A 57,671-nucleotide genomic window follows, 5' to 3' on the forward strand; every position below is an offset into this window, starting at 1 on the left:
TCGCCGCGCGGCGGAGCAGCGTATAGGCCTCCTCCTCGGAAATCCCCTTGGAGCGCATAAGAATGCCTTTGGCGCGGTCGACCAGCTTGCGGTTTTCGAGCGCGCTCTTGGCCTCCTCCAGTTCGCGCGCAAGCTTCGAATAGGCGTTGAAGCGGGTGATGGCCATGTCGACGATGGGCTTGACGCGCTCCTGCCTCAGCCCGTCCACCACATAGGCCGAAACGCCGGCGTCCACCGCAGCCTCGATGGCCCTTTGGTCGGACTGGTCGACAAACATGGCGATCGGACGCTTCACCGCCCGCGACAGGTTGAACATGTTCTCCAGCATGTCGCGGTTGGGGTTCTCCAGGTCAATCACGATAACGTCCGGCTCGACCTCGGCAATGCGCTGGGCGATGCCGTTGACGTCGTGCACGACGGTGACGTGCTCGTGGCCGGCCTCGCGCAGCCCCGCATCGATGATGGCGGCGCGCAGGGTGTTTTCGTCGATGACCAGGACGGAAAGCGAACGGGGCGGCATGCCTCTATTTTGCACACGCCAGGCGCGATGCGAAGCCCCGCAGGAACTTTCCGACTGAACGGCGGCGAGGAATGATCTGGAGGGAAGAACGCCTCCAAGCCTCCGAGCCTTAACGCAAACGGGAACAATTTCGGCCCGCATCTATTCGGGACGGGGACCAAAGGGAAGAACTATGTGGCGGCTCTCACAACCTGCGCTCACGGTCGGCCTGATTCTGGCAGCAGGAGCTGCTGGCCAGACACAGGAATTTGCCGATGCCGACGTTGAGAACGGGCAAGCTATCGCGGTCGGCACGTTCGAACCGTCTCCCGGCGGAGCGTGTTTCCGTTGCCACGGGATGGAAGGTGCCGGGGATGGCGCCGCCGGTTTCCCGCGCCTGACCGACCAAGCCTATGAATACATGGTCGAGTCGCTCAGGGAATATGCGTCAGGCGAACGACCCAACCAGATCATGCAGCCGATCGCGGCAGCTCTGAGCGAGCAGGAAATGCGTGACGTGTCGGCTTATTACGCCTCGCTGGAGGATGCACCCTATCCGCCGCAAACCGACGTGGAGCCTGACGTTGTTCAGCAAGGCGCCATTTTGTCCGCGATTGGCGCGCCCGAAGAGGGCATCCAAGCCTGCGTGAACTGTCACGGTCCCGAAGGTATTGGCCTGCCGCCGACTTATCCGTTCATAGGAGGTCAGCACGCGACGTATCTGCGCCAGCAGCTCGAGCTCTTCCGGCAGGGCGAGAGACAGGGCCAAAACGGTATCATGGTCTACATCGCCAGGCAGATGACAGATGAGCAACTGGAGGCGGCGGTGCAGTATTTCGCGTCACTGCGGCCGGAGGGGGTCACGCCGGAAGGCGAAAGCCGTCCGGTGACAGGCGCTGCTCCGCCGCCCGGGATCGCACCCATTCCCGAAGACATTCCCGGAGTCGACTAGATCATGAGCGCGCTTGTAAATCGGCCCGCAAGAATCCTCGTCTGCATCCTGCTTTGCGCGACCGCGCCCGGTGCCGTTCACGCCCAAGGCATAGAACAGAGCGCCACCGAGACCGGAGAACAGGCGCAGCAGGGCGATCGCGAACTCAACCAGTATGGCTGGCCCACCGAGTATGAGGCGCAGGTAGGCGCCGGCACCACCAACGGCGTAACCACCGGATTCAGCGGCCCCCAAGAAGACGGCGGGGGCGGGGGCGAAGTGAGCCTGCCGCCTCTGCCGAGCGCCGATTTGTGCGCGAACTGGCAACAAACCGAGGCTCACTCGGCCTGTATGCAAAAGGTCGTGCAGCAGAACGCATCCCAAGGTGAGGAAACCGATGGTGGATAAGCTCTCACGTAGAAATCTGTTCAAGGTGGCCGGCGCGGCGGGCGCCGCGGTGACGTTCAGGAGCACGCCCGCACCCGCCCAGAACGAACCCGAGACCGAACAAGCTCCGGCTCCAGCCAGCGAAGCCACGCAATCGTCGCCTGCGAGCAATGTTGAGCACCAGGACATCCTGTTCTTCTTCACCCCCGAGGAGGCCCAGTTCGTGGAGGCCGCGGTCGACAGACTCATCCCTGCGGACAACGAGTGGCCGGGCGCGGCATGGGCCGGTGTGGCCAACTTCATCGACCGGCAGCTTGCCGGCGCCTATGGCGCGGGCGCGCGCATGTATCTGCAAGGGCCTTGGGATCTGGGAGAGCCGCAACAGGGCTATCAGCTTCCGTTCACGCCGGCGGAGATCTATCGCACCGGTATTCGGGAAATACGGGGCTGGGTGGCCGAACGCGAGGGCGAGACCGAGTTCTGGGACCTGTCTCCGTCCGCTCAAATCGACATTCTCGAGATGCTGCAGGCGGGCGAGGTCCCGCTTCCGTCGATGCCCAGCTCCGTTTTCTTCGAGACGCTGCTCGCCAACACCATCGAAGGCTGGTTCGCCGACCCGGCCTATGGCGGCAACCGGGACATGGTTTCCTGGCGCATGATCGGATTTCCGGGAGCCTACGCCCAGTATACCGACCTGGTCGAAGAACATGGCCTCTCCTTCGAGCGCCCACCCATGAGCATGGCCGAGGTCTCGAGAACGGACCATCACAACGAAGATCATTAGGAGGTGGAAGAATGGCGGTCAGGATGAAACCGGTCGACGTTGCGCTGGTTGGCGGCGGCGCTACGGCAGCCATTCTGGGAAAGGAATTGGCGGAGGCGGGATATTCCGTGGTGGCGCTGGAACGCGGCCGCATGCGCCAGACCGTGCCGGATTTCCAGTCGCCCTATATGCATGACGAACTGAAATATTCGGTCCGCCATTCGCTGATGCAGGACCCGGGCACACAGACCCTGACCTTCCGCAATTTCGTCGGGCAGAAGGCATTGCCGATGCGTCAGCTCGGCTCCTTTCTTCCCGGGACCGGCGTCGGCGGCGCAATGGTGCATTGGAACGGGCAGACCTGGCGCTTCCAGCCCGAAAGTTTCGTTCTGCGCAGCTGGGTGAACGAACGATACGGCAGTGACTTCCTTCCGGAGGACATCACGATCCAGGACTGGGGCATCACCTACGACGAACTGGAGCCGTACTACGATTTCTTCGAGAAGATCTGCGGCACATCGGGGACTGCCGGCAATCTTGCGGGGCAAATCCAGGAAGGCGGCAATCCCTTCGAAGGGCCGCGCAGCGAACCCTATCCGAACCCACCCATGAAGCAGGCCTATGCCGGCCATCTGTTCGGCGAGGCAGCGGCCGATCTCGGCTACACACCTTTCCCCGTTCCCTCGTCGAACGTGACACGCCACTACACCAACCCGTATGGCGCACGCTTCCAACCCTGCATGTATTGCGGCTTCTGCGAGCACTACGGCTGCGAACACTTCGCCAAGGCGAGCCCTCAGGTCGCCATCCTGCCCTTTGCGATGGCAAACGAGAATTTCGAACTGCGGACCAACGCCTATGTGCAACGCGTGGAGTGGGATCGGGGGTCCAAGGTTGCGACCGGCGTCACCTATATCGATGCGCGCGGCCGCGAGGTGTTCCAGCCGGCCAATATGGTGGCGCTTTGCGCGTTCGCCCACCACAACGTGGTGCTCATGCTCAACTCGGGGATCGGCACGCCCTACGACCCCTCGACAGGCGAAGGCACCGTCGGGCGGAACTACACCTATCAGACGATGAGCGGAGCGACCGTCTTCTACCCGCCCGATGTGCAGCTCAATTCTTTCATGGGGGCAGGCGCGCTCGGCACTGCGATCGACGACTTCAATACGGGCAGCTTCGATCACTCGGAGCTCGGATTTGTCGGCGGAGCTTATATCGCCGCCTACACCACGGGCGGCCGTCCGATTAACAGGCATCCAGTGCCGGACGGAACACCACGGTGGGGCACGGAATGGAAGCAGGCGGTGCAACGCCATTATAACAGCACCGCAACGATCACGGTCCACGGCTCGTCGATGCCCCACAGAGGCAACTATATCGGACTGGACCCGAATTACACGGACGCCTTTGGCCAGCCGCTCGGGATGATCACCTTCGATTTCCCGCACAACGACCGCCTGATGTCACGTTACGTGACGAGCAAGGCCTGGGAGATCGCCGAAGCGATGGGCGGCGAGCAGATCTCCGTGAGCTGGCTCGATGATCATTATTCGATCGTGCCCTACCAGACGACGCACAACACCGGCGGCGCCATCATGGGAACCGATCCGACGAAGAGCGTCGTAAACAAGTTCCTGCAGTCCTGGGACCTTCATAATCTCTGGGTGATGGGTTCCAGCGTCTTTCCTCAGAATGCCGGCTATAATCCAACCGATACGGTCGGCGCGCTCGCCTATTGGGCGGTTGACCACATGATCAACGACTATCTCCAGGACCCCCGCCCTCTGGTGCCGACATGAAGAAGAGTCGAGCTCTCATCCTCGTGGCGCTCGGAGCCGCTACTGCCGGGCTTTCGGGAGCCATCGCGGCAGGACCGGATACCAACCGGGGCCGCCAGGTGGCGACCGGCGATTTCGAGCAGCAGGAAGCCGGACTGGCATGCGCCCGCTGCCATGAGCTTGATGGATCCGGCAACAGCAGCGGCGCCTTTCCGCGCCTGAGCGATCAGAGCGCGTGGTATCTGTACAAGACGCTGAAGGACTTCGCCGCGGGCCTCAGACCCAATGACGTGATGCAGACTGCCGCACTTGCTCTGACGGACTCGGAGATGGCGGATGTCGCGGCCTATTACGCCTCCATCGACGATGCTCCTTACCCGCCACCGCCGGAAGCCGATCAGCAGGCCGTGCAAATCGGCGGTGCAATCGCCGCGGTTGGAGTACCGGATCGAGGCGTTCCGGCCTGCAACACCTGTCATGGCGAAAGCGGAGTCGGTTCCCCTCCCATCTACCCTTATCTCGCCGGCCAATTCGCGCCGTATACGGAGCATCAGCTGATGCTCTGGAAAAACGGAGAGCGCGACGGGGATCCGCTGAACATCATGGAATCAATCGCGAAGAACATGACGGATGACCAGATCCGCGCCGTCTCGCTCTATTTCGCCTCGCTTCGCCCACGCGAAGTGACCCCTGACGAGGATTCCTACCTCACATTGGATGAGGCCGATGGACAGGGCGTCACCGGCAGGCAAGTGCCGGTGCAGCCGGACTTCGTACCGGCGGAGAGAGCGAACGGGAATCAACAAGAGGGAGGCCAGACTGGCGGAGCCGCTGCAGAATGAGACTAAGCAAGCGCGGCCGCGCAGTTTTGCCGGTCACCTATCTATACCGCGCCCCAGAATTGGAGGGGGCGGCGCGCGGTGCCCTTTTCGCCGCGCAGGCACGGTATCCCGCGGGACCAAGGCTCGTGAATTGACCGTGCGTATTTGGACAGACTGCCGCTTGCCCACACGGATCTGCGGTGTGGCCGTGCTTTTCCTCGCAGCTGCGCTCGCAGGCTGTGCGGAGTCGGAGATCCCTCAAGGCATGCGCATTCTCGATGGCGACCCGGAAACTGGGGCAAGGCATATCCGCGAATATGGCTGCCCGGCCTGTCATACAATTCCGGGGATAAGATCAGCCAAGGGGATCGTCGGACCGCCGCTCAACAAGTTCGCGTTGCGCGCCTACATCACCGGGCAATACCCGAACACACCCGACAATCTGGTGCGCTGGATCATGGACGCTCCAGCGATGGCGCCGCAGACACCTATGCCCGACATGGGAATTCCCGAAGACGAAGCTCGGCACATTGCCGCCTATCTATATACGTTGCGGTGAGACGATGGGCTGGCAAATCACTTCACAATCCAATCCGCGCTACGACAGCATGCAGGGAATCCAGAGCGTTTTCGAGCCGCGCAGCATCCAAGCGGACGCCATCCTCGCGCTCAGCAACTGGGTCTTTGCCGCGGGATCGCTCATCTTTGTGCTCGTCATGGCTCTGCTTGCCTGGGCGATCATCAGCCGACGAAGGCATCCGCCCCTGCGCAACACTGTCTTCATCGCGATAGGTGGATTCGCGTTCCCTGCGGTAACGCTCTCCATCCTCATGGTCTTCACGGTGCTGGTCAGCCTGCACATCACCTCGCCAGCCGGCGAAAATGCAGTGCGGATCCATGTGACTGGCCACATGTGGTGGTGGGAAGTCCAGTATGAGGGACCGGACGGCGAGCGCATCGAGACCGCGAACGAACTTCATCTGCCGATCGATCGCCCGGTGAGCATAACCGTCACGTCGGAGGACGTGATCCATAGTTTCTGGATCCCCAGTCTTGCCGGCAAGGTCGACATGATCCCCGGGCATGTAAACGAGATCACTTTCACGCCCACCGAGGCGGGAGTCATGCGTGGTCAATGCGCGGAATATTGCGGTTTGCAGCACGCAAAGATGGCCTTCTATGTGGTTGTGGAGCCAGCCGAACAATTCGACCAGTGGCTTGAGGAACAGGCTCAGCCGGCAGTCGAACCGGTCCCAGACCTGCTCAAAGCGGGGCAGCAGGCGTTCGTCGATCAAGGTTGTGGTAGCTGCCATGCGGTGCGCGGATTACCCGGCGCCGTCGGTCAGATCGGGCCGGACCTTACGCATGTGGGCTCACGACTTTCGATCGGTGCGGGCTGGCTCGACGGGTCGGTCGGCAATCTCGCCGGCTGGATCGCTTCATCCCAGCATATCAAGCCAGGTAACCGCATGCCGTCCTTCGATCGCCTCGACGGCAAGACATTGCGCGCGCTGGCGGCGTGGCTGGAGAGTTTGGAATGACGTTTCGATCGGCACGCGATCTGGAAGAGGCGGACCGTCGCGATCCGGGCCTGCGACAGCTGCGGTCGACCTGGGCGCCGCCCAAGGGTTTTGCACGACTGAAGGAAATCAACAACACCTTCATCGGCATGCTCTATGTCCTGACCGGCATCTTCTTTTTCGTCGTGGCCGGTATACTTGCGGCACTGATCCGTGCCCAGCTTGCGGTGCCCGAAAACGATCTCATATCGGCCGACTGGTACAACCAGATTTTCACCATGCACGGTACGACGATGATGTTCCTGTTCGCCGTGCCGATGATGGAAGCCATCGCCATTTTCGTGATCCCACAGTTGCTGGGCGCACGCGACCTGCCATTCCCGCGCGTTTCCGCCTACGGCTATTGGGCTTACCTACTCGGCGGGCTCATGGTGCTCACCAGCCTCTTGTTTAAGGTCGCGCCGGACGGCGGGTGGTTCATGTATGTGCCCCTCACCGGTCCGGAATACTCCCCGGGATACGGGCCGGATTTCTGGCTGCTCGGAATCGGCTTTATCGAGGTGGCGGCCATCGCCGCCTCAATCGAGCTGATCATCGGCATTCTGAAGTTCCGCCCACCCGGCATGAGCATGGACCGCATGCCGATATTCGCCTGGTACATGCTGGTCTTCGGCTTCATGATCCTGCTTGGTTTTCCGCCGCTCGTTCTGGGCGACATCCTTCTGGAGGTGGAGCGCGCCTTCGACTGGCCGTTCTACGATGCAGACAGGGGCGGCGATCCGCTGCTGTGGCAGCACCTCTTCTGGCTTTTCGGCCACCCCGAGGTCTACATCATTTTCCTGCCTGGCGCGGGCGTGCTCTCGACCGTCATTCCGGTATTCGCGCGGGCGCCTCTCGCCGGCTATGTCTGGGTCGTCCTGGCCGCGGTCGGGACCGGTTTTCTGAGTTTCGGCCTGTGGGTGCATCACATGTACACTACGGGCATTCCGGTGATGTCGCTCAGCTTCTTCTCGGCGGCCAGCCTCGCCGTCGCAATCCCGAGCGGCATCCAGGTGTTCGCCTGGATCGCCACGATCTGGAGCGGACCGGGCGTGCTGTTCCGGGCACCGATGCTCTATGCGCTGGGCGCAATCTTCATCTTCGTGGCCGGTGGTCTGACGGGAGTCATGGTCGCTCTGGTTCCCGTGGACTTTCAGGTGCACGACACCTATTTCGTCGTGGCGCACTTTCATTATGTGCTTTTCGGAGGCGCCGTCATGCCGGTGTTTGCCGCGTTGCACTACTGGACTCCGCTGGTCACCGGAAGGCTGATGTCGGAGACGCTCGGCCGCTGGTCCTTCGGACTCATCTTCCTTGGCTTCAACGTCGCGTTCTTTCCGATGCATCTCACCGGTCTGCGCGGAATGCCGCGTCGCGTCTATACTTATCCCGCGGACCTCGGCTGGGACTGGCTGAACATGATCTCATCGATCGGCGCATACATGGTAGCAGCCGGCGTGGCGGTCTTCCTATGGGACTGGCTTTACTGGCACCGCAAACACGGGCAGGTGGCCGGCTATAATCCCTGGAATGCCGGCACGCTCGAATGGCACTCGGTAACGCCGTCCACGAACTTTTCGATGCGCAGCGTGCCAATCGTCTCCTCGACCTATCCGCTTTGGGATGAGCCCGAACTTGGAGATCGTGTCGATCGGGGGGAATTTTATCTGCCGGACAGCCCGGATGAAAGGCGCAAAACGCTGCGCACGGGTTCCGTGATGGGCGAGCCGCGACAGGTGATCTTTCTTCCGCATCCGGCCTGGTCGCCCATTATTGCCGCCATCGGAACGGCCACTTTCTTCGGGTTGGCCATTTTCAAGCTGTGGTGGCTTTGTGCCGCCGCAGCCCTGGTCATCATCATAGCCGGGATCATCTGGATGTGGGACGCGGAACCCCTGCCGGCCCCAAACCGCTATGATGTCGGGCGGGGCGAGACTCTACCCGTCCACATAAACGGCGCCGATACTCACGGTTTCTGGGCCATGGCGCTCCTCCTTATCTTCGATGCGGCGGCATTCGTCTCGCTGATCTTTTCCGCCCTCTTTCTGTGGACCGTCAATCGCGACCTCTCACCGCCAGTGCCCGAGGCGGAGCCTGGATGGGCGTTGGCGGCTGCCGGATTGGCGGTTCTGGCCAGCGTCTTTTTCCGCCTGGGCGCCTTTGCCAACCGGCGCGGTTCCATGATCGGCCTTGTTCTCGGACCGCTTGCGGGCCTGCCCGCCATGTTCGCGAGCGGAGGTGCGCTGATGGGCTCTCTGTTCGACGCCGGAATCTCACCGACGGAAAATGCGTTCTCGGCCGTCTACTGGACATTCGCAGGCTGGACCGGCTTCCACATCGGCGTGGGAACAATCTTCATCTTCTATACGCTTGCGCGGGCCCTTGCCGGCAAAGTAACGCCGGAGCGGCGGCAGTCAGTAATGAATGTCGAGCTTTTCTGGCATTTCACCACCGGCCTCGCGCTCGTATCGCTCATCATGATCCACCTCTGGCCGCGGGTAATCTGAGATGCCCATGAACGTTATCGACCGCGATAGCCTGGTCGGGATGGTCGCCGGACCGCTGGTCTGGGGCGCGCATTTTCTGACCTGTTACATCGCGATAGCCGTTGCCTGCGCTTTTGAGTTCGAGACGGGAGGGCCAGGAGAATGGGGAACGGTCAAGACAATCCTTCTGGCGGTTACCGGAATTGCTCTGGCGCTTATCGCTGTTCTCATCCTACTGGCGTGGCACCGCTGGATGCAGGCCGGTGGGTTCGAAAAGCCGAGGGACTCAACCCAGGCGCGCCATCAATTCATGGCCGTTGGCGGGCTGCTCTTATGTTTTCTCTCCGTCGTAGCCGTAATCTACGCGGCAGTTCCCCTGTTTTTCCTCCCTGCCTGCCAGTGAGCAACCTATAAACTGTCACCGGACGGCTTCACCGCCATTCGCTCGCGGCCTGTCGGATTTCCGCGCCGGTGTTTCGCCTGCGGTTCAGCATCAATGCCGCCGCTCTTGCACCCAGCCACACCACATGGTTACTGCTAGATGGCGCGTACCGGTCACAGCAGGGGAGGCATATGGTGCGTATTCGTCACATTTTGTCGGCAACGATTGTCGTTGTCCTGACTCTGGTCGGTACCGCAAGTGCAGCCGAGCCCGCGCGGGGGCCGGATGCCTTGCGGGCTTGGTACAAAATGGTGCTCGAACTCGTGCGCCACACGCCCACTTATTCACCGCCCGTGGCCAGTCGTTCCTTCGCATATCTGGGCGTGACAGCCTTTGAAGCCATGGCGTCGGGCTCATCCGATCTGCATTCGCTCGCCGGGCAGGTGAACGGGCTGACGGCCACTCCACTCCGCGAGCCGGGCGCCATCTATGACGAGGCGGTTATATTGGATGCGGCGATGGCCTCCGCTGTGCGGAGCTTCTTCGGCAATACCGGTCCGACAGGTCAGCGCGCGTTGGAAGCGATCGAAACCAGGCTCTCCGAACGCGTTTCGGCAGGGCTGCCCGCCAATGTTGTGAAACGTAGCCGAACGTACGGCCGAAGTATAGCCGCACACATATTCGCCTGGTCGGAAACTGACGGTGGCGCGACAGTTGAGAACATGGGCTTTCCGCTGCAATACGAGCTGACGAATGGGCCTGCCCACTGGGTGCCCACCAGCACGATTGGCCAGCAACAGACTCCACTCTTGCCGAAATGGGGAGAAAACCGCACCTTTGCCATGCCTGACGGGATGGCATGCCCCCTGCCCGCTCCGCCGCCCTATAGCGAGGAAGAAGCGTCCGAATTCTATCGGGAGGCCCTGGAGGTATACGAGACCGTGGCGGACCTCTCGGAGGAACAGCGCACCATCGCCCGGTTCTGGTCCGATGACCCGATGCTTTCCCCGACCCCGCCCGGGCACTGGATCTCGATTGCCTGGCAGGTCCTCGACAAGCAAGAGGCGAGCCTCTCCGACGGCGTGGATCTGATGGCGCGGCTCGGGGTGTCGCTCGCGGACTCATTTATCCGTTGCTGGCAAAGCAAATACGAATTCGATCTCGTTCGGCCCGTCACTTACATCCGCCGTCTCATCGACCCGGATTGGGAGCCGGTGCTCATCACCCCGCCCTTCCCCGAATATCCGAGCGGCCACAGCACGCAATCAGGCGCCGCTGCGGCGGTGCTCACCGCTTTCTTCGGCGACGACTTCGCCTTCGACGATGCGACGCATGAAGATGACGGCCTGCCTGCACGCACCTATCGGAGCTTCGAAGCCGCCGCCGAGGAAGCAGCGATTTCGCGTCTTTATGGCGGGATCCATTTCCGCGCCGCGATTGATCGCGGCCTCGAACAGGGCCGCTGCATTGGCGCGTACGCGACAGCCCTGCGCACGAGGATCTAGCATGCGTCTCGGCCTTCTATTCCTCGCAGCTCTCGGCGGTGCGCTTCTCCAGAATCCGGCCGCCGCCGAAGAGCGGACTGTCGTCCCGAAATTCGTTGAAGAAACTGAAAGCGCGGGCCTCGACAGCGCCTATACGGGCGAATGGGAATACATGGTCGGCGGGGGTGCCGCGACGTTCGATTGCGACAGCGACGGCTTCCCCGACCTGCTTGTGGCGGGTGGTACCTCGCCCGCAAAGTTCTACCGCAATGCCAGTGAACCGGGCAGCGCACTACAGTTTCAGGAGCAAGAAAGCGGGCTGGAGCTTGAGGGGGCGACAGGCGCCTATCCGTTCGACGTGGACAGCGACGGGATAACCGATCTCATCGTGCTGCGCGTGGGCGAAAACATCGCGATGCGCGGGCTCGGCGCTTGCCGCTTCGAGCGTGCCAATGAGCGCTGGGGGTTCGACGGGGGGGGCGCCTGGTCGACGGCACTTGCCGCTACTTGGGAGCACGGCGCCGAATGGCCGACGATTGCGGTCGGCAACTACATTGACCGGCGAGAGCAGATTTTCCCCTGGGGTTCCTGCACCGACAATTGGCTGCACCGGCCGGCCGAAGGCGTTGAGGATAAATTCGCTTCCCCACTGCCGCTCAAACCGAGCTTCTGCGCGCTCTCCATGCTGTTTACCGACTGGAGCAGGTCGGGCACGCCCAGCCTGCGCATCTCCAATGACCGGGAGTACTACAAGGGCGGGCAGGAGCAGCTCTGGCGCATCGCGCCGGGCGAAGCCCCTACCCTTTTTACCGAGGCCGACGGCTGGCAGCGTCTGCTCGTATGGGGCATGGGGATTGCCAGCTACGACCTCGACTTCGACGGTTATCCGGAATATTTCCTGACCAGCATGGCCGACAACAAGCTGCAGACGCTCGCCGACATTCCGGAAGGCCGCGATCCCCGGCCCGCCTATACCGACGTTGCATTTGCCAAGGGCGTGACCGCGCACCGGCCCTATACGGGCGGCGACGAGGTGAAGCCCAGCACTGCCTGGCACGCCGCATTCGAGGACGTGAACAATGACGGGCTCGCGGACCTTTTCGTCGCCAAGGGCAATGTCTGGGAGATGCCGGACTTCGCGCTTAAGGACCCGAACAACCTCCTCGTTCAGCAAACGGACAGTACATTCGAGGAGGCGGGTGAAATAGCTGGCGTGGCAAGCTTCCACACGGCACGTGGCGCCGCTCTCACCGATTTCAACCTGGATGGCCTCATCGATCTCGTCGTCGTCAATCGCGGAGACAAGGCCCAGCTCTGGCGCAATGTCAGCCAGGACACCGGGCACTGGGTCCAGGTAAAGCTGCAACAACCCGGTGCGAACCCGGAAGCGATCGGTGCCTGGGTGGAAGTTCGCCGCGGCGCAACCGTGATCCGGCGCGAAATCACCGTCGGCGGCGGCCATGCGGGGGGCCATATCGGCTGGCATCATTTCGGCCTCGGAAGTGCCGCCCGTCCCGCGCTCCGAGTCCTATGGCCGGATGGTTCCGCAAGTGACTGGCAGGAACTGGAGGCCAGCAACTTCTACATTGTCAAACGCGGCGAGCCAGCCGAAATCTGGGCGGCGGACTGACGCCAGAACCAACGCGCCACCGCACCGGCAAACTTTGATCTTCAAGAAGGAGACGTAAATCGTTTCCTCACGATTCACGAGAAACCGACAGAACGGGTCCTTCCAGAAGCTGCATCAGATCTCCAAAATATCCGCGCGAATAAGCCGGGCGCGTGGGATCGGAAGTTATCGCGATGGCAAGTCGTCGTTCGGGGTGGGCGGCGATCAATTGCCCCCCGTAGCCGCGCGCGACGACATAGCCCGACTCGCTCAGAAACCAGCCATAGCCGTAGCCGAGACCGGAAAAGGGAGATCGGGTGCGCCGGACCAGCGAGGCGTCAACCCAGTCGGCAGGGATAACCTGCGCGCCGTCACTACGGCCATTGTCGCGTATTAACCGGGCGATGGCGAGCATGGCCCGTGGTGTCAGCGCCATTTCGTTCCCGCCCAGATAATAGCCCTGCGGATCCCTCGTCCATGGTGGAACCTGGAAGCCGAGCTTCGACCCGAGCCTGTCGCGCGCGAGGGCGAGCAGGCTCTCGCCGCTCGCCGCCGTCAGGGCCGCGCCGAGAATGTGCGTCGTGCCAGTCGAATAGATCATCCGGGTGCCGGGCTGAGCGATCATGGGGCGGCGGAGCGCATAGGCCAGCCAGTCGCTGGAATTGACCCATGCACCATAATTCGGCCCCGAGGTTCCTTCGAGGCCGGCGCGCAGCGTTACGAGGTCCTCCATCGTGATATCGGCGACTCCCGCTGTCGCGTCTGACGGAATGATGTCGGGGGCGACGTCCCCCAAACGTGCCTCGACACCGGCGATCTCGCCGCTGTCGATCGCCGTTCCCAAAAGCAGGGCAACAACGCTCTTGGAGCACGACTTGATGTTGGCTGGCCGGTCGAGGCCCGGGCCGCGGAAGGCTTCTTCGAGAACCGGCTCGTCCCCGAGTTGTATCTGGATCGAGTGGAGCTGGTCCATCTCACGGGCCGAGGTGCGAATATCATCGAACGCCTGAGCCGATGCGCGGCTAACATATGGCGCCGCCAGGCCAGCGATCAGAGAAACGGTAAAAATCCGGCGAGACAACATGGTATGCGTACTTCCCCACTTCCATTCGTCCCCGTTGCTCGCCGCGAAACAAGGCGCCATTACGGCAGCGCTCCAGCGCCCCTCCTTCAGCGGCCGGTTTTCTTCCGCCAGGCCTGATAGTCGGCCTGCACCTCCTCGCTCGTCGGCGGATATAGGCCAATGATCGGACGTCCTTTCATGACCTCTTCCTGAACGAAATTCTCAAAATCTTCCATGCCCGCGCATTCCACCGCCAGTTCCGCGGCGAGATGGGCGGGCACCACGACGACGCCGTCAGAGTCGCCGACGATCACATCGCCGGGGAACACCGGTGCATCGCCGCAGGCAATCGGCACATTCAGGTCGATGGCTTCGTGGAGGGTTAAATTGGTAGGCGCGGAAGGCCTTTGGTAAAAGGCCGGGATATCTAGAGCAGCAATGCCTTCAGCGTCGCGAAAACCGCCGTCGGTGACCACACCGGCACCGCCACGCTGCATCAGGCGCATAACGAGGATCGAACCGGCCGAGGCCGCGCGCGCATCTTTGCGGCTGTCCATGACCAGCACGTGTCCGGAGGGGCAGGTCTCGATCGCGGCGCGTTGGGGATGATCCGCGTTTCGGAAAACTTCGATCCCGTTGCGATCCTCACGCGCCGGAATATAGCGCAGCGTGAAAGCGGGGCCGACCATCCTTTCCGTCTTTTGCGAAACGGGGACGACACCCTGGACAAATTGATTGCGCAGGCCGCGTTTGTATAAGGCCGTGCACAGCGATGCGGTGGAAACGTTCTTGAGCAGCGTGCGTGTCTCGTCGCTCAGCTTGTGATCTGTCATTTGTTCGCTCCCCTCAGAAAATGTCTGGTTCGCCCGCGCTCAGACCGAAATCGCTGCGCAGATAATCGAAATCACAGCCCTTATCAGCCTGTTCGATGTGTCGTGAGAACATCCAGCCATAGCCGCGCCCGAAACGCTCGGGTGGCGGGGTCCACTCGGCACGGCGGCGGGCGAGTTCTTCCTCGTCCACAAGCATGTCGAGACGCCGATTCGGTACGTCGAGGCGAATGACGTCGCCCGTACGCAGCAGCGCCAGCGGCCCGCCGACATATGATTCGGGCGCGACATGCAACACGCAGGCGCCGAAGCTGGTGCCGCTCATGCGGGCATCCGAAAGGCGCACCATATCCCTGTGGCCTTTCTTGAGGAGGGCCTTCGGCATGGGGATCATGCCCCATTCCGGCATGCCCGGTCCGCCCTTCGGTCCGGCATTGCGCAAAACCAGGACGTGATCGGGCGTGACCGGCAGGTCCTCGTCGTCGAGCGCCTTCTTGAGCTCGGGGTAGGAATCGAACACCAGCGCCGGCCCTTCGTGGACGCGGAATCTCGGGTCGCAGGCGACCGGCTTGATCACGGCGCCGTCGGGCGCGAGGTTTCCACGCAGCACCGCGAGTGAACCTTCGGAATAGATCGGATTGTCCACGGTGCGGATGACGTCGTCGTTAAAGACCTCGGCACCGGCGATATTCTCACCCAGACTGCGTCCGGTGACCGTCAGGCAGGAACCGTCGAGCCGCTCTCCCAGACGGGTCATCAGGCCGGGAAGACCGCCGGCATAAAAGAAATCCTCCATGAGATATGTCGAGCCGGCCGGCCGGACATTGGCGATCACGGGAGTCGTGCGGCTTTTCCCGTCGAGGTCATTAAGGGTGAGCTCCACGCCAGCCCGGCGTGCCATCGCGATGATATGAACGACCGCGTTGGTCGAGCAGCCTGTTGCCATGGCAACGGTCGCGGCGTTGTCGAACGCTGCGCGGGAGAGGATCTTTTCGGGGGTCAAATCTTCCCAAACCATATTCACAATGCGCCGGCCGGAGGCGGCCGACATGCGGATGTGGTTCGCATCGGCTGCCGGAATTGAGGACGCGCCGGGCAGCGTCAATCCCAGCGCTTCGGCTATCGCGGTCATGGTCGAAGCGGTGCCCATGGTCATGCAATGGCCGTAGGAGCGGGCAATGCCCATCTCCATCTCGGACCACTCCTTGTCGCCTATCGTACCGGCGCGCTTTTCGTCCCAGTACTTAAAAGCGTCGGATCCCGAACCAAGTGTCTTGCCGCGCCAGTTGCCGCGCAGCATTGGGCCGGCAGGCAGGTATATGAATGGGACGCCGGCCGAAACCGCGCCCATGACCAGCCCCGGCGTGGTCTTGTCGCATCCGCCCATCAGCACGGCGCCGTCCACTGGGTGCGAGCGGATCATCTCCTCCACCTCCATGGCAAGCATGTTGCGGTAGAGCATGGACGTCGGCTTGATGAAATTCTCCGACACCGAAAGGGCCGGCAGTTCGATGGGAAATCCACCCTGCTGATGAATGCCCCGCCTTACATCCTCGGCCCGCTGGCGGAAATGCTGATGACAGGGATTGATATCGGACCAGGTGTTGATGATCGCGATGACGGGCTTGCCCGTCCAGTCTTCCGGCGCAAAACCCATCTGCAGCGTGCGTGAGCGATGCCCAAACCCGCGGAAGTCGTCGCGCGCAAACCAGCGGGCGCTGCGGAGTTCATCATAGGTCCTTCGAGTCATCGCGTACCATTCCGTTTTCAAGTTTCCGGGTCACTGAAATTGAGGTCAAGCTTAGGTGTGATCGCGCTCGCGCAATCGATCACCGAATGAAAAGCTCATTCGTCCCCGCGATCCCGTTCTCGTCACCGCCAGGCGGCCGCCGTTGCCGCGGTCTGCCTTGGATGTGAGATAAATCTGGTTCAGGTCCGAGCCTCCGAACGCAATTTTCGTCGGATTATCGACGGGCACCTCATATTGGTGCAGGTGGTCACCTTCCGGCGAGAAGACGTGCAGTGAGCCACCACCCACGCCTGCGATCCAGTAGTTACCGTCGGCGTCGATCGTGGCGCCGTCGGGCCGTCCACGCCTGTTTTCGAACCGGGCGAAGATTCGCCGCTCCCCTATGCTTCCGCTGCGAAAGTCGAGATCCGCGCACCAGACGGTCTGGAGGTCGGGGTGCGAGTCGGAGAAGTACAGCCGGCCACGCTCTTCATCCACTGCAAGGCCGTTGGGAATGAAGAGGCCGGTTACAACTTCGTGCATCGTGAAATCCGGATCGATACGGTACAGAATGCCCGCCGGCCGGCGATACGCGAACTCCATGGTTGCGGCCCACAGGCGCCCCATGGAATCCACCGTGGCATCGTTGAAGCGCACGCCTCGCTCGTTCAATGCTGCAACGCGCTCGAAATGTCCTGTGGACAGGTGCAAGTGGAAAAGGCCGCTCTCCATGCCCACAACGACGCCACCACCCCCGCAGCACGCGGCTATGCCAGCCATCTCGGGTGTGGACCATTCCACGGTTCGGCCGGTGGACGCGTCGGTACGGAATACGCGGCTTCCTTCGATGTCGACCCACCAAAGACAGTTCCCGCCTGCCGACCAGACAGGACTTTCACCCAGCGTCGCCCGAGACATGGATAGAAAGTCAAATTCCAGCTGGCGATCCAATACCGGGCTCCTTTCGTGGCAAAATAAGCCAATTGACATCATTTAACGATTAGTATTTTATATCAACTAAAATATCAATCGTTCTAAACGTTCAGTTCGATTTTTACCGGGACAAGGGAGGAAAACATGTCCATTCACATGAAAGCATTCAGGTTCGCAGCCGCGATTTCCGCTGCCGTGCTCTTCAGTTTGCCGGCGTCGGCACAAACGACCCTACGGATCGGAACGGTTCTGGCGCCGGACGATCCGATGGGACAGGGGCTGGAAAAGTTCAGCGAAGAAGTGGAGGAAGCGACAAGCGGGGACGTTGTCGTCCAGGTTTTTCACAATTCGCAGCTTGGCGACACGACGGAGATGCTGGACCAGGCGCGTGCCGCCGCCAATGTCGGCACCGTGACGGACGTCGCGCGGCTTTCCAGCTTCGTTCCCTCGCTCGCCATCATGTCGGCGCCGTTCCTGTTCGACACATATGCGGATGCAGACAAGTTCGCGCTTTCCGACGAGTATCTCGCCTGGGGTGAGGAGTTGAAGGAGGAAGCGGGGCTCGTAATGCTTGCGTCTAACTGGTATCAGGGCGCGCGGCATCTGCTGACGCAGAAGCCAGTCAGTACGCCCGAGGATCTGTCCGGTGTGCGTATGCGCACGATCGGCGCGCCGATCTGGATCGAGACGATCAGGGCAATGGGGGCCGAGCCCACGCCCATGGCCTGGGGTGAAGTCTATTCGGCCCTTCAGTTGGGTACGCTCGACGCCGCTGAGGCGCAGCCGACCGCGATCACGGGCGCCAAACTCGACGAAGTGGTCGAGAACGTCACCAAGACTGCGCACATTCAGCTCGTCACGGCTCTGGTCGTCGGAGCGGATACATGGGACCAGCTCTCTCCGGAGAACCAGGAGATCGTCCGCGATCTTGCCGTAAAGAACGGCCGCTACGCTTCGCAGCTGTCAATAGAGCAGAGCGAAGAAGCGCTTCAGGCGGTTTCTGAGGCGGGTGTTTCAGTGGACGAAATCGACCGGACGCCATTCATCGAAGCCGTCCAGGACGTGTATACCAAGCTCGACCTCGAGGAAGAGGCGGCGACGGTGAGAGAAGTGCTGGGCAACTGATCGACCGGCGTATGCCTGCACGATTGTCAGAAAACTGGGGGGCCGCGATGTATCAGCGTATAGAATTCGCTTTTGCGGTCCTCCTGCTTGCCCTGATCGTCGTTCTGGTCGGGGTGGCGGCCGCCGCGCGCGTAGTCGGGGCGCCGATTATCTGGTCGATCGAGATCGCCCAATTGCTGTTCGCATGGCTGGCCATGGTCGCCGCGGACCTCGCGCTCCAGCAGGATCGGCATATCGGCATGTCACTTCTGCTCGACCTGCTTCCACCATCTCTGCGGCATTATGCGGAAGTCCTCAACATTCTGATTCTGGTTGCTCTGGTCGGGTTTCTCGGGGTCTACGCGCTGATCAACACCGCGCTCATGCATCCGCGCCTCATCGGAGCGACGCAGATGAATGCCTCGCTGGTCCACGCCTCAATGGCAGTCGGGCTTCTTCTCATGCTGCGAACACTTCTGGTGCATCTTTATCGCAGCGTTCGAAAATTGGCTGAGTAATCCACATGATCGCCCTTATCGCAGCCCTTTTTGCGATCTTTCTGATCATCGGCCTGCCGGTTGCGTTCGCGCTCGCGTTGGCGGCCATCCCCGTTTTCACGCTCAGCGGAACGATGCCGCCCACCGTCGTACTCCAGAAGATGGTGACGGCGACGCAGAACTTCCCGCTTCTGGCGGTGCCCTTCTTTATCCTCGCCGGCAACATGATGAACGCGACCGGCATAACCAAGCGGCTCGTACACTTCTCCGGTCTCCTGACGGGTTGGATGGTGGGCGGGCTTGCGCATGTCTCGATCGCACTGAGTTTCATGATGGGCGGGATCTCGGGCTCGGCCGTGGCAGATGCTTCGATGGAAGCGCGCCTGCTCGGCCCGAGTATGCTAGACCAGGGCTACTCCAAGGGAGCTGCCGCCGCGATCCTGGCATTTGGCTCCATCATCACGGCGACCATTCCGCCCAGCATAGGGTTGATCCTCTTCGGCTTTATCAACGAGGTCTCGATAGGCCGCCTGTTCCTGGCAGGCATCATTCCTGGAGTCTTCCTTACGTTTATCCTGATGGGGACGACCTGGCTGGTCGCCAAGCGAAACGGCTATGCAGCCGAGGTCGGCAAGCTTCCAACAGGCCGGGAGGTCTGGGCAAGTTTTCTGGATAGCGTCTGGGCGCTGGCCTTTCCGGTTATCCTCATCGTCGGCTTCCGCTTCGGCTTCTTCACGGCAACAGAGGCCGGGGTTTTCCTCGTTTTCTATGCTCTCTTCGTCGGTACGCTTATCTACCGCGAGCTCGACGCCAAGCGCCTTTACGAGGCGATGTGCCAATCCGTTTCCGACCTGGGCATGGTCATGCTGCTCATCATGATGGCTGCCGTGCTCGGCTATGCAATGACCATCGAGCAGGTGCCGCAAGAGATAACCCAGTTCGTCACTACGCTGACAAACGAGCCAATCGCGATCCTTGCGCTTGTCATCCTGGTGCTCCTGATCAGCGGCATGTTCCTGGAAGGAGCCGCCAATATCCTGCTGGTAACCCCCATCGTCATGCCGGTGCTCATCAATGTCGGTTTCGACCCGGTGCACATGGGCATTCTGATTGTCCTACTGATCAACATCGGTGGCCTCACGCCGCCCGTCGGCGTTATCATGTTCACCGTGTGCGGCGTTTTGAAATGCAAGACGTGGGAATACACGCGCGCTTCACTCCCCTTCTTTCTCGCAATACTCCTCTTCCTGGTCCTGCTTGTTGAGATTCCCGCACTTTCTCTGGCTCTGCCGGAAGCAGTGATGTAGCCGGACCGGAAAAAGGATAAGCAGTGATGACGGAAACGCATTCAGTTGGAGGCAAAGGTTGTGAGTAGTGGGCTTTTCGACAACCTGTCGGATGCCGATATGGACGAGGCGAACGCCGAGGCGCATTTGCCGGCCTCGGTGCGTGTCTATATGGGTTTGCGGCGGCGCATCGTTTCCCTCGAGCTTCCACCCGGTCTGACGCTTGACCGTTCAGCGCTGGCTGAGCGCTACAAGGTGAGCCAGTCGCCGTTGCGTGAAGCGATCATGCGGCTGGAACAGGAAGCGTTGGTTATTTCCTATCCGCAATCCCGAACGGTCGTGACGCGTATCGATCCTGCACGGGTTCGAGAAGAGCACTTTCTCCGCTCCTCGGTGGAAAGCGAGGTCGTGCGGCAGCTTTCCGAGATGGACGACACAACGGCAACCAAGAAGGCGAGAGGCATTCTGCGTATGCAGGAAGCCCTCTCGGAGGATGTTGAGCAGACTGCACTGTTCAGGCAGCTCGACGACGCCTTCCACGAAGCGTTGTTCGCAGGGGTCAATCAGGTCAACTTGCATCGACACATCGTATCCCGCTGGGGCCACCTCACGCGCGTGCGCTCCCTCGACCTGCCCAAGCAGGGCAAAATGCGTGCGGTGCTGGAAGGTCATCGCGCAGTGCTCGATGCTATCGAAGCGGGCGACGGCGCCGCGGCCGGTGCGGCAATGCGGGCGCACCTGTCCGGCACGGTGGAGCGTATCGCCGACCTCAAGCGGGAACACCCCGATTACTTCATCTGATTTCCGGAATTGCTGCGGACGCGCCATCCATCCTGGCGGTTTTCCGCGGGGAACACTTCCTCTAACCGCCTCTAACGCAACTTCGCATCGTTTCGCGACGGGTGCTTTCGTGAATTGATCTGTCCCGCAAGGGCTCCGCCGGCAGTCTGCCTCCGATCGCCTGATGGCCGACCAATGAAATCAATTCGTTAGAGGCGGATTGTAAAACCGCTCTGAGCGTTTATCGCGGGATGAGAACCGCCGAACCTCATCGATTACTCGGCTGATGCCCTACCAAGTATCTCAGACAAGGCGCTTGTAATCTTTTCCATGTCGGCTGATGTGAGGGTTGGATGCACGAGAAACGCGATGCTGGTTTCTCCCAATTCCTTTGCCACCGGGAGCCTGTCTGAAGGGCACCAGCCGGTATTGTTGAAAGCTTGTTCCCGATAAATCTCCGAATGAGATCCGTGAAGGCAGGGTATGCCCTGGCTGTTGAGTTCCGCGATGATCCGATCACGCGTCCATCCGGCAGCAAGCGCTTGCGGCTCCACAAAGGCGTAGAAGCGATAATGGGCGTGCGTGATGTGCTCGGGCACGGAGGGCACCCGCATACACGGGAATTTCCGGCATGTGTCGGAGAGCAGCGCGGCATTCTTCGCCCGACTCTCTCGCCAGCCTTCGAGTCGTTCAAGCTGGATCAGCCCTATCGCAGCCTGCATCTCCAACATGCGCCAGTTCGTGCCGAAGCGATCGTGCACCAGGCGTGGACCAGGTGGATGCTGTCGTTCATATACAGCTTCCCAGGTTTTTCCATGATCCTTGTAGGACCACATGAATTCCCACAGATCCTTATCGTTTGTCGTGACCATTCCCCCTTCGCCGCCGGTGGTCATGATCTTGTCCTGGCAGAACGACCAGGCGCCGATGTGCCCGATCGATCCGACCGACCGGCCCTTATAAAGGGCGCCGTGGGCCTGGGCGCAATCCTCTATGACCACGATGCCCTTGCTGTTGGCCAGGGACATGATGGCATCCATCTCGCAAGGCATGCCGGCCAGATGGACGCAGATGATGGCCTTTGTCCGCGGTGTGATAACCTGTGCAATCGTATCGGCGGTTATATTCTGCGTGTCGCGGTCAATGTCCGCAAAAACGGGGTTCGCACCCACACTGACCGCCGCCGAAGCCGAAGCAATAAATGTGCGGGGGGTCGTGACGACATCGTCTCCTGGCCCGACCCCTAGTGCCCTGAGCGCAAGCTCAAGGGCGACTGTGCCGTTCATCAGGGAAACTGCGTATTCGGTTCCCATCCGTTTGGCGAAAGCGGCCTCAAACTTCTTGCAAGCGTCCCCCGTCCAGTAGTTCACCTTGTTGGAAAGCAGGACATCAGCGACGGCCTCGGCTTCCTCTTGCGAAAACGATGGCCAGGGGGAAAGTTTGGAAGCGGGCATTGGGGGCTCTCGGTGTGTTGTTCTAGTGAAAAACAGTCTTCCAGATATATCCAAGGTCCTTTTGGAAAGACCAGTTTTCAATGTAATCGCGATTGATTTGTACCTTCTTGGGGTAGATGACATCGCGATTGTATGAGAAAGGATCGTCCACTTGAGCGAGAATGGATTGTTCGTTCCTGAAATACAAGGAAGCCGGTCCCGTAATCCCGGGGCGCACCGACAGAATAACACGGTCCTCTCCGCTCAACTCATCGGCGTAGCCCGGCACGTCGGGCCTGGGTCCCACGAGGCTCATCTGCCCGGCGAGTACGTTTAGGAGCTGAGGCAACTCGTCGATCTTGGTCGCCCTGAAAAAGCGTCCCAGCCGCGTGATACGCTCGTCATTGTTGGTGGTGATGTGACCGTGGGTCTGAGAAGTAGTGCGCATTGTGCGCAGCTTGATTATCCGGAATGGCTTTCCGCCTCGTCCGATCCGCCTCTGCAGGAAAAAGCCATTCTCTCCCGTATCGATGGTGGCAGCGAGCCATGCCAGGATAATGATCCAGCCTACGGCAACAAGCCCGCAACCGGAGACGAATACGTCGAAGGCCCGCTTGAGAGCGGTCTGGCCTTTCGTCAGCCCGTTGCTACGCGGCATAGCCGAGGCGATCCAGGGTGTTGCCGACCAACTCGCTTAGGCGGTCTCGCTGTCGATCGCTCAACGACTTCTTCCCCGCGCCCACGCGCGTCGGGGTAACCGGGGTGACAGCATTAGCGATATCAGCGTCTCTGGAGGCAAAACCGAGGAAGTCCGTAATTCGCTTGAGCTCGGCTTGGGGCGCAGCGACGAACTGCTCATAGCAGATGTTGATCACTTTACCGTCCGGCATGTTGGCGAAAGATGCAGATGCGTTTTCGACACAGCGCTTCCACTGCAGCGCGCAGACCTCCTCCAGCGTGTACTCTGCAAGCAAGCTTTGCATATCCGAAAGCTGCGGCCCCCAGAAAGCCAGGCGATCACGGCGCGAGAGAACCCGGTACAGCCTGTTCGCGGCGTAGCGCGTCGCGTAAAACGGCATGTCGGAAAGCGGCACGTATCGTGCCTTGCGCGCGAGGTATGGAATGTCGAGCGGAGCCTTCCACCTCTTCATTGCGGAATCAACGACATCGAGCCCATTGCGATAAATGTGAACGAATTTCGCTTCCGGGACAACGGCATCCACAAAATCGACGCGTAGCGCGTTCGCGCAAGTCTTTTCTACCAGAACAGGCTGCCCGCTCCGGGTTTGCATTTTCTCAAACTGCCGCCGTATATACGCTTTGATCCGCGGTGTCGCGAGATCGGGTGTGAACTCGTCGGATGGGTAACGAAGATTTCCGTGGCGCCAGATATAGTTGATCTCGTCACACGGCCATGTTGCCACGCTGGGCAGGGACGTCAGCGCGTCGCGAAGCATATTCGTGCCCGAGCGCGGGGCTCCAATGATAATCACGTACATCTTGGATGCCAATTCTGATGAGTAGCTATCGTTTTGCGGTCGGAATATAGGAAAGCAGAGGGCCACACAAGCTGCCTCTAACCGATACAACCGGCTGCATATCACAAAGATTTTCACAATTTAGGAAAGCTCCCATTGTCCGCAACTTCCACTCCTCACGCTCCCGCCGCGGTCTTCGTCGCCAACAGAAGCTATGCTCTATACAATTCGCGGCTGGGCATTATGCAGGCCCTCGTTCGCGCCGGCTGGCGCGTGGCTGCGGCATGCTCGATCGATAGCTATGCGGATGGCCTCAAAGATGCCGGTTGTGAGGTGTATGAATGCTCTTTCGAGAGGGGCGGTCTTGCGATCCATAGCGATATCGCTGCATTTCGGATACTTCGCCGACTGTATCGATCCTATAAGCCGCGCCTCGTGCATCATTTTAACGCCAAGCCAGTAATTATGGGAACGCTCGCCGCACGAAAGGAATTAGGCAAGTCCGTTTCGGTCGTGAACACGATAACCGGTCTGGGCCATGCTTTCGTGACCGGCGGCCCCACTGCCAGGTTAGCCGCGGCCGGCTACCGCTGGTCCCTGCCCAAGGCCGACATGACCATCTTTCAGAATGCCGACGACCACGCACTGTTTCTGAAGAAGGCCTGGGTTCGCGAAGACAACAGCATGATAATCGCGAGCTCCGGGGTGGATTTAGCGCGCTATCCCTTCGTAGACAGGAGTGCCCGGGCCGATGCAGCGCCGGTGGTTTCTATGATCGGTCGCCTCCTAGGGCAGAAGGGCGTGAAGGAATTTGTAGCAGTGGCCAGCCGCGTGCGCGCCGAATGGCCAGATGTGCGTTTTCTCCTGGCCGGCGAGGCGGATCCCGACCACCCGGACAGCATTGATCTCTCCTGGGTGATTTCTCAGGTCCGGATCGAATACCTGGGCCGGCTGGCAGATGTGCGCCCCTTGCTAGAGCAGAGCGATATCTTCCTGTTTCCTTCCTATCGCGAAGGCGTCCCGCGCGTTATTCTGGAAGCTGCGGCAATGGGGCTGCCCACCATTGCCTTCGACGTGCCAGGGGTGAGAGAGGCCGTGCGTAACGGAGAAACTGGCGCACTCGTGCCCCACCGTGATGTCGACGCGATGACGGAGAGAACAACCGCTTTGTTGAAAAGCGGTGACAAGCGGCTGGAAATGGGCCGTGAAGCGCGGAGGCTTGTGGAGCGCTCGTTCGATATCGACAGCATCCGCGACCGGCATCTCGCCCTCTACGAGGACCTTGCACGACCAATGCCATAGTGTGCATAGCCAATAACTGTCTAGTAGGTCGGGAGCAAAGTACCTTCCACAGTCCTCGTCGACGGTTCATCCAATTACTTCAATATACGATAAATATTTATACGATCCTGCAAACGCGAAGGCAATCAACAGGCACCATTTCACATCTATTCTAAACTTTGAGGAGACGATAAATCCGCAATGGAGAAGTGGTAAAAAAAGCCAGGCGATAATGGCGTAGCGGTTAGAGAACGGGCCAAATCCGAATATAAAGTAAGGCATACAAAGGGCCATGTACGCAACCAGCATACGCACAAACAATTTAAGATATCTCTTCCTAATAAAGGGAGTGATGATAATGTAAAATATGGGCCAAAATAATGTATACGCAAACAGATCCAGCTGGAATCCATACCACATGTCCGCGCCGTCTGCGTAATTAATGACACTATCATAAATGTTTATGTTGAGGAATATATGCAAATAATAAAATAACTGCCTCCAAATTCCTAGCGCATAGGCCACTGCTGTCATAAAGAAAATACAAAACGATAGTTTGTAAGGAATAAACCTAAACAGGATAATGAATGGTATCGGTAGAATTGCTGTTATGTGAAATAGCGCAGCAAAACCTGATATTGCGACGAAGTACGCAGTCCTTCTATAAACCAGAATAAGCATTACCGCGATATACAGAACAGAAAGGGAAATTCCCTGCCTAAGACCATTTGTTGTAGCAACAATGTACCAACTTGACGAAAGCAAAATAGATAAAATTAACGGAAAATATAAATACCTGCCCCTTTGATCAAGGATACGCGCATACAGATACTGCGCTCCAAAAATAGAGAGCGTCACAATCGCATATATTGTGGCGAGATATATACCTTCACTGTTACTGAAGGCTGCCACTGAAGCGGTAAAGATACGAAATCCGATCTCGTACCTTGTTCCGGTATTACCTTCTAAAATGTGATGAAAAAAGGCGATATAATTGTCGGTATCTCGCCCAGCCGACTCGGGGCGAGTGCCCACAAGATAAGTTAGTAAAACAAAATAAAATACCGTAGCGAGAGTTGCGACACGTTCGGCAGTTCGGGTCGAAGGCATCAACGAGCTCTCGCCACGCTATTGATGTAATATTCAATCTTTCGCCGCCCAACCCTTAAACGACGATACGTAAGCACTAAAGAAGGGGGGCAATAAAATAGCGCCTTGCATAGGAGATAATGAATTGTGCTGTGCGGACGAATTAACTCAGCATATTCTTGCGCCTTTTCTCTGGCTTCCCTTACGACCGACGCGGCAGCATAGATCACCACGTATGATTGTAGGAGCTTTATTAGTTGAGGGTTAACCTGCTGATGCGGTCGATCCGACAAAAAAGCCCGCAGGTAATAGGGAGTTGCAACTGGCAGGCGATCAACAGTTCGATTCTCTGCATCCTGATGAATTGTGGATGAGACTCGTGCATCAAACATGACACGGAAGTGCCGTGCAACGGTCAGCCACACATAAACATCCTCTCCAACAGCTTCTCCGACAGGAAAGCCACCACTTTCAGCAAGTGCGCGTTTACTTACGCAGACACTCGAAGAATTAAGCAATGATCGGCTTCTCCGATAATGATAAAAAAAATCTCCCACTTCGCCGCGGTGGCTTGTTTTAAGTGAGAGCCGCCCTAATCTTTTTGTCCCATCTGCGCCCACAATTTCGTAGCGGCAGCTATATAGCCCGGCTGTGCCATTGAGCTGAATCAACCCGCAAATCCGAGTCAGAAACTCTGGATGCCACTCGTCGTCTGCATCCAGAAAGCAGACGTAGTCACTCCTGGCCCTTTGGACACCCGAGTTCCTGGCTGCAGAAACACCGGAATTATGTTGACGAACAATTCGGAGACGCGGGTCATCAAATCTCTCAGCCACGGAGGCGCTACTATCCGTGCTACCATCGTCTACCACTATGAGTTCAAAGTTTGTGTGTACTTGTGCAAGGACCGATGCAATCGCACGCTCGACGGTATGTTCCTTGTTAAAAAGTGGTATCACCACAGAAAGGAACGCGCTAGACATAGCGAAACACCCTAATCTTTTGAGCAACTTGGGATGGCTTTATCATGCCTCGGACGGTAAAAATATATCGCTCGCATCCGAAGGGCTTGAAGGTTGGGAACTTCGGTGACGAGTTGACGATACCGCTGCTCGAACGGTTGTTTGGTGTATCAGCCGTCCCGGTGGCAATGCATGATGCAGAACTGCTTGCTGTAGGCAGCATACTTGATTCCTATTCACGTGCGCGATGGCCGAGACGAGTGCTGACTAGAATCTTCCGTTTGCGGCCATCGGATTTACACGTCTGGGGTTCTGGATTCATGTTAGAGGACTCTACCGCGAACTGGCCAGCAAATCTATTTGTACATGCAGTTCGTGGCGTCTTGACCGCAAACCGTTTGTCACAATTCGACGGCCCAATCGGCGACCCCGGGATACTGGCAAGCCAGATCGTGTCTCGGCCTCGCCCTACAGCGAGTGTAGCACTGGTTCCACACTTTGTTGATGAAGAACATGTGAGGACATTAGCTCTTCCGGAGCACTGGAAGGTGGTCAACCCAGACAATGAAGCTCTCCCAACCGTTAAGGAAATCGCTTCAGCGGAGCTTGTTGTTTCAAGCAGCTTGCACGGATTGATCGTTGCTGATTCATTCGGAATACCAGCTATTTGGGCAAGGTCGGTAAACGATCTCTATAAGAGGTCTGATTTTAAGTTCCATGATCATGCCTCCGCGAGAGATGAACCATTTAATGCACCTACTTCATACAGCGAGCTGATTTCAAAGCCTTTGACCGAGCTACATAAAATTGCCACGCGTGCCAGGAGGGACCTAGATCAATGGCAAGATGCTTTGATCAAGTCATTCCCGTTCGCTTAGGTGTCTGGTTCTCTTCCCTAACGGTCCAATTGTGATCTTTAATTTTTTCGAAGCGCTAAATATAAAGTTTGCGTTTAGATATATGATAGCGATACTCATCGAGAGAGCTGCCCCATTAACTCCCCATAGATGAATTAATATAGGCATAGAAATAATATTTAGTGAGGCAGACTTAATTAGGCCTGCAATAACACTGCGTTCGTTTCCTGACATTATGAGTAGTGAACCCACCGACCCGGTATATGCATTTGCAAGTTGAGCTAACGACACTATTATCAGGGCGGGGTATGCAGGCTCGAATTCACTTCCGAAAAGTACGCGCAAAATCTCCCTACCGAATAAGATAAACACCAAGGTAATTAGCACCGCGATCGCCAAGGCTGCCCGCGCGCTTAAAGTTGTGAGCATTTGAAGGCGTTCCGTGTCCTGGCGGGCATGGAACCTCGCGAAATGGGGGCCAACGACCAAGTTTATAGCCGTGAGGCCAATGGTTACCATCGTCGCCCCTTGCAAAGAAACACGAAACAGGCCGACATGCTCAGCATTCGCAAATACTCCTAGGGCCAGAATCCCGATGTTTTGATTTATTATATGCATTCCCTCCACCATCGCCAAAGGCAATGTGCTGGCCAACCAAGGGCGCCAGCAGGTGGTCTCACGGCGTTCAGTTATGAGTTCCGCCGGCCGCGCGCGCATCAGCATTGCCGCGCCGATGGCGAAGGCAACGAGGCTGGCTGCAGCATGCAACATCATGGCGTTTGACGCTGTTAGCGTTCGCCCTACCATACCGAGATGCGCGGTCAGCACTAGGACGATGAAGACTGCGGGTCGCAGAACGAATTCGGGAAGCTGACCCCGAACCACATGCCGCAGTCCGCGGAGCGCTGCACCGCGCAGGTTTCCCAGGGCGATGAGCGGCACCAGCGCCAACCCCCAATAGAAGACTGCCAGTTGGGTAGGGGAAAAGCGCTCCGAAAAAACCCAAGCGGCCAGCACGCCCGCTACGATCAAAGTTAGCGAGATGGCTAGCGCCAGCAGGCTTGCCCAGCGCCAAAGCCCTTTCATCACGTCCCAGCGACCGTCCGCCTGCGCCTTTGCCGTCTCACGCACCACGAGGTTGGGCAGACCCATCTGCGCGGGAATGGCCATGATGGTAACCACCGCGAAGACGAAAGAATAAACGCCGAACCCTTCCACCCCCAAAAGCCGTGCCAAGACAATGGCCATGAGCACGTTGAGTAGAGTGCTGGCGATCTTCACCGCCACAGACCCCACGCCGCCGCGCATGAGTTGGCCCCTCAGGCCCTCGCCCGAACGCAGGGAGCGAATGGCGCCGGCAATCTGCATCACCCCGGTGTTGCCTCGCGGGCGGTATAGTGGGCTCGGTACCACTCCACGAAACGGCGTACGCCCTCCTTTACCGGTGTCTGGGGGCGGTAGCCAACATGAGTCTCGAGCTCGCTCGTGTCGGAAGAGGTATTCGGCACATCGCCCGGCTGCATCGGTAGAAGCTCCAACTCCGCCTTGCGGCCCAGTGCTTCTTCGAGCGCGGCGATATAGTCCATCAGCTTGACCGGCTCGCTGTTGCCAATGTTGAAGATGCGGAAGGGGGCGCTGCTCCCCGACGGGTCGGGACTTTCGGCATTCCAGCCCGGATCAGGCGCGGCCGGCGCGTCGCTGGCGCGGATCACGCCCTCGGCAATGTCATCGATATAGGTGAAGTCGCGCGTGTGATTGCCGTGGTTGAAGACTGGGATGGGCTTGTCCTCCAGCATCAGCCGCGTGAACTTGAACAGTGCCATGTCCGGCCGGCCCCACGGACCGTATACCGTGAAGAAGCGCAGGCCCGTGGTCGGCAGCTCAAAGAGATTTGAATAGCTATGGGCCATCAGCTCGTTAGCGCGTTTTGTCGCGGCGTAAAACTGCAGCGGATGATCAACACCATCATGCTCAGAAAACGGCATTTTCGTGTTCGCGCCATATACACTTGAGGTAGAGGCATAAGTGAGGTGGCCGACCTTCGAATGCCGGCAAGCCTCTAAAATGTTGGTAAAGCCCACCAGGTTGCTTTGCACATAGGAGTGAGGATCCTCCAAGCTGTAGCGTACGCCCGCCTGCGCGGCCAGGTGGATCACCCGGTCAAACTCATGCTCGACAAAACAGCGCTCAACCGCTGCCAGGTCGGCCAGATCCGCACGGACGAACGCGTAGCTTCCGCCCTGGCGTCCGCCCGCTTCGGTGAGCAGCGCGAGCCTAGCCTCTTTCAGTGCGGGGTCGTAATAGCTATTGACGATATCGAAGCCGACAACCTCGTCGCCGCGCTCGATAAGGCGCTTGGCCACATGAAAGCCGATGAACCCGGCATTTCCAGTAACAAGTACTTTCAAGGTAGATCCTTTTTTAAAGGCGCAGATCGCTTTCGTCAGGGTGAAGCACGCTTTTCAAATCATACAGAACGTGTTGATCCCTCCCCCATGAGCGGATTTCGCTGGCGCCAGCGATCTTGAATTGTTCGTGGCCGACGGCAAGCACAATGGCGTCATAGGTGCTCTTTTGCGGCTGGGAGACCAACGCAAGGCCATATTCGTTTTTTGCGACTTCCGGATCGGCCCACGGGTCGAAAACCTCGACGTTCGCGTTGTAGTCGCGCAACTCGTTGATGATGTCGAGCACTCTGGTGTTTCGCAGGTCTGGGCAATTCTCTTTGAAAGATAAGCCCATAACCAGAACATTCGACCCTTCGACATGAATGCGTCGCCTTAGCATCATCTTGATGAGTTGCGAAGCGACATAAGCACCCATGCCATCATTCACCCTCCGGCCCGCCAGAATGATCTCCGGATGGTAGCCAATCGACTGCGCCTTCTGGGTGAGATAATACGGATCGACTCCTATACAGTGCCCTCCCACAAGCCCGGGGCGGAAGGGCATAAAGTTCCACTTGGTTCCAGCTGCTTCTAGGACCGCCTCTGTATCGATCCCAAGCCGGTTGAATATGATGGCGAGTTCGTTAACGAGAGCTATATTAAGATCTCGCTGAGTATTTTCGATGACCTTCGCCGCTTCAGCGATCTTTATGCTAGGCGCTTTGTGAGTCCCAGCGGGAACGACTTCCTGATAAAGCCGATCGACGAAATCGGCTACCTCGGACGTAGATCCCGACGTCACCTTCACGATGTCCGAAAGGCGATGTTGCCGATCCCCCGGATTTGCCCTTTCCGGACTGTAGCCCACATAAAAATCAGAATTGAAGTTGAGCCCTGAAGTGCGCTCAAGCACCGGAACGCAATCCTCCTCCGTAGCCCCTGGATAAACCGTAGACTCATAAACGACGATCGCCCCTCGGCTCAAAACTTTCCCGACCTGTTCGGTAGCACTCAATAACGCGGAAAGGTCTGGTTGCTTATTTGCATCAATTGGCGTCGGCACCGTGACGATAAAGATGTTGCAATTCCGAAGTTCGTCCGGATCCGTGGTAAAGTTGAGATGTTTGGCTTCCCTCAACTCCTCCGGGGTGCACTCACGCGTCGCATCGAAAGCTTCCCTCAATTGCCGAATGCGTCGGGAATCAATATCGAATCCCACAACTCTCCGACGTTTCCCGAACGCGACCGCTAGCGGTAAGCCAACATAGCCGAGTCCGATCACTGCGATTGATGTATCTGACAAATCAGGAACGAGATTAGATGTCATGAATCCAGACTTTTCACTCTTCGCTGGCGGACAGTTCGCACCGCTTATCATTGAAAACGCGGCCAACGAGAACTTTCATGAAGCTTGCCGGACGGCCTTTGGTTGCGGAAGGATCGACGCGCGGCCGACGCTGATGTAGGTCCAGCCATCGTCCTGCAGCCGCTCCGGCGCATAGATGTTACGCCCGTCGAAGATGGTTTTGGAGTTCAGCCGCAACGCCATCTCGTCGAAGTCCGGGGCGCGGAACTGCTGCCACTCGGTGCAGACCGCCAGCGCTTCGGCGCCCGAAAGCGCGGCGTACTTGTCACTGGCGAGCTCAAGGTCCTCGCGCGCGCCATAGATGCGCCGCGTCTCCTCCATGGCGACCGGATCGAACGCCTGCACGCGCGCGCCGCACTCCCAAAGCGCCTCCATCACGACGCGGCTGGGTGCTTCGCGCATGTCGTCCGTATTCGGCTTGAAGGCAAGGCCCCAAAGCGCGATGGTCTTGCCCTTGAGCGCCTCACGGCCGCCATAGTGGCTCACAATGCGCTCGAACAGCACCGTCTTCTGGCGCTGATTGACCGCATCCACGGCCTCGACCAGCTCGGCCCGGTAGCCCGCGGCCTCGGCTGTGCGGATCAGCGCCTTCACATCCTTGGGAAAACAGCTGCCGCCATAGCCAATGCCGGGATAGATGAAGGCATAGCCGATGCGCGGGTCCGAGCCGATGCCGCGCCGAACCTGCTCGATATCGGCGCCGAGCCGCTCCGCCAGGTTGGCCACCTCGTTGATGAAGCTGATCTTGGTCGCCAGCATAGCATTGGCGGCGTATTTCGTCAGCTCCGCCGAGCGAACATCCATATAGATCGTGCGGTCGTGATTGCGGTTGAAAGGCTCGTAAAGCTCCTTCATCACCGCCCGGGAGCGCTCCGAAGCGGTGCCGACGACAATGCGGTCGGGCTTGAGGAAGTCCGCAACCGCCGCGCCTTCCTTCAAAAACTCCGGATTGGAGACCACGTCACAGGTGAGAGAAACCTTCCGTTCCGCCAGTACCTCGGCCGTCCGCGCCTTCACCTTGTCGCAGGTTCCGACCGGCACGGTCGACTTGACGACGACGATCTTGTCTTTTTCCATAAGCTGGCCGATCGTGCCGGCCACCTCCAGCACGTAGCTCAGATCGGCCGCGCCGTCGCCGTCATCCGGCGTGCCAACGGCGATGATCTGCAATTCGGCATGGGCTACCGCCTCGGCCGGGTCGGAGGTGAACGAAAGCGTCCCCGCATCGACCGAGCGCTCTACCACAGCTTCGAGACCCGGCTCATGGATAGGAACTTCGCCTGCCCGCAGCCGCTCGATCTTGCTCTCATCAACATCCATGCACAGGACATTGTGTCCCGCATCGGCCAGGCAGGCCCCCGTTACCAATCCGACATAGCCTGTTCCAAACAAAGTTACGTGCATCGGAAATTCGGTCCTCTCTCACAGGTGGCATTCGGCTTACGCCGGAGCAATCTATGCACCGCCTCGACAACAGCACCGGACACCAAGTCCTTTCCCCGCAGTGCTTATTGCGCGTCGGCTGGGATGGCAATGATCTTTTGCTGGGCTGCCACAGCTCTGTGGCGGCCCCGTGGCGGCAGCGGAGTAACTCGGAAATGTGAGAGAGCGGTGACGCGAATACCCATGTCCGTGCCGTAGCGTCGCTCGGCGCTCCACGGACGGACGAATAGATTTGCGGAGACTAAGCGACGTTCGCAATCTTTTCAGAACCAAGGATGGACCGCCTTGGCAGGTCAGGCCAAATGTGTATCTGCCTGATGCGCTATTAGAGCTCCAAGGTTCGGAGAGCTAAAGAAGCCACCGCCCGCGTAGGCGCGGCATCGGGCATTCGTAGCTCAGCTGGATCGAGCGCACCAAGACCATTTTTATTGAGTGCCGCCTATCTGCCCCAAGAACGTTCTAGTGCGCTGATGTCGTGGGTTGGAGAAGAAGGTTTCGGGGTCGCCGGTCTCGACGATCTCACCCTTGTCCATGAAGACGACCCGGTCGGCAACCTTTCGGGCAAAGCCCATTTCATGCGTGACGACCACCATGGTCATGCCCTCCTGGGCGAGATCGATCATGGTGTCGAGCACCTCCTGGACCATTTCCGGATCGAGCGCGGATGTCGGCTCATCAAACAGCATGACCTTCGGGTTCATGCACAGGGCACGCGCGATCGCCACGCGCTGCTGCTGCCCGCCCGAGAGCTGGGCGGGATATTTTTCGGCCTGTTCGGGTATTTTTACGCGGGCAAGGTATCGGCGCGCGGTCTCCTCCGCCTCGGCACGTTTCACGCCGCGCACCTTCATAGGCGCCAGCATGCAATTCTGAAGGACCGTCATATGTGGGAACAGATTGAACTGTTGGAAGACCATGCCGACTTCGCGACGGATCTTCTCGACGTTTTTCGGGCCGGCGGTCAGTTCGATGCCGTCGACGAATATTCTCCCGCGCTGCACTGTCTCCAGCTGGTTGATACACCGGATGAGCGTCGACTTTCCTGAGCCGGAAGGACCGCAGACAACGATCTTGTCGCCGCGGTCCACCTCAAGGTCGATGTTCTTCAGTGCCTGAAAGTGTCCAAACCACTTATCGACGTTCTCCATACGGATAGCGGGCATGCCGGGATCGGTCTCCTGTATAGTTACTTGCGACGCTGCGTCTGGCATGCCGCCATCCCGCTTGGATGCGTTATTCGGTTTCAGCGACGAAATCAGGAAGCGGTCCGCCGACCCACTCCTGGTGAAGCTCGTTCAACTCACCGCTTTCCTTTTTGCGGGCTAAAAAATCATTGATATAGGCCATCATCTCGTTCTGACCGGGGCGCGTGGCGATCCCCTGGCTTTGCTTGCTCAGTGAAAACTTTACATCGTATGAGCCGGGCGAGCGTTCGTTCAACTGTGACACGACGACATTCGATGCGCCCATCAACGGGACCTGGCCGGAAAGAAGTGCCTGGACGGCACTGGCATCATCGTCGAAACGCTGAATGTTCGCGCTGTCCGGGGCGATTTCCGTAATAGCCGTGTCCTGGGTCGAGGCTCGAGCCACCGCGATCGATTGGTTGGCAAGATCCTCGGCATCGTTCACCTCCAGATCAGCCTCACCGTAAACGAAGATCTCGATGCCGGCATAAGGATCGGAGAAGTCCACCTGCTCAGAGCGCTCCGGCGTGATGCCCAGCGAGGCGACCAGGATGTCGACCTGGTTTGACAGAAGATATGGTATCCGGTTCGGTCCCGTCACCTGCACTATGTTGAGCTCGACGCCCAGATCCTCCGCGAGGAGCCGTGCAACCTCGGCATCGTAGCCGGCCGGATTCCCTTGCTCGTCGAGAAACCCGAATGGGGGGAAATCGACCAGCATCCCGATGTTGATGCTTCCGCGAGACTCGACCTCCTCCAGGGTTTGCGCCTTTGCGCCCGCGGTCGCAACGCCGAGGGCTATTACCGCTGCAGCGGCAAATCCGATAGCCTTATTGAGAATACTCATGATGTTCTCCTTCCCTTCTTTCGATCGTCACCGACGAGTAGCGACAGAGAAACGCTGCTCGAGATTGCGCGCCAGCAGCGACAACGGCCAGCACAATATGAAGTAGAGAGCTGCAACAAGGCCGAACACGGTGAACGGCGCGAAGGTGGCGTTATTGACGATCTGTCCCGCGCGGGTCAGCTCCACGAAGCCGATGATCGAGGCAAGTGACGTGCCCTTGATAAGCTGGACCAGAAAGCCGACTGTCGGCGCCACTGCGATTTTTGCCGCCTGAGGCAGAACGACATAGCGCATGCGGTCGTAATACTTAAGGCCGAGTGCCCACGATGCCTCGAATTGCCCGCCGGGGACCGCCTGAATGCAGCCGCGCCAGATTTCTCCGAGAAAGGCGCTCGCATGCAGGGTCAAGGCAATAGCAGCCGCGCCCCACGGACTCATCGAGACATTAAAGATATTGAAGCCGAAGAAGACGAGGAAAAGCTGCATAAGCAATGGCGTCCCCTGGAACAGGCGGACATAGCCAATCGCCGGATAGCGCAGCAGCGCCGTTTGCGAGATGCGCGCCAGCGCTATTGCAAGACCACCCAACGCTCCGCCGGTAAAGGCCACCGCCGATAGCGCCACCGTCCATTGAGCCGCCAGCACGATGAACCAGAACTCGTTTGCGCCGAAGGACCTGATCACCGCCCGCGCTCCCTACCGTGCCAACGGATAGTTGAAAAGGGCGCGCTGAATTGACGAGAACAGCCCGGAAAAACCGAGCGACAGCAGGAAATACATCAAGGTGATGACGAGATAGACCTCAAAGGCCGCGAAGGTTTCGGACTGAATGGTGTTCCCGGCGGCGGCCAGATCAGTGGCTGATATCACCGACACGACGCTGGACGTCAGCATGAGATAGATGAACTGGCTGGTGAGCGCCGGATAGATCGTGCGCATCGCCGGCTTGAGAATGATGTAGCGAAATACCTGGATGCGCGAGAGGCCAAGTGCGGTGCCGGCTTCGACCTGGCCGCGCTGTATGGATTCGATGCCGGCGCGGACGATTTCCGTAGCGTATGCGCCGACATTGATGGTCAGCGCCGTAAGCGCCGCCGTGTTGGGATCGAGCCGGAGACCGAGTCGCGGCAGGGCGAAGAAGATGAAGAATATCTGCACCAAAAAGGGCGTGTTGCGTATCGCTTCGACATAGGCGCTGACGAGCCAACGCACGGGACGAGGCCCAGCGGACTTTCCCGCCGCGCAGGGAATGGCTATGAGCGTGCCGAGAATGATGGCGCCGAAGGTGAGCTCGATCGTCACCAGTGCTCCCATCAGGAGTTGGTCGAAATTCTCAAAAACGGGCGCGAAATTGAACTGGTATTCCAGCTTGGTTCCTCCCCGTTCCGAGCTCAAGCCGACACAACACGAGCTCGGCTTTAGATCGATCTAAGCCCTTCCGCTACGCGCCGTCAACCGTTGCGGGACCGATCGAGGGCCGTTCGACCAATTTGACCTTTGCTATGATCGACTCGATCTGCGATTCCGGGTGCGCGATACGTCGCAACAACAATCGGGCGGCCGCCTCTCCAACACTGTGTGGGTCGGTCGATACCGAGGCCAACTCCGGAGAGACCAGTTCCGCCTCCGGAACGTCGTCGAAGCCTAAGAGAGAGACCTGTCTGCCGATCTCGATCCCGAGATCGATCAGGCCACGATGGAGCCCGAGGCCGATCACATCGTTGAAGCAGGCTATCGCAGAGGCTCGATGAGACTTAACGAGCGAAGGGGCAAGCGCACGCGCCGCACGCGCGCTCAAGCCGCATTCAACGATGAACGTCGGTTCGAGGCCGCTTTCCTCCAGCGCCTTGTGAAATCCCCGCAGCCTGGCAGCTTCGGCGGAATAATGGGCATCAACGCTTACAAAGCCTATCCGTTGGTGGCCGAGCGCAATCAACCGTCTCGCGCCGGCTGCCATGCCACCCTCGTAATCTATGCCGCTGTAGTCGGTGCGGCTGTCCTCGACGAAACGGAGAGCCTGCACGAAGGGAAGGCTCCACTCGGTGATCTTTGAGATCTGTTCATGTGGCGTATCCTTCGCCGGACACATGATCAGACCGTCGACCGCATGCTCGCGCATGCGCCTGATGAAGCCGCGCTGCTTCCCCGCATCTTCGCCGGAGTTGGCTAGGATGACGGCATAACCGGCCGCCTCAAGCACGCCTTCAATGCCCGCGAGCATTATTGAAAAGAACGGATTCGTCAGGTTCGGCACGATGACGCCGACCGTTCGGCTGTGGGAGGCGCGCAAGCGTGCGGCGCCCGCATTGTAGACATAGCCAAGCTCTTCCATCGCAGATTCTACGGCAATCCGCGTGCGCTCACTGATCAATGGGCTTTTTCGGACCACCAGCGAGGCCGTCGCCCGTGACACGCCCGCTTTCCGAGCGACATTGAGCAACGTGACCTGCTTTGGCCGTGCTGCCTTGCCGTCTTCAGCAGATTGTGCCATCGCCCTATCCTTGGATTTAGATCGATCCAAGCTAAGTTTTCCGGGCCTGTCGGTAAAGGAAAACTACCGCACTACGTGCAATCTGGTGCAATCTGGTGCAATCCACGGCGAGTTGTGCGCACGCAATGCGTGAAGCGCCGGCAAATCTTGAACTGCCATCACAGGCCTATCCCGCTCAGCCGGCACCGATCGCAATGTGGAGCAAAGCGGCCATTTGCCCGGCATGTAGCCGTCCTGTGGTTCCCAACGTTGAGGTGGGCGGCCTGTGTTCGCGCAGACAGGCTTGGTGTTCGGGAACCAGCCGAGGTTCTCCTTCTGCCCGAGAACGCAGCGTGAAGTGAAATGCGCTTGGCAAGCTCCCGCAGTCTTCGTTCAGGAGCCCGCGCAGGAAGCGGAACAGCGGGTATGGTTATTCTGAACCGGACTGCGCTAGAATGCGCTCCTCAGTGACCGGGTCGAAAAGATGAACGAGTTCTGGCGCGATGCTCACGCCGACCACTTCTCCCGATTTCACCTCCACCCGCCCGGCATGGAAGATGGTCAACTCCGGATCCGTCGCCGAAGAGAGGTAACTCGCAGCGCCCGTGAATTCGACGACAGCGATTTCAAGACGGATCGAGGAATTCTCCGGTGCACCGAGGCGGAGGTGCTCTGGCCGTAGGCCGGCTTTAACTTGGCGGCCAGGCTGCAGCCGCCGGTCGATCGGAAGGACGGCATCGAGTCCTTCAAGGACGATCGCGTCTCCCGTCTCGCTTACGGCAGCATCGATGAAGTTCATCGCAGGTGAGCCGATGAAGCCGGCGACAAAGCGGTTTGCCGGATGATCGTAAAGCTCGAGAGGTGCGCCTTGTTGCTCGATAATGCCGTCCCGCAGCACCACCACGTGGTCGGCCATCGTCATGGCCTCGACCTGATCGTGGGTAACGTAAACCGAGGTCGCCCGGAGCCGGTCATGCAGTGATCGAATCTCCTTGCGCATGTGCACCCGCAGTGCTGCATCGAGGTTGGACAGCGGCTCATCGAAGAGAAACGCCTTGGGGTCTCGGATGATTGCACGCCCCATGGCGACGCGCTGGCGCTGGCCACCCGAAAGCTGCCGCGGATAGCGATCGAGCAATTCGTCAAGCCCGGTTATCGCCGCCACGTCTTTCGCCGCCTTCTCACATTCTTCCTTCGGCCTGCGATTCAGCCGCATCGAATACGTCAGGTTCTCCCTGACCGTCATATGCGGATAGAGCGCATAGGACTGAAACACCATCGCCACATCGCGCCGGCGCGGCGGCACGCCGTTCATACGTTCACCCGCGATCTTCATTGTGCCACCGGAAATGGATTCCAGTCCTGCCAGTGAACGCAGCAAGGTGGATTTTCCGCAGCCGGAAGGTCCCACCAGAGCAACGAAACTTCCCTTGGGGATGGTAAGGTTGATGTCCTTCAGTGCGTGGAACTGGCCATAATGCTTGTCCACGTGCTCCAGTTCGATTTGCGCCATTGAGGTCATTTCAGGGCTCCCGCGGTCAGACCGCTGACGATGCGCCGCTGCAGCAGCACGAAGACGATGAGAATGGGCGTGACGTAAATGGCCGAGTATGTCATGACGCCCGACCAGTCGCTGGTATTAGGCCCCATGAAGGATTGCAGGCCGACGGTGGCGGGCTGCAGGGCCCGTTCGCCAATCAGCGAACGTGAATAGACGTATTCGCCGAAGGATTGCAGAAAGACGAGAACAGAGGTCACCAGGATGCCGTTGCGCGCGAGCGGAACTGCGATCTGAAAGAACGCACCCATGCGCGAGTTTCCATCCACAAGGGCTGCTTCTTCGAGTTCCCGCGGCACCTGCATGAACGCGGTCCGGCATAAGACGATGTAGAGGGGCAGGAGCTTGGCGGCCTGGGCCAGCACGACCGCAAGGCGCGGATACTCGAGCAAACCGACCATGTTGAAGGACACGAAGATGGGGGTAATCATCAGCGAGGATGGGAGCACCTGCATCATCAGCGTGGCAAAGAGCGCCACGTCCATCCAGATGGAGCGCACGCGCGCCAGCGCATAGGCGCAGCCGGTCCCCACCGCCACGATGATAGCGGTAGCGCCCAGCGCAATGATCAGCGAGTTGGTAAGAAAGCGGTCCATGCGCAGCCGCACCCAGATGTCCACGACATTGAAGTGCAGGGTCTGCGGCCAGAACGTAGGCGGAAAACGGAAGATTTCGGAGCCGGCTTTCAGCCCGGTCACATACATCCAGTAGAGCGGGAAAAGGTAAATCCCCACAAACAGGATGGCGAAGGCGAGCAATATGTATTTTTTCACGCCGGTGCCCCTTCAGTAGTTCTGCTCATACCGGGTCGACCGCGTGTAGATCGCCGCCACGCCAATCACGAAGACGATCATTAGCACCGACACCACGCTGCCACGCGAGATCTGATAGGTCTGGAAAGAAAGCTGCCACGACCAGTATTGGGCAACGTTGGATGCATTGGACGGCCCTCCCTGTGTAAGTGCGGCGAACAGGTCGAACTGCTGCAGCGTAAAGATGATGCCGAGTGAAACCACCGCACCCAGCGGCGCGCGCATCAAGGGCAGCGTTATCGTGTAAAAACGCTGCCAGGCACCCGCTCCATCCAGTTCCGCCGCCTCGTAAAGGTCCTGCGGGATGCTGGCGAGGCCCACCGAAAGCAGGATCATGTTGAAGGGCACACCGAGCCATATATTGGCGATGATGACCGAATAGAGGGAAACCTGATGATCGGAGAGCCAGAAGATGTTTTCGTCGATCAGCCCGAACGATCGCAGTACATAGTTTAAAACGCCGAAGTCGCCTGCCAGAATCCAGCTCCACACGGCGCCAACAACCAGCGCCGGCATGATCCAGCCGGCCAAGAAGAGACCACGCAGATACGAGGAGCCTGGAAAATCCTGCTGAAAGAAAAGCGCCAGGCCGAAACCGATCAAAAGTTGAAACACGACCGAAAGGACGACAAAGCGGATCGTGTTCCACAGTACAGTGCCCGCAACGGGATCGCTGAGCACTTCGCGATAATTCTCTAGTCCGACGAATGGCCGGTCGAAGGATGCCAGAGAGAAAAGATCCACCGTCTGGAGGGAAATGACGAAGTTGTAGACGAGTGGAAAGGCCGAGAAGACAGTGAGATAGCCGAGCGCCAGCCACACGAGCAGAGCATCGAAACCGCGACTGTCGCGTATGGAACTCCAGAAATGTGCCATGAGCAATTCTCCTGCGGGGTTACGGGCGGCCAAAGCGCCGCCCGTAACCAGTCTCGGGAGGGAGACTATTCGCCGAGTACGCCGTCGATCTTCTGCTGCGCGGTTTCAAGCGCGGTTCCCGCGTCCGTCTGACCGGTTAGTGTCGACTGGATGGCCTCCTGAACGGCCTTTGAAATTCGCGGCCACTCGGGATGCGGGCCACGATTGCGCGCATATTTCATGCTCTCTTCGAAGACCGCGTAAATGGTCGGGGTTTTCGGATCGTTCACCTCCACCCTGGAGGCGGGCAGATAGCCGAACTCGTTCCAGACGCGCGGCATCTGCTCGTAGAGAAATTCAAGGAAAAGGAACGCCTCTTCCGGGTTGTCGCTGTTGGCCAGGATGACATTGTCACCTTCGCCCAGGGCGGAGGCCCGTTCCGCGCCTTCCTCCGGAATAGGGAGAAGCGCGGCCCGGTAGTCGAACTCCGCCTCCTCGCTCATGCGCGGCAGTTCCCAGGGACCGGAGATGGCCATGGCGGCACTGCCGGTGTTGAAGGTTCCCGTGGAATCCCACTGGCTCCGGATCAGCGTATCGGGAGAAGCGAGCCCCTCGTCGAGCAGGCGCTTCCAGAAATTGAGAGCGCGTGCCCCGCCTTCCGTGGCCACATTGTCATAGTCTCCTCCGGTCATCTGCAGCCACGGCAAAAATTGGAACGTGCCCTCTTCGGTCGCCACCGCAGAAAAGGCGATCCCGTACGCGTTCTCCTCCGGCTTGGTCAGCACCTTAGCCGCCTGGTAAAGCTCGTCCCACGTCTTGGGCGGATTGTCCGGGTCGAGCCCAGCCTCGCGAAACTTGTCGGCATTGTAGTAGAGTGCAATCGTATTTGCTCCGCGCGGCAGACCGTAGATGCCGCCGTCCCAGGTCACCGAGGCAAGTGGGCCCGGATAAATGTCTTCGGCATTCACCACCTCGGACTTCTCGATGTAAGGCGTGAGGTCCAGCAATAGTCCGCGGGAGGCGAAGAGCGCCACCTCGGGATTGTCGATATAGGTGATGTCAGGCCCATTGCCGGTCGCCACGGCACGCGCCAGATCGTTCACCATGTCCCTGAACTGTACCGTGCGCACGTTAACGGTGATGTCGGGGTGTTCTTCCATAAACTCTTCGGCGAGAACATAGTGATACTCGCCGGGATCATCGATCGTCCAAAGGTCGAGCGTCACCTGCTCGGCCGATGCCATGGCGGTGGAAGCCAGAAGTCCGGCTGCTGCGAATGCAAGTATGGTCGATTTCATTCTTTCCTCCCTCCTGCGGTTGCGTCCAGTTTCACTGCGAATCCCGCCTCCTCCGGTTGGGCCCCGCGCACTATCCGGCGACGAAACTCCCGCCCCGGCATTGCTTGAGATACTCGAGCGCACGCACTTGGCCGGTCATTTCCAGCGCATCGCGATAGACCGGATCGTGCCAGCCCTCGATATCTATGGAGCCGCCCCAGCCGGCCAGCCGAAGTTCCGAGATGATGTCGGTCCAATTGTTGTCGCCGAAACCCGGCGTACGCATGAAAACGAAAGGATGCTTGCCGAAGACCCCGTGCTCGCGGATCACATCCCAGCGGATGGTCGCGTCCTTGCCGTGTATGTGAAAAAACTTGTGAGCCCATTTGCGAATCTGCGGGATCGGATCGATGAGATAGACCATCTGGTGGCAGGGTTCCCATTCCAGCCCGATGTGCTCGTCCGGCGTTTCGTTGAAGATCAGTTCCCAGGCGTCCGGGTTGTGCGCGATGTTCCAGTCGCCGGTCTGCCAGTTCCCGTCCATCGCACAGTTCTCAAACGCGATCCGCACGCCACGATCGGCCGCACGCCTGGCAAGATCTGACCAGACCTCCTTGTAGCGGGGCAGACTCTCCTCGATCGGCCGTCCGCGCACGCGCCCTGTAAAGCCAGCCACACAGGAGGCGCCGAAGTGATGTGCATTGTCGATACACTGCTTCCACCCCTCCAAGGTTTCGCGATCCAGCGGCTCGTCCTCCAATGGATTGCCGAACATGCCGATGGTGGAGATTGTGATGTCGCGGTCCCCGATGGCGTCGAGGCAACGTTTTCCCAGTTCCGCGAGGTCCTGACCTTCCGTCGTCTGCCAGAAGAAGGGCTGAAAGCTTTCAAACCCGTGCTCGGCTAGCGCGGCAATCGTCTCGTCCGCACGAGCGCGCGTCCCCTTGACCATAGTGCCGATGCGGATGGATTTGACTGGATCGTCCACGCTTTTTCCTTCCTGTTATCTGATTTCAACCCGGCTGCGGGTTTCCGCGCTTTGGATGGCTGCAAAGACCATTGCGAGGCTCTTGATGTTGTCCACCCCGTCCGTCTCTGGCCTGCGGCCCTCCTCTATCGCAGCAAGAAATTCCTGAATGACGCTTGCGTGCCCTCGCGTCTTTTCCTTTTCGGGAGCATCCGGCACGGCGAGCGGTTTGAGATCGTTCAGGAACTTGCCTTCACTTGCCACAACCCGTGCTTCAAAGCCTTCTTGACCATCCCAAAGCAGCGAACCCTTCGTCCCTGTGAAACGCCACGCGGCCTCCCAACTGGTCGGTGCCCCTTCGGCGCACCAGGAACCGCGGTAGGTGAAGGTCACGTCTTCGGAGAACTCGAAAATCGCGTTTGCCGCCGCGCCATGGGCATACCACGACCCCTTTGGATTGGTTTCGTGTGCATAGACGGCCAGAGGCACCTTGCCCGCCATGAAACGTGCGGCATCAAAGGTGTGAATAGCCATGTCGAGGAGCAGGACATGGTCCATCTCCTCGCGAAATCCGCCAAAGTGGGGGGCGAGGAAGAAGTCGCAATGGAGGCCGGTGAGCTGACCGATGGCACCGCTCTCCAGAAAACGGCGAATGCGCCGCACACCTGAAATGAAGCGGCGGTTTTGAACGATGGCATGAACGCGCCGGGTTTCCTCCGCCACCGATATGAGGAGCTTCGCATCCTCCAAGGACGTGGCCATCGGCTTTTCGCTGAGCACATGGCAGCCCTGTTCCAACCCGGCAAGGACAACTGGTTTGCGCGCCGCAGGCGGTACGACATCGAACAGTATATCGGCTTCGACCGATTGCAGCATTGCTGGAAGGTCGGTTCCGGTCTCGGCCGAAAGGCCAAACTCGGCCGCTATTGAGCGCGCCACAGCCTCGTCAACATCCACGAGGCCGGCAATCTCGATTCGGTCGGAAAGCGAAGGCATCTCCTGCAACGCCCGCACCCAGCCCTTGGCCATGGCGCCACACCCCGCGAGAACGGCCTTTTTCACTAACCTTTCCTCCCTCTGGCGTGCTGCAGCCCTAGCGCCCGCCTTGTCCTCTGCTCCGTAAACGTTTACGACGATAGGATCACCAACGGAATTATGTCAATAGGAAATCGGAAACGTTTACGAAAGAAGTCGTATGAAGCTCTTTTTTGATCTTGCATCGCGCTCGTCTGGAAGGGCCAACCTTTCACCGGAAGCTAAGTCTCGTTAAAGCTCGCGCGCATGAATTACAGGCGCGCACGTTTCGGTTAGGCTCAATACGTCGAGTGGTCTGAAGGAACAGAAGTCGAAGCATGGTCGGAATCAGGCGTCTCGCCCAACATCTGGATATCTCAATCGGCACCGTGTCACGGGCGCTCAACGGACGGCCCGACGTAAACGCTGAAACGCGCCAGCGCGTGTTGGAAGCAGCGGCGGAGCTCGGCTATGCACCCAACCAGGCGGGCCGCTCCCTGCGCAAGGGCGCAACGGGCGTTATCGGCTTCATGATGCAAACCGGCTCGGAGATCACGGGTGAAGGCGACACGTTTTTTATGAGCGTGTTCGATGGCATCCAGGCCGTTTTCTCCCGCCATGGACTTGATCTCGTGGTGCTCCTCTGCTCCTCTCGCGAGGATCCGGACGCGTATTTGCGCAGGACAGTCGCGCGCGGGTTTGCTGACGCGCTCATCATATCGGCCACGCGCAGAAATGACCCGCGCATCGACCTGTTGGCCGAAAGAGGAATATCCTTCATCGCGCTCGGGCGCAGCGAATCCGACGCAGGACACCCCTGGATCGATCTCGATTTCGAGAGCTTCGCCCGTATCGGCATCGACCGTTTCGTGGCCCAGGGGCATCGCGACATCGCCATCGCCGCTCCGGCGGACGACGCCAATCTGGGCTATATCTTCATAGAAATTGCAGAAAAGACCCTCGCTGCGCATGGCCTGTCCTTGCCCGCAGATCGCGTTCTGCGCTCGCCACCGAACGAAGCAGGCGGCTACGAAATGGCAAGGAAGATTGCCTCAATGAAAGATCGCCCGACGGCAATATTGCTGGTCAACGAAACGACGGCGATCGGCTTCTATCGCGGGCTCAGCGATGCAGGCCTTTCTCCCGGCCAAGATATCGCGGTTATCGGTTTCCGCGATAGCCCACAGGCGAAATTTCTCTCCCCGCCCCTCACCTGCTTCCGCCTGGATCTGCACGCGTTGGGCGAGGCGCTTGCCGAAGCTCTGCTCGCCACCATGCCTGCGTACAGGGACGAATATCCGTTGGGGACGGTGCGCCGAATCTGGCCGATGGACTTGGTTGAGGGATCTAGCGACCGGTTACGGTAGGATTAATCCGTCTTTCCGAGTATCGCTTCCTTAGCCCGAGTCGTTAGTGGCCCCATCCGGTGCACGTAAGCACCGGCATTTTAGGTGTTTATTGGAGCGGGCGATGGGGATCGAACCCACGACATCAAGCTTGGGAAGCTTGCGTTCTACCACTGAACTACACCCGCACGCAGGCAATTACATCGCCATCCCCGTGCGTTCTGTCAAGCGGCATTTCGTGCGTTCCGCGCAACGCCGGCTTGACGCAAGAGCCGTCACGTACCACCTGTGACCGGTCCCGCAACAACCACAAACAATTCCGCCGTGAACGCGCTCAAACAGATTGTCGAATCCCGCCGCTTCGAGACGGTCATCACCGTCCTCATCATCATCAACGCGATCACGCTCGGGCTGGAGACCTCGCACGCGGCGATGGAGGCCGCGGGGCCGCTTTTGATCTTTCTTGATCGGTTCATCCTCGGTGTTTTCGTAGCCGAACTCGTGGCCAAGATTGCCGTTTACCGTGGACGCTTCTTCCACGATCCCTGGCGCATATTCGACCTGCTCGTAGTCAGCATCGCGCTCGTCCCCGCGACGGAGAATCTTTCCGTGCTCCGCGCGTTGCGTATTCTGCGCGTGCTACGGCTTGTCAGCGTCGTGCCGTCGCTCAGGCGTGTGGTGGGCGGGCTGGTGGCCGCGCTGCCAGGCCTGGGCTCGATCATGATGCTCCTGGGGCTCGTCTTCTACGTCTTCTCGGTCATGGCGACCAAGCTCTTCGGGGGAACGTTCCCCGACTGGTTCGGTTCTATCGGCGCGTCGGCCTATTCGCTGTTCCAGATCATGACGCTGGAAAGCTGGTCTATGGGCATCGTGCGCCCGGTCATGGATATCTATCCCTGGGCCTGGATGTTCTTCATACCCTTCATCATCTGCACCACCTTCACCGTGCTCAACCTCTTTATCGGCATCATCGTCTCGGCCATGCAGGCCGAGCACGATGCCGAGGCGACAGCCGAGCGCAACGCGCTTCAGAAAGAGCAGGAGGCGATCCTCGAGGAGATCAGGGCGCTGCGCAAAGACGTCGCGGCACTGCGGCACAATTCCCCCACAACTCGCTGACCACGTCCGGAGTCGGCGATATCTGGCGGCTATGTGCCTTCACGCCGATGCTCAATCAATTGCGTAGGGGCGGTGGTTCTGCCAATCTCGTTATGTGATCTGGCGTTCTATCGGCGAGCCGTCGAGTAGAAGCCAGAGGTGCTTCAGCGGAAGTGTTTGGAGAGCTTGAGCGCCTGTCCCTGGTAGTTCGACTTGAGATCGGCCCCGTAGAGCGCCTGCGGCAGAGCGCTCATATGCTCGTAAACGAGCCGGCCGACGATCTGCTCGTGCTCCAGAATAAACGGCACCTCGTGACTGCGCACTTCCAGAACGGCGCGGCTTCCCATGCCTCCGGCGGCGGAATGGCCAAACCCGGGGTCGAAAAAGCCAGCATAATGCACCCGGAATTCGCCGACCAACGGGTCGAAAGGCGTCATCTCGGCAGCGTAAGCCGGCGGGACGTGAACGGCCTCGCGTGAGACGAGGATGTAGAACTCGTCCGGATCGAGCACCAGATCCTTGGAGCCGTTGTTATAAAGCGGTTCCCAGAAATCCGAGACCTCATAGCCCCCCTTACGATCCACATCGACGAGGCCGGTATGGTGCTTGGCGCGATAGCCGACCGGCTCGCCGGGCTTACCGGCGAGATCGATGGAAAGCGCAATTCCGCCACCCGAAATGTTCGGCGCTTCGGCCGCAACCAGTGTTTCCCTTTCATGCAAGCCGGCGAGGTCACCCTCGCCGAGAAGTGCATTCCCGCGGCGGAACCGTATCTGTGACAGCCGTGAGCCGGGCCTGACGACGATAGGGAACGTGCGCGGGCTGACCTCGAGATAAAGCTGGCCGGAATAGCCGGGCGCGATCTTGTCGAACTCCGGGCCGCGATCGGTCAGGACGCGGGTGAAGATGTCGAGCCGGCCAGTGGAGCTCTTCGGGTTTGCAGAGGCGGAGACATCCGGCGGCAGCGCCAGACTTTCCATGAGCGGCACGATGTAGACGCACCCGACTTCGAGCACCGCGCCTTCTTCATCCAACCGGAGTTCGTGCAGCTTCAGCCGCTCGAGCTTTTCGGAAACCTTGTAATCCGGGCCCGGCAGAAAGCTCGCCCGGACGCGATAGGCAACATTGCCCAGGCGCAGGTCGAGGCTGGCGGGTTGCACCTGGTCGGCGTCAAGCGGCCGCGGCGCGACAAGCGCGCCGTCGGAAAACAAGGCGGCGATTTCCCGGTCCGGCAGTATCCCCGTCTGTGCCAATCGATCCTCCGCAGGCTCATCCCGGACGTTTACTGCAGTCGAAGATTGACGCAAGGGATTGTCGGGTCTAAAGAGAAGTTTATCCCGTGGTGATTTGGCCGGTCGGCTTGCAGGCACGTAAAAGAAGTCGCTAAAAGGCCGCGCTCGATGCTCGACCGGCCCTTGCGGCCGGTTTTTTGTTGGGCAGAAGCGATGACGGATTTCAAAGACAGTTGGAAAGCTCAAACGGCTCTGGTGCACGGCGGCACGCAGCGCTCGCAGTTCGGCGAGACGTCGGAAGCGCTGTTCCTGACCCAGGGGTTCATCTATGACAGCGCGGAGGCGGCGGAAGCACGCTTCAAGGGTGAAGATCCCGGCTTCATCTATTCGCGCTACGCCAATCCCACTGTCGACATGTTCGAAAAGCGCATGTGCGCGCTGGAAGGCGCGGAGGATGCCCGCGCCACCGCCTCGGGCATGGCCGCCGTTTCGGCCGCGCTTCTGTGTTCGCTGCGGGCGGGTGACCACGTCGTCGCGGCCCGCGCGCTTTTCGGCTCCTGCCGCTGGATTGTGGAAACCTTGATGCCGCGTTACGGCGTCGAAACCACACTGGTGGACGGGGCTTCATTGCAAGCCTGGGAAGAAGCCATCCGGCCCAACACCAAGCTGTTTTTCCTTGAAAGCCCGACCAATCCGACGCTCGAGGTCTGCGACATTGCAGGTATCGCCAAGCTCGCCAACACGATCGGCGCCCGGCTCGTGGTCGACAATGTCTTTGCCACGCCGCTCCTGCAACGGCCGTTGGAACTGGGCGCGCATGTGGTCGTCTATTCGGCCACGAAGCATATCGACGGGCAAGGGCGCTGTCTGGGCGGCATCGTGCTTTCCGACAGGGACTGGATCGACGAGCATCTGCACGACTATTTCCGCCACACGGGACCGAGCCTTTCGCCCTTCAATGCCTGGACACTGCTCAAGGGGCTCGAAACCCTGTCGGTGCGCGTTCGCCAACAGATGGAGAGTGCCGGGCGTGTCGCCGACTACTTGGCCGAGCATCCCAAGATCAGCCGCGTGGTTTACCCGGGCAGGCCCGACCACCCGCAGGCGGAGCTCATCGCGCGCCAGATGAAGGGCGGCTCCACGCTCGTGTGCCTCGATGTGGGAGGAGGCAAGAACGATGCCTTCGCCTTCTCGAACGCACTAAAGATCATCGGCATTTCCAACAATCTGGGCGACGCCAAGAGCCTGATCACGCATCCCGGGACCACGACACACAAGAACCTCTCCGAGGAAGCACGCACTGAAGCCGGCATCAATCCGGGCACGCTGCGGCTCTCGCTGGGGCTGGAGGATTGCGACGATCTGATCGCCGATATCGAGCAGGCCTTGGCGAAGGTCGGCTAAGGCCGGCCTCGTCCTCAAGGGGAGGCATACCTATTCGTTCCCGCGCGGTGGTCCGCCGGGGTTTGTCAAAGATCGGGAAACGGGGCGCGTGGTCCGAGCCTCTCTATTAATTTATGTGGCGCGTTCCACGCGCCCCGCCGGCCGCTGTCCCACGGTTGGCCGGTCACTCGGGCTTCCCTCTCCTGCCCGGCTGCACCCAATTAGGGGGTGGTCTTGGCCGGGCCGAAGAAGAAGTCCTAGCGGCTTCTCCGCAGCTGCCCGACACCGTCTCTCACCCGGTGCCCGGTTTTTCCGGCGATGCTGTCTGTCACCCAGCACCCCGGCGCCGCCGGCCTGTTGCGGGCCCTCACATGCCTCCAGGTACCGGATCCCTGGAGGGGGAGGCTGCCGCCGCCCTCCCTGATCCCCGGTCCGGACCCGGTTCCCGCGAGGGCGATGGGTGCATGATAAGAGGGGCTGGGCGTTGTAGGATAAAATCAGCCGAAAAAAGCTCGGACTTTTTTCTGATATCGAGCAAAAACAACTGCTTATCTGCCGAGAAAATGTTTGAGGCGCCATTTTTTATCCCCGCGCGGGATGCTTATCCGGAAGCGCCGGCGTTTATCGTCAATGCTCTGGCATGGATACCAGGGTCGAGCCCTGGTATGACGAAGGACATATGGGCCTTGCTCTATCATTGACCTCGATGGCGGCGCTAATCTCGAACGTCGGCGATCGCTGAAGCTCCTACAAACCTCGTCATCGTTCGGCGGAGCGAAGCGGAGACCCGAGGAACCATGCCTGAGCCTTAGTGCTGGTTACACCGTCACGGGAGCGATCCCGGACAAGCTTCCCCCCGCCTTTCAGACTTCCGGAGCACCTCGTGCGGGGTTCACCGGTAAATAACCGGTCAGCCGCCCGACTTTGAGACCACGAGCGGAATGACCCGGTCCGACTGGGCGGCGGGGGCTTCGTGGTGTTCGGTGAAGGCGATGCCGAGTGCTTCCCACGTTTCCATAAGAGCGTCCCTCAGCCCCTCGATCAGCTCGTCCGTGTGGAACGGGGTGGGCGTGATGCGCAGGCGCTCCGTGCCGCGCGGGACCGTCGGGTAGTTGATCGGCTGTATGTAGATGTCGTGCTTTTCGAGCAGGCGGTCGCTCGCCTTCTTGCACAGCTCCGGATCAGCGACCAGCAAAGGCACGATGTGCGTTTGGGACGGCATGACGGGAAGACCCGCCGCGCGCAGCACGTCCTTGGCGCGTTGCGCCTGGCCCTGGTGTGCCTTGCGTTCAGCGTTCGAGCTTTTCAGATGCCGGATCGAGGCGGTGGCCGCGCTGGCGATGGCTGGCGGCAGCGCCGTCGTGAAGATGAAACCCGGGGCGTAGGAGCGCACGGCATCGATGATGGCGGATGAGCCGGTGATATAGCCGCCAATCACGCCGAAGGCCTTCGCCAGCGTGCCCTCGATGATGTCCATGCGATGCGCCAGGCCATCGCGCTCGGTGATCCCGCCGCCGCGCGGACCGTACATGCCGACCGCATGCACCTCGTCGATATAGGTCATCGCGTTATACTTTTCGGCGAGATCCGCGATCTCGGCGATGGGGGCGACGTCGCCATCCATCGAATAGACGGATTCGAAGGCGATCAGCTTCGCGCGCTCCCGCCCCGCAGCTTTGAGCAGGCTTTCCAGATGATCCAGATCGTTGTGGCGGAAGATCTTCTTTTCCGCGCCGGAGCGGCGGATGCCCTCAATCATCGAGGCGTGGTTCAGCTCGTCGGACAGGATGAGACAGTTTGGCAAAAGCCTGCCGATGGTCGACAGCGACGCCTCGTTGGAGATGAAGCCGGAGGTGAAGACGAGCGCGGCTTCCTTGCCGTGCAGATCGGCAAGCTCGGCCTCGAGCTCCACCAGCGGGTGATTGGTGCCGGAGATATTGCGCGTACCGCCGGCGCCTGAGCCCATACGGCCCGCGGCCTCCTGCATCGCGGCGATCACGCCGGCATGCTGGCCCATGCCGAGATAATCGTTGGAGCACCATACTGTGATCTCCCGCGCCTCCTGCCCCGAGCGCCAGATTGCGCGTGGGAAGGCGCCGGCGATGCGCTCCAGATCGGCAAAGACGCGGTAGCGCCGCTCTGCGTGAAGCTGGTCGATTGCCTCGGAAAAGAACCGCTGATAGTCCATCTCGTCTTCCTGGTTGCCGCCTGATAATAATCGGCGCCCGGCCTAACGTCTATCGGGCAATCGGGGGCAAAATGCCACGCCGGGATGTTTCTCCTTCAGCCGTTTAACGGCGTCTTGTCCGGTTTCTCCTCGCTTTGGGTCATCAGATCCGCCAGCGAAGAGACTGCATTCACGATCTGCCGCCGCCGTTCCGGCGTAAGCTCTGCGAATCGCGTAACAAAGCTCTCGCCCAAGGGTTCCGGCGCGTTGGCCAAAAGGGCAATCCCCTTTTCCGTGAGGCGCGTGTGAACGACCCGCCGATCCTGTGCGGAACGGTAACGCTGGATGATGCCGCGCTCCTCCAGCTTGTCAAGGATCGTGGTGACCGTGGCGGGACTGAGATTGGCTTGTGCGGAGAGCGCAGTGGTCGTCACCTCGCCGAGCGCGGCAATGCACTTCAGGATGACGAGCTGTGGCGCCGTCAGGCCGATCACCCTTGCGAGCGCGCGCGATTGCAGATCGTTGGCACGCAGGATGCGGCGCAATGCCTTCTCCAGGATACGGAGTTCTTCCTGATGGAACCGGGCCGGCGGCCCGGCGTTTTCAAAATGGTGCACCATCGGCAGATCATTTTGACAATCGAATGATCAGAACTATAACTAATATGCTGAGCGACGCAATACCGAGGAGGGCCAGCCGCTTCACATGTGCGGGATTTGCGGAGAACTGAGATTCGACGGAGCGGCGGCATCGCCGGAAACCGTGTCGAAGATGATGGGATGCCTGGTCGGCCGCGGGCCGGACGGCGCGGGCGTTGTGCTGCACGGCAATCTGGCGCTTGGACACCGGCGGCTGAAGGTGATCGATCTTTCGGACAAGGCCCGCCAGCCAATGGACGACCCGGCGCTTGGACTGACCATCTGTTTCAACGGCTGCATCTATAATTATCCGGAACTGCGCGGCGAGCTGGAAGCAAAGGGCTACTCCTTTTTCTCCACCGGCGATACCGAAGTGATTCTGAAAGCCTGGCACGCCTGGGGCGACAAATGCGTGGAGCGCTTCCACGGCATGTTCGCTTTCGTGCTGCATGAGCGAGAAACGGGCCGCGTCGTCATGGCGCGCGACCGGTTTGGGATCAAACCCCTCTATCTCTCGGAGACGCCGCAGGCTCTGCGGTTTGCCTCCGCGTTGCCCGCGCTGCTGGCCGCCGGCGATGTCGGCACATCGATAGATCGCGTGGCGCTGCATCATTACATGACGTTCCATTCCATCGTGCCGCCACCGCGCACGATTCTCAATGGCGTGAAAAAGCTGCCGCCGGCAACCATTCGCGTTATCGAAACCGATGGTACGAAGCATGATCGCGTCTATTGGAATCCTCCCTATGAGCGCGATCCCGAACTTGCCTCGCTGGGCGCGGAAGAGTGGCGCGACCGCGTGCTAGATGCACTGCGTCTTGCGGTCAAACGGCGCATGGTAGCGGATGTTCCCGTGGGAGTTCTGCTTTCGGGAGGGGTCGATTCCAGCCTGATCGTCGGGCTGCTGGCGGAGGCTGGTCAGCACGGCCTCATGACTTTCTCGGTGGGCTTCGAGGAAGCCAATGGCGAGAAAGGCGACGAGTTCGTCTATTCGGACCTGATCGCGGCGCATTACGGCACCGATCACCATAAAATCTTTGTGCCCACGGACAAGCTCATGGAATCCCTGCCAGGGACTTTCCAGGCGATGTCCGAGCCGATGGTGTCCTACGACAACGTCGGTTTCTATCTCCTGTCGAAGGAGGTCTCCAAACACATCAAGGTCGTGCAGTCGGGGCAAGGGGCCGACGAGGTGTTCGGCGGCTACCACTGGTATCCCCCGCTCATGAATTCGAACGATGTGGTGAGTGACTATGCGGACGTGTTCTTCGACCGTCCGCACGAGCGGATGAAAGACCAGCTCGCGCCGGAATGGCAGACCGAAGAGGACGTCAGCCGCGCTTTTGTCGCCGAGCACATGAACCGGCCCGGGGCCGATACCCCAGTGGACGCAGCGCTCAGGCTCGATTCCTCCGTCATGCTGGTGGACGACCCCGTCAAACGCGTCGACAACATGACCATGGCGTGGGGGCTGGAGGCGCGCGTGCCCTTCCTCGACCACGAGCTGGTGGAGCTTGCCGCCCGCATACCACCCGAGGAAAAACTGAAGGGCGGCGGCAAGGGCGTGCTGAAGGACGCCGCGCGGCAGGTGATCCCGAGCGAGGTGATCGACCGCAAGAAGGGCTATTTCCCGGTGCCGCAGCTCAAATATGTGGACGGACCGTATCTGGAGATGGTGCGCGATGCCCTGAGTTCGCAAAGCGCCCGCGAGCGCGGCTTATTCCGGCAGGAATATCTGGACATGCTTTACGCCGCACCTTCGGAGCACATAACCCCCCTGCGCGGCTCGGCCCTGTGGCAGGTCGGCTTGCTCGAACTCTGGCTCCAGACCCACGGAATCTAGACTGATGGGCAGAAAAGACGAAACGACACGCGCCTGGCGGGGACGCTCTGACAGGGCGATGGAGCATCGTCTCAAGCGGCTGCGGACCGAGAGCATGAAGCCGGCGATCACCCACGGCGACGACGAAAAGGCAGAACGGCTGAAGTCGGTTACGCTTGAACTCGGTTGGGGGCGGCTAATCTTCGCCCAGACCTTCCCGGACAATAAATCGCTGTTGGCTGCACTGCAGAAGGAAGGCGAGGCGCGGCGCGACATCGCGTTCTATATTCGCGACCCGCATGTGCTTCTGGCCCTTGCGCCGCAGGAGCTCTTCCTCGATCCCTCCCACACCTATCGGCTGGACCTTTCGGCATACCGGGTCAGCCGGCGCCAGCCGCGTGGCTTTTTCATCCGCCGGCTTTCTTCGCAGACCGACGCGGAGGCCGTGAACGCGATCTATCACAGCCGCGGCATGGTTCCGGTGCGACCTGATTTCTTCTGGACCAACCGCGACAGCCGGGCCGTTGTCTATCTGGTGGCCGAGGACGTGGCGACCGGCGATGTCATCGGCACAGTGACGGGGGTGGATCACCATCGTGTCTTCAACGACCCGGAACACGGGTCGTCGCTGTGGTGTCTTGCGGTCGATCCGCAGTGTCGGCACGGCGGTGTCGGAGAGGTGCTGGTGCGTCGCCTGGCGGAGCACTTCAGCGCACGCGGCGCGAGCTACATGGACCTGTCGGTCATGCATGACAACGAGCAGGCCATCGCGCTCTATGAAAAACTCGGATTTCATCGCGTTCCGGTCTTCGCGGTCAAACGCAAGAACCCGATCAACGAGAAGCTCTTCACCCATCCGCCTGCCGAATACGACCAGCTCAATCCCTATGCGCGCATCATCGTGGACGAGGCGCATCGGCGTGGCGTTGCCGTCGAGATCACGGATGCGGAAGGCGGCTTCTTCCGCCTCTCCTTCGGAGGCCGTGCGATTCATTGCCGGGAGAGCCTGTCGGAGCTGACCACCGGTGTCGCCATGTCGATCTGCGACGACAAGGCGGTGACGCGGCGGATCGTGGAAAAGGCTGGGATCAAGGTGCCCGAACAGATGGAGGCCTCGAGCGGCCGCGAGGAAATCGAGGATTTCCTCCGAAAGCATGAGCGGGTCGTGGTCAAGCCCGCGCGCGGCGAGCAGGGCCGGGCCGTGGCCGTCGGGCTGGAAACGGTGGAGGACGTGGAACGGGCCGTCGAGGGCGCCCGCGAGGTCTGCGACCGGGTGCTGCTGGAAGCCTTTTTCGAAGGCGAGGACCTGCGCCTCGTGGTGATCGATTACAAGCTGGTGGCCGCGGCCGTCCGCCGCGCACCGCGCGTGGTGGGTGACGGCGTCAAAACGATCGAATCGCTCATCCGGCATCAGTCCCGCCGCCGCGCGGCCGCAACGGGCGGGGAAAGCACGATCCCAATCGACGACGAGACCCGGCGTTGCCTCGCAAACGCCGGATATGCGCTGGATTCAGTGCCTTCCGAAGGCGAAGAGGTCATCGTGCGCAAGACGGCAAACCTGCACACGGGCGGTTCGATCCACGATGTCACGGCGGACGTTCACCCGAAACTGGCGGAAGCGGCTTGCGTGGCTGCGCGCGCCATCGATATACCGGTGGTTGGAATAGATCTCATGGTGAGGTCGCCAAAACGCCCGGAATATGTTTTTATCGAAGCGAACGAACGGCCGGGCCTGGCCAATCATGAACCGCAACCCACCGCCGAGCGCTTCGTCGATCTTCTGTTTCCCCGTACGGGCCTAAAATCAGCGAAGCAGGCGCATACTCCCGAGGAGTAGGTCGTGACGCGTCTGACCATCGACGTCGACTACCTGTGCGAACAGCTTCGAAACCTTCTCTCCATTCACAGCCCCACCGGCTACACCGATACGATCGTGCGCTATGTGACGGAGGAACTGGAACGGCTGGGGCTGGAGCCGGAGCTGACCCGCCGTGGCGCCATCCGCGCCATCTGGCGCGGCGCCCGTCGGCGCGGAGCGCGCGCCATCATCACCCATGTCGACACGCTCGGCGCGCAGGTGAAGCAGATCAAGGAGAACGGGCGGTTGGAACTGCTGCCCATCGGCCACTGGTCCGCCCGCTTCGCCGAGGGTGCGCGGGTGACGATCTACACCGAGAAAGGCAGCTTTCCCGGTACCGTCCTGCCCCTCAAGGCATCGGGGCATACCTTCAACGACGGTGTCGACGAGTTGCCCGTCGGCTGGCAATATGTGGAACTCAGGATCGATGCGCTGACCTGGTCACGTGAAGATACGATGGATCTGGGCATCGACATCGGCGACTATGTCGCCTTCGATCCGCAGCCGGAGTTTCTTGACAACGGTTTTATCGTATCCCGCCACCTCGACGACAAGGCGGGCGTGGCGATCGCGCTGGCCGCCCTTCAGGCGCTCAAACGCGTGGAGGCGCGGACGCCGGTGGATACGCACTGGCTCTTCACCATTTCCGAGGAAGTGGGCGTTGGCGCGTCGGCCATCGTCACCCCGGAGATCGCTTCCATGGTCACCATCGACAATGGCACCTCCGCGCCCGGCCAGAACTCCTCCGAGTTCGGAGTCACGATCGGCATGGCGGATCAATCCGGCCCCTTCGACTATCACCTCACCAAGAAGATGGTCGACCTGTGCCGGGAACATGATATCCGCTTCCAGAAGGATATCTTCCGCCATTACCGCTCCGACTCGGCTTCCGCTCTGGAGGCGGGGCATGATGTGCGCACCGCACTCATCGCCTTCGGTGTCGATGCCTCCCATGGCTATGAGCGTATTCACGCGCATGCCCTGCGCTCCGTCGCAGAGTTGACGACGGCTTATGTGACGAGCCCGCTGGAGATCCAGCGCGATATCCAAGAGGTCTCGGATCTCGAAGGCTTCACCGAGCAGCCCACCGAGGCGGCCGAGCAGCCGGACGAAACGGAAAAAATGCCTGATAGAAACTGATCGCTTTTTGGCGTTCGCGATATTGCCTTCCCGCCCGGATCGCGATTGAATGACCCCATGAAACGGGAGAAATTCGATCTTTTCGATGAACGCATCCTGCGCGAGCTTCAGCGGGATGCTTCCCAGTCGCAGCGGGACCTGGCGCAGAAAATTGGGCTATCGCAGAATGCCTGCTGGCGGCGCTTGCGTGCGCTGGAGGCGAGCGGCATCATTAAAAGCCGCACGGTGAATCTCGACCGGGCCAAGCTCGGCCTCGGTCTTGTGGTTTTCGTGATGGTCAAGACGCGCCACCATTCGGCGGACTGGCTAAAAGCCTTCCGCCAGCACGTCTCCGCGATTCCCGAAGTGGTCGATTTCTTCCGGATCGGCGGCGACTACGATTACATGCTGCGCATCGTCACCGCCGATATGGCGAGCTATGACGGCGTTTATCAGCGTCTCATCCAGAAGGTCGAGCTGGAATCGGTAACCTCCTATTTCGCCATGGAAGCGATCGAGGAACGCCGACCGCTGCCCATCTGAGCGCGGCCGCCGATTTTGCCGCTCAGTCCTCCTCTTCCCGGCTTTCATAGTCGATATCAAGCGCGCCGTTGTCCCAGCCATACTGGCCGAGGCAGGCCTGCGCGTTCGTCGTGTCGCAGTTGGATCCGTCGACCCAGACTTCGAGCGTCGTTCCTTCCTCGTCCTGCACGAGCCGTGGCGCACCGCCCAGAATATCCGTCGGATCCTGGTAATCCTTGCTCGAAAGGGCGAGTTCGATCTGACAGCCGCCATTGCCGC

The 57,671-nt window shown here is 59.8% G+C and carries 53 protein-coding genes, 1 tRNA gene and 1 riboswitch (2 of these 55 only partly in view); of the genes, 24 read left to right on the forward strand and 30 right to left on the reverse strand.

What is annotated here, in order from left to right; genetic code table 11:
• A protein-coding gene (locus tag LY631_RS15115; protein WP_274426417.1) for an ANTAR domain-containing response regulator crosses the window boundary here: on the reverse strand, nt 1-520 show its 5' portion. The gene continues 71 nt to the left of window position 1, outside the view; 520 of the gene's 591 nt are visible here — the first part of the coding sequence; the start codon lies at nt 518-520; its stop codon lies off the left edge, out of view.
• Between the two features lie 172 nt (nt 521-692).
• Between LY631_RS15115 and LY631_RS15120 the strand changes: the two genes are divergently transcribed.
• The 11 genes from LY631_RS15120 (at nt 693) to LY631_RS15170 (ending at nt 12,723) form a co-directional block, all read left to right on the forward strand.
• Nucleotides 693-1,451, forward strand: a complete 759-nt coding sequence (locus tag LY631_RS15120; RefSeq protein WP_274426418.1) for a c-type cytochrome — start codon at nt 693-695, stop codon at nt 1,449-1,451.
• A gap of 3 nt (nt 1,452-1,454) precedes the next feature.
• The gene (locus LY631_RS15125; RefSeq protein WP_274426419.1) at nt 1,455-1,838 is read left to right on the forward strand and encodes a hypothetical protein; all 384 of its coding nucleotides are present in this window, start codon (nt 1,455-1,457) and stop codon (nt 1,836-1,838) included.
• Nucleotides 1,828-2,601: a gluconate 2-dehydrogenase subunit 3 family protein gene (locus LY631_RS15130; protein ID WP_274426420.1), complete on the forward strand. Its 774-nt coding sequence runs from the start codon at nt 1,828-1,830 to the stop codon at nt 2,599-2,601. Before LY631_RS15125 ends, LY631_RS15130 begins: the two co-directional genes overlap by 11 nt.
• An 11-nt stretch (nt 2,602-2,612) precedes the next feature.
• Nucleotides 2,613-4,382, forward strand: coding sequence for a GMC family oxidoreductase (locus tag LY631_RS15135; RefSeq protein ID WP_274426421.1), 1,770 nt, complete (start codon nt 2,613-2,615; stop codon nt 4,380-4,382).
• On the forward strand, nt 4,379-5,203 hold the full coding sequence (locus tag LY631_RS15140; protein ID WP_274426422.1) for a c-type cytochrome: 825 nt from the start codon (nt 4,379-4,381) through the stop codon (nt 5,201-5,203). Before LY631_RS15135 ends, LY631_RS15140 begins: the two co-directional genes overlap by 4 nt.
• Before the next feature lie 181 nt (nt 5,204-5,384).
• A complete protein-coding gene (locus LY631_RS15145; protein ID WP_274426423.1) occupies nt 5,385-5,741 on the forward strand; it encodes a c-type cytochrome in 357 nt (118 codons plus the stop codon).
• Nucleotides 5,742-5,745: 4 nt separating this feature from the next.
• Nucleotides 5,746-6,723 (forward strand): cytochrome c oxidase subunit II, encoded by a 978-nt coding sequence (gene coxB / locus LY631_RS15150; RefSeq protein ID WP_274426424.1) that lies wholly within the window; start codon nt 5,746-5,748, stop codon nt 6,721-6,723.
• Entirely contained in the window at nt 6,720-9,248 is a 2,529-nt protein-coding gene (gene ctaD / locus LY631_RS15155; protein ID WP_274426425.1) for a cytochrome c oxidase subunit I, read from the forward strand. Before coxB ends, ctaD begins: the two co-directional genes overlap by 4 nt.
• A 7-nt stretch (nt 9,249-9,255) precedes the next feature.
• Nucleotides 9,256-9,630 (forward strand): hypothetical protein, encoded by a 375-nt coding sequence (locus tag LY631_RS15160; protein WP_274426426.1) that lies wholly within the window; start codon nt 9,256-9,258, stop codon nt 9,628-9,630.
• Nucleotides 9,631-9,800: 170 nt separating this feature from the next.
• Nucleotides 9,801-11,114: a vanadium-dependent haloperoxidase gene (locus LY631_RS15165; RefSeq protein WP_274426427.1), complete on the forward strand. Its 1,314-nt coding sequence runs from the start codon at nt 9,801-9,803 to the stop codon at nt 11,112-11,114.
• A gap of 1 nt (nt 11,115) precedes the next feature.
• Nucleotides 11,116-12,723, forward strand: coding sequence for a CRTAC1 family protein (locus LY631_RS15170; protein ID WP_274426428.1), 1,608 nt, complete (start codon nt 11,116-11,118; stop codon nt 12,721-12,723).
• 67 nt (nt 12,724-12,790) lie between these two features.
• On the opposite strand, the gene LY631_RS15175 is transcribed toward LY631_RS15170, so the two are convergent.
• The 4 genes from LY631_RS15175 to LY631_RS15190 all read right to left on the reverse strand — a co-directional run bounded on the left by LY631_RS15175 (nt 12,791) and on the right by LY631_RS15190 (nt 17,275).
• Complete coding sequence (locus LY631_RS15175; RefSeq protein ID WP_274426429.1) at nt 12,791-13,786, reverse strand: serine hydrolase domain-containing protein; 996 nt, start codon at nt 13,784-13,786, stop codon at nt 12,791-12,793.
• Nucleotides 13,787-13,872: 86 nt separating this feature from the next.
• Nucleotides 13,873-14,598 (reverse strand): ribonuclease activity regulator RraA, encoded by a 726-nt coding sequence (locus tag LY631_RS15180; protein WP_274426430.1) that lies wholly within the window; start codon nt 14,596-14,598, stop codon nt 13,873-13,875.
• A gap of 13 nt (nt 14,599-14,611) precedes the next feature.
• Nucleotides 14,612-16,345 (reverse strand): L-arabinonate dehydratase, encoded by a 1,734-nt coding sequence (araD, locus tag LY631_RS15185; RefSeq protein WP_274426431.1) that lies wholly within the window; start codon nt 16,343-16,345, stop codon nt 14,612-14,614.
• Nucleotides 16,346-16,396: 51 nt separating this feature from the next.
• Complete coding sequence (locus LY631_RS15190; protein WP_274426432.1) at nt 16,397-17,275, reverse strand: SMP-30/gluconolactonase/LRE family protein; 879 nt, start codon at nt 17,273-17,275, stop codon at nt 16,397-16,399.
• A 126-nt stretch (nt 17,276-17,401) separates the two neighbouring features.
• On the opposite strand from LY631_RS15190, the gene LY631_RS15195 reads away from it, so the two are divergent.
• From LY631_RS15195 to LY631_RS15210, 4 genes are read left to right on the forward strand one after another with little or no spacing between them, the layout of a single operon-like run.
• Complete coding sequence (locus LY631_RS15195; RefSeq protein ID WP_274426433.1) at nt 17,402-18,382, forward strand: C4-dicarboxylate TRAP transporter substrate-binding protein; 981 nt, start codon at nt 17,402-17,404, stop codon at nt 18,380-18,382.
• 47 nt (nt 18,383-18,429) lie between these two features.
• Nucleotides 18,430-18,879 (forward strand): TRAP transporter small permease subunit, encoded by a 450-nt coding sequence (locus LY631_RS15200; RefSeq protein ID WP_274426434.1) that lies wholly within the window; start codon nt 18,430-18,432, stop codon nt 18,877-18,879.
• A gap of 5 nt (nt 18,880-18,884) precedes the next feature.
• Nucleotides 18,885-20,165, forward strand: coding sequence for a TRAP transporter large permease (locus LY631_RS15205; protein ID WP_274426435.1), 1,281 nt, complete (start codon nt 18,885-18,887; stop codon nt 20,163-20,165).
• Nucleotides 20,166-20,225: 60 nt separating this feature from the next.
• A complete protein-coding gene (locus LY631_RS15210; RefSeq protein ID WP_274426436.1) occupies nt 20,226-20,945 on the forward strand; it encodes a GntR family transcriptional regulator in 720 nt (239 codons plus the stop codon).
• 254 nt (nt 20,946-21,199) lie between these two features.
• On the opposite strand, the gene LY631_RS15215 is transcribed toward LY631_RS15210, so the two are convergent.
• From LY631_RS15215 to LY631_RS15225, 3 genes are read right to left on the reverse strand one after another with little or no spacing between them, the layout of a single operon-like run.
• Complete coding sequence (locus LY631_RS15215; protein ID WP_274426437.1) at nt 21,200-22,378, reverse strand: DegT/DnrJ/EryC1/StrS family aminotransferase; 1,179 nt, start codon at nt 22,376-22,378, stop codon at nt 21,200-21,202.
• A gap of 22 nt (nt 22,379-22,400) precedes the next feature.
• The gene (locus LY631_RS15220; protein ID WP_274426438.1) at nt 22,401-23,015 is read right to left on the reverse strand and encodes a sugar transferase; all 615 of its coding nucleotides are present in this window, start codon (nt 23,013-23,015) and stop codon (nt 22,401-22,403) included.
• Nucleotides 23,005-23,973: a sulfotransferase family protein gene (locus LY631_RS15225; protein ID WP_274426439.1), complete on the reverse strand. Its 969-nt coding sequence runs from the start codon at nt 23,971-23,973 to the stop codon at nt 23,005-23,007. Before LY631_RS15225 ends, LY631_RS15220 begins: the two co-directional genes overlap by 11 nt.
• A gap of 18 nt (nt 23,974-23,991) precedes the next feature.
• Here LY631_RS15225 and LY631_RS15230 point away from each other — a divergent pair, with 18 nt between their 5' ends.
• Nucleotides 23,992-25,137 (forward strand): glycosyltransferase family 4 protein, encoded by a 1,146-nt coding sequence (locus LY631_RS15230; protein ID WP_274426440.1) that lies wholly within the window; start codon nt 23,992-23,994, stop codon nt 25,135-25,137.
• A gap of 66 nt (nt 25,138-25,203) precedes the next feature.
• On the opposite strand, the gene LY631_RS15235 is transcribed toward LY631_RS15230, so the two are convergent.
• Together LY631_RS15235 and LY631_RS15240 are read right to left on the reverse strand one after the other, a co-directional pair.
• On the reverse strand, nt 25,204-26,226 hold the full coding sequence (locus tag LY631_RS15235) for an EpsG family protein (RefSeq protein WP_274426441.1): 1,023 nt from the start codon (nt 26,224-26,226) through the stop codon (nt 25,204-25,206).
• Complete coding sequence (locus tag LY631_RS15240) at nt 26,226-27,188, reverse strand: glycosyltransferase family 2 protein (protein WP_274426442.1); 963 nt, start codon at nt 27,186-27,188, stop codon at nt 26,226-26,228. The genes LY631_RS15235 and LY631_RS15240 overlap by 1 nt, the downstream gene beginning before the upstream one ends.
• Nucleotides 27,189-27,232: 44 nt before the next feature.
• Between LY631_RS15240 and LY631_RS15245 the strand changes: the two genes are divergently transcribed.
• Complete coding sequence (locus LY631_RS15245; RefSeq protein WP_274426443.1) at nt 27,233-28,045, forward strand: polysaccharide pyruvyl transferase family protein; 813 nt, start codon at nt 27,233-27,235, stop codon at nt 28,043-28,045.
• On the opposite strand, the gene LY631_RS15250 is transcribed toward LY631_RS15245, so the two are convergent.
• The 15 genes from LY631_RS15250 to LY631_RS15320 all read right to left on the reverse strand — a co-directional run bounded on the left by LY631_RS15250 (nt 28,028) and on the right by LY631_RS15320 (nt 44,255).
• Complete coding sequence (locus LY631_RS15250) at nt 28,028-29,392, reverse strand: oligosaccharide flippase family protein (protein ID WP_274426490.1); 1,365 nt, start codon at nt 29,390-29,392, stop codon at nt 28,028-28,030. The genes LY631_RS15245 and LY631_RS15250 overlap by 18 nt on opposite strands.
• Nucleotides 29,392-30,432 carry an NAD-dependent epimerase gene (locus LY631_RS15255; protein ID WP_274426444.1) on the reverse strand — a complete coding sequence of 347 codons (1,041 nt, stop codon included), beginning with the start codon at nt 30,430-30,432 and terminating at the stop codon, nt 29,392-29,394. The genes LY631_RS15250 and LY631_RS15255 overlap by 1 nt, the downstream gene beginning before the upstream one ends.
• Nucleotides 30,433-30,445: 13 nt before the next feature.
• Complete coding sequence (tviB, locus tag LY631_RS15260; protein ID WP_274426445.1) at nt 30,446-31,738, reverse strand: Vi polysaccharide biosynthesis UDP-N-acetylglucosamine C-6 dehydrogenase TviB; 1,293 nt, start codon at nt 31,736-31,738, stop codon at nt 30,446-30,448.
• 75 nt (nt 31,739-31,813) lie between these two features.
• Nucleotides 31,814-33,181 carry a UDP-glucose dehydrogenase family protein gene (locus LY631_RS15265; RefSeq protein WP_274426446.1) on the reverse strand — a complete coding sequence of 456 codons (1,368 nt, stop codon included), beginning with the start codon at nt 33,179-33,181 and terminating at the stop codon, nt 31,814-31,816.
• 464 nt (nt 33,182-33,645) lie between these two features.
• Nucleotides 33,646-34,431 (reverse strand): amino acid ABC transporter ATP-binding protein, encoded by a 786-nt coding sequence (locus LY631_RS15270; protein WP_274426447.1) that lies wholly within the window; start codon nt 34,429-34,431, stop codon nt 33,646-33,648.
• A gap of 22 nt (nt 34,432-34,453) precedes the next feature.
• Nucleotides 34,454-35,254 (reverse strand): transporter substrate-binding domain-containing protein, encoded by an 801-nt coding sequence (locus LY631_RS15275; RefSeq protein ID WP_274426448.1) that lies wholly within the window; start codon nt 35,252-35,254, stop codon nt 34,454-34,456.
• Between the two features lie 27 nt (nt 35,255-35,281).
• The gene (locus LY631_RS15280; RefSeq protein ID WP_274426449.1) at nt 35,282-35,938 is read right to left on the reverse strand and encodes an amino acid ABC transporter permease; all 657 of its coding nucleotides are present in this window, start codon (nt 35,936-35,938) and stop codon (nt 35,282-35,284) included.
• A gap of 12 nt (nt 35,939-35,950) precedes the next feature.
• Nucleotides 35,951-36,622, reverse strand: coding sequence for an amino acid ABC transporter permease (locus LY631_RS15285; RefSeq protein ID WP_445082897.1), 672 nt, complete (start codon nt 36,620-36,622; stop codon nt 35,951-35,953).
• 73 nt (nt 36,623-36,695) lie between these two features.
• Entirely contained in the window at nt 36,696-37,745 is a 1,050-nt protein-coding gene (locus tag LY631_RS15290; protein ID WP_274426451.1) for a LacI family DNA-binding transcriptional regulator, read from the reverse strand.
• A 409-nt stretch (nt 37,746-38,154) separates the two neighbouring features.
• Nucleotides 38,155-39,246 carry an ABC transporter ATP-binding protein gene (locus LY631_RS15295; RefSeq protein ID WP_274426452.1) on the reverse strand — a complete coding sequence of 364 codons (1,092 nt, stop codon included), beginning with the start codon at nt 39,244-39,246 and terminating at the stop codon, nt 38,155-38,157.
• Nucleotides 39,243-40,055 carry a carbohydrate ABC transporter permease gene (locus LY631_RS15300; RefSeq protein ID WP_274426453.1) on the reverse strand — a complete coding sequence of 271 codons (813 nt, stop codon included), beginning with the start codon at nt 40,053-40,055 and terminating at the stop codon, nt 39,243-39,245. The genes LY631_RS15295 and LY631_RS15300 overlap by 4 nt, the downstream gene beginning before the upstream one ends.
• Before the next feature lie 12 nt (nt 40,056-40,067).
• On the reverse strand, nt 40,068-40,970 hold the full coding sequence (locus LY631_RS15305; RefSeq protein ID WP_274426454.1) for a carbohydrate ABC transporter permease: 903 nt from the start codon (nt 40,968-40,970) through the stop codon (nt 40,068-40,070).
• A gap of 65 nt (nt 40,971-41,035) precedes the next feature.
• Entirely contained in the window at nt 41,036-42,247 is a 1,212-nt protein-coding gene (locus LY631_RS15310) for an ABC transporter substrate-binding protein (RefSeq protein WP_274426455.1), read from the reverse strand.
• A gap of 70 nt (nt 42,248-42,317) precedes the next feature.
• Nucleotides 42,318-43,214, reverse strand: a complete 897-nt coding sequence (locus tag LY631_RS15315) for a sugar phosphate isomerase/epimerase family protein (protein ID WP_274426456.1) — start codon at nt 43,212-43,214, stop codon at nt 42,318-42,320.
• Nucleotides 43,215-43,229: 15 nt separating this feature from the next.
• Entirely contained in the window at nt 43,230-44,255 is a 1,026-nt protein-coding gene (locus LY631_RS15320; protein WP_274426457.1) for a Gfo/Idh/MocA family protein, read from the reverse strand.
• A 290-nt stretch (nt 44,256-44,545) separates the two neighbouring features.
• Here LY631_RS15320 and LY631_RS15325 point away from each other — a divergent pair, with 290 nt between their 5' ends.
• Nucleotides 44,546-45,574, forward strand: a complete 1,029-nt coding sequence (locus LY631_RS15325; RefSeq protein ID WP_274426458.1) for a LacI family DNA-binding transcriptional regulator — start codon at nt 44,546-44,548, stop codon at nt 45,572-45,574.
• Nucleotides 45,575-45,666: 92 nt separating this feature from the next.
• Here the strand turns inward: LY631_RS15325 and LY631_RS15330 are convergent.
• A tRNA-Gly gene (locus LY631_RS15330) sits at nt 45,667-45,741 on the reverse strand.
• 136 nt (nt 45,742-45,877) lie between these two features.
• Here LY631_RS15330 and LY631_RS15335 point away from each other — a divergent pair.
• Nucleotides 45,878-46,672 carry an ion transporter gene (locus tag LY631_RS15335; protein ID WP_274426459.1) on the forward strand — a complete coding sequence of 265 codons (795 nt, stop codon included), beginning with the start codon at nt 45,878-45,880 and terminating at the stop codon, nt 46,670-46,672.
• Nucleotides 46,673-46,815: 143 nt separating this feature from the next.
• On the opposite strand, the gene LY631_RS15340 is transcribed toward LY631_RS15335, so the two are convergent.
• A complete protein-coding gene (locus LY631_RS15340) occupies nt 46,816-47,904 on the reverse strand; it encodes a 2'-deoxycytidine 5'-triphosphate deaminase (RefSeq protein ID WP_274426460.1) in 1,089 nt (362 codons plus the stop codon).
• A 76-nt stretch (nt 47,905-47,980) separates the two neighbouring features.
• A riboswitch (SAM riboswitch) is annotated at nt 47,981-48,058 on the forward strand.
• 38 nt (nt 48,059-48,096) lie between these two features.
• Here LY631_RS15340 and LY631_RS15345 point away from each other — a divergent pair.
• Entirely contained in the window at nt 48,097-49,287 is a 1,191-nt protein-coding gene (locus LY631_RS15345; RefSeq protein WP_274426461.1) for an O-succinylhomoserine sulfhydrylase, read from the forward strand.
• 889 nt (nt 49,288-50,176) lie between these two features.
• On the opposite strand, the gene hemA is transcribed toward LY631_RS15345, so the two are convergent.
• The gene (hemA, locus tag LY631_RS15350) at nt 50,177-51,454 is read right to left on the reverse strand and encodes a 5-aminolevulinate synthase (protein WP_274426462.1); all 1,278 of its coding nucleotides are present in this window, start codon (nt 51,452-51,454) and stop codon (nt 50,177-50,179) included.
• A 95-nt stretch (nt 51,455-51,549) separates the two neighbouring features.
• A complete protein-coding gene (locus tag LY631_RS15355; protein ID WP_274426463.1) occupies nt 51,550-52,053 on the reverse strand; it encodes a MarR family winged helix-turn-helix transcriptional regulator in 504 nt (167 codons plus the stop codon).
• A gap of 85 nt (nt 52,054-52,138) precedes the next feature.
• Here LY631_RS15355 and LY631_RS15360 point away from each other — a divergent pair, with 85 nt between their 5' ends.
• From LY631_RS15360 to LY631_RS15375, 4 genes are read left to right on the forward strand one after another with little or no spacing between them, the layout of a single operon-like run.
• On the forward strand, nt 52,139-53,914 hold the full coding sequence (locus tag LY631_RS15360) for an N-acetylglutaminylglutamine amidotransferase (RefSeq protein WP_274426464.1): 1,776 nt from the start codon (nt 52,139-52,141) through the stop codon (nt 53,912-53,914).
• Nucleotides 53,915-53,918: 4 nt separating this feature from the next.
• The gene (gene ngg, locus LY631_RS15365; RefSeq protein ID WP_274426465.1) at nt 53,919-55,730 is read left to right on the forward strand and encodes an N-acetylglutaminylglutamine synthetase; all 1,812 of its coding nucleotides are present in this window, start codon (nt 53,919-53,921) and stop codon (nt 55,728-55,730) included.
• Nucleotides 55,731-55,733: 3 nt separating this feature from the next.
• Nucleotides 55,734-56,891 carry an osmoprotectant NAGGN system M42 family peptidase gene (locus LY631_RS15370; RefSeq protein ID WP_274426466.1) on the forward strand — a complete coding sequence of 386 codons (1,158 nt, stop codon included), beginning with the start codon at nt 55,734-55,736 and terminating at the stop codon, nt 56,889-56,891.
• Nucleotides 56,892-56,948: 57 nt separating this feature from the next.
• A complete protein-coding gene (locus LY631_RS15375; protein ID WP_274426467.1) occupies nt 56,949-57,413 on the forward strand; it encodes an Lrp/AsnC family transcriptional regulator in 465 nt (154 codons plus the stop codon).
• A gap of 22 nt (nt 57,414-57,435) precedes the next feature.
• On the opposite strand, the gene LY631_RS15380 is transcribed toward LY631_RS15375, so the two are convergent.
• A protein-coding gene (locus LY631_RS15380) for a lysozyme inhibitor LprI family protein (RefSeq protein WP_274426468.1) crosses the window boundary here: on the reverse strand, nt 57,436-57,671 show its 3' end. Its footprint extends 571 nt past the window's final position; only the last 236 of its 807 coding nucleotides appear in the window; its start codon lies beyond the right edge, outside the window — the gene reads right to left on this strand; it ends in the stop codon at nt 57,436-57,438.

Source organism: Chelativorans sp. YIM 93263, from assembly GCF_028767125.1.
GTDB lineage: Bacteria > Pseudomonadota > Alphaproteobacteria > Rhizobiales > Rhizobiaceae > Chelativorans.

Bases quoted from the DNA above. Each gene is read 5' to 3' on its own strand.
- ngg (WP_274426465.1), top strand. From the start codon at position 53,919: ATGGGCAGAAAAGACGAAACGACACGCGCCTGGCGGGGACGCTCTGAC.
- LY631_RS15120 (WP_274426418.1), top strand. From the start codon at position 693: ATGTGGCGGCTCTCACAACCTGCGCTCACGGTCGGCCTGATTCTGGCA.
- LY631_RS15375 (WP_274426467.1), top strand. From the start codon at position 56,949: ATGAAACGGGAGAAATTCGATCTTTTCGATGAACGCATCCTGCGCGAG.
- ctaD (WP_274426425.1), top strand. From the start codon at position 6,720: ATGACGTTTCGATCGGCACGCGATCTGGAAGAGGCGGACCGTCGCGAT.
- LY631_RS15245 (WP_274426443.1), top strand. From the start codon at position 27,233: ATGCCTCGGACGGTAAAAATATATCGCTCGCATCCGAAGGGCTTGAAG.
- LY631_RS15240 (WP_274426442.1), bottom strand. From the start codon at position 27,188: ATGTCTAGCGCGTTCCTTTCTGTGGTGATACCACTTTTTAACAAGGAA.
- LY631_RS15265 (WP_274426446.1), bottom strand. From the start codon at position 33,181: ATGCACGTAACTTTGTTTGGAACAGGCTATGTCGGATTGGTAACGGGG.
- LY631_RS15200 (WP_274426434.1), top strand. From the start codon at position 18,430: ATGTATCAGCGTATAGAATTCGCTTTTGCGGTCCTCCTGCTTGCCCTG.
- LY631_RS15325 (WP_274426458.1), top strand. From the start codon at position 44,546: ATGGTCGGAATCAGGCGTCTCGCCCAACATCTGGATATCTCAATCGGC.
- araD (WP_274426431.1), bottom strand. From the start codon at position 16,345: ATGACTCGAAGGACCTATGATGAACTCCGCAGCGCCCGCTGGTTTGCG.
- LY631_RS15345 (WP_274426461.1), top strand. From the start codon at position 48,097: ATGACGGATTTCAAAGACAGTTGGAAAGCTCAAACGGCTCTGGTGCAC.
- coxB (WP_274426424.1), top strand. From the start codon at position 5,746: ATGGGCTGGCAAATCACTTCACAATCCAATCCGCGCTACGACAGCATG.
- LY631_RS15175 (WP_274426429.1), bottom strand. From the start codon at position 13,786: ATGTTGTCTCGCCGGATTTTTACCGTTTCTCTGATCGCTGGCCTGGCG.
- tviB (WP_274426445.1), bottom strand. From the start codon at position 31,738: ATGACATCTAATCTCGTTCCTGATTTGTCAGATACATCAATCGCAGTG.
- LY631_RS15310 (WP_274426455.1), bottom strand. From the start codon at position 42,247: ATGAAATCGACCATACTTGCATTCGCAGCAGCCGGACTTCTGGCTTCC.
- LY631_RS15165 (WP_274426427.1), top strand. From the start codon at position 9,801: ATGGTGCGTATTCGTCACATTTTGTCGGCAACGATTGTCGTTGTCCTG.
- LY631_RS15195 (WP_274426433.1), top strand. From the start codon at position 17,402: ATGTCCATTCACATGAAAGCATTCAGGTTCGCAGCCGCGATTTCCGCT.
- LY631_RS15250 (WP_274426490.1), bottom strand. From the start codon at position 29,392: ATGCAGATTGCCGGCGCCATTCGCTCCCTGCGTTCGGGCGAGGGCCTG.
- LY631_RS15290 (WP_274426451.1), bottom strand. From the start codon at position 37,745: ATGGCACAATCTGCTGAAGACGGCAAGGCAGCACGGCCAAAGCAGGTC.
- LY631_RS15215 (WP_274426437.1), bottom strand. From the start codon at position 22,378: ATGCCCGCTTCCAAACTTTCCCCCTGGCCATCGTTTTCGCAAGAGGAA.
- LY631_RS15135 (WP_274426421.1), top strand. From the start codon at position 2,613: ATGGCGGTCAGGATGAAACCGGTCGACGTTGCGCTGGTTGGCGGCGGC.
- LY631_RS15305 (WP_274426454.1), bottom strand. From the start codon at position 40,970: ATGGCACATTTCTGGAGTTCCATACGCGACAGTCGCGGTTTCGATGCT.
- LY631_RS15140 (WP_274426422.1), top strand. From the start codon at position 4,379: ATGAAGAAGAGTCGAGCTCTCATCCTCGTGGCGCTCGGAGCCGCTACT.
- LY631_RS15275 (WP_274426448.1), bottom strand. From the start codon at position 35,254: ATGAGTATTCTCAATAAGGCTATCGGATTTGCCGCTGCAGCGGTAATA.
- LY631_RS15360 (WP_274426464.1), top strand. From the start codon at position 52,139: ATGTGCGGGATTTGCGGAGAACTGAGATTCGACGGAGCGGCGGCATCG.
- hemA (WP_274426462.1), bottom strand. From the start codon at position 51,454: ATGGACTATCAGCGGTTCTTTTCCGAGGCAATCGACCAGCTTCACGCA.
- LY631_RS15295 (WP_274426452.1), bottom strand. From the start codon at position 39,246: ATGACCTCAATGGCGCAAATCGAACTGGAGCACGTGGACAAGCATTAT.
- LY631_RS15160 (WP_274426426.1), top strand. From the start codon at position 9,256: ATGAACGTTATCGACCGCGATAGCCTGGTCGGGATGGTCGCCGGACCG.
- LY631_RS15205 (WP_274426435.1), top strand. From the start codon at position 18,885: ATGATCGCCCTTATCGCAGCCCTTTTTGCGATCTTTCTGATCATCGGC.
- LY631_RS15130 (WP_274426420.1), top strand. From the start codon at position 1,828: ATGGTGGATAAGCTCTCACGTAGAAATCTGTTCAAGGTGGCCGGCGCG.
- LY631_RS15170 (WP_274426428.1), top strand. From the start codon at position 11,116: ATGCGTCTCGGCCTTCTATTCCTCGCAGCTCTCGGCGGTGCGCTTCTC.
- LY631_RS15125 (WP_274426419.1), top strand. From the start codon at position 1,455: ATGAGCGCGCTTGTAAATCGGCCCGCAAGAATCCTCGTCTGCATCCTG.
- LY631_RS15235 (WP_274426441.1), bottom strand. From the start codon at position 26,226: ATGCCTTCGACCCGAACTGCCGAACGTGTCGCAACTCTCGCTACGGTA.
- LY631_RS15180 (WP_274426430.1), bottom strand. From the start codon at position 14,598: ATGACAGATCACAAGCTGAGCGACGAGACACGCACGCTGCTCAAGAAC.
- LY631_RS15355 (WP_274426463.1), bottom strand. From the start codon at position 52,053: ATGGTGCACCATTTTGAAAACGCCGGGCCGCCGGCCCGGTTCCATCAG.
- LY631_RS15220 (WP_274426438.1), bottom strand. From the start codon at position 23,015: ATGCCGCGTAGCAACGGGCTGACGAAAGGCCAGACCGCTCTCAAGCGG.
- LY631_RS15270 (WP_274426447.1), bottom strand. From the start codon at position 34,431: ATGCCAGACGCAGCGTCGCAAGTAACTATACAGGAGACCGATCCCGGC.